Genomic DNA, 55,996 nt, shown 5'->3' on the forward strand with positions numbered 1-55,996 from the left:
CCCGATGACCGACCCTGCCGAGCCCGGGCTCAACACCGAGGCGCTGCAGACCGTCCAGCGACGCAACTGGACGTGGACCATCGTGGGCGTCGTCGCGGCGATGATCGTGCTCGTGGGACTGGGGTGGGCCGCCGGCACGATCGTGAACGGCTTCGCCCTCACCCCCGAGGAGAAGGCGCTCGAAGAGGTCCAGCAGGCCGGCGACGCGCTGACCGCGACCGCAGAGGGCGCCGAAGGCGCGGAAGCCACGCTCACCTGGTCGGTCGCGCAGGGGATCGCCGTGCTGGAAGCCGACGGGCTGCCGACCCCGGGCGACGACGAGGAGATCGCCGTCTGGTTCCGCGTGGGCGAATCGTACGAGCGCACCGCGAGCTTCCTGCCCGAGGACGGTGCGGCCATGACGGTGCTGACCGAGCTCTGGCCGGACGGCGCCGCCGTCGAGCTGTCGGTGGACCCCGTCGGTGGGTCGTCGTCGGGGGAGCCGGTGGCGGACCCGCTCCTGTCGATCCAGCCCTGACGGCCGGTGCCGGCGGGAGCCGCGGGTAGCCTGGAGTGATGAGCGACGCGTCCCGGGACTTCCACAAGCCCGTCCGACGCCCCGCCGAGCAGCTGGACCGTCTGTTCGCGGGGGAGGACCCCGCAGAAGTGTCGCGCGTCGCGCACAAGACCGCGGCGACCCTGCTCTCGCGCGTGCGCGATGAGCCGACCGACGCCGTGGTCGACCGCCTCGTGTCGTTCACCGACGAGCACGGCATCGACGCGATCGCCGAACTGTGGTCCCGCGCACCGGGCAGGTCGCTGCCGGGGGCGCTGTGGCGGCTCTACCTGGTGCAGCTGATGATCCACGACGACCCGCAGACCGTCGCGCTGCTGTTCGACCGTGGCCGCGCCGTGCTGCCGTCGGTGGACCCGGTCGTGGCCGGAGCGCCGATGCCGGCCGGCCCGGACGAGATGGTCGCACTGATCGCGGCCATCCTGCGCGGGGCGTTCCAGGGCGACTTCGCCATCGCGCTCGAGCGTGCCGCCGCGTTCTGCCGGGTGGTCGGCGCGGGGGCGACCGACCTGGCCGACGACTACGACGCGACCGAGCCCGAACGCGCCACGGCCTTCACGGCCCGCGCGCTGCGCCTGTCGACGTATGCGGGCGACCTCACCTCGTGCGCCGGGTTGTGGCGCCGCGACGCGCTGACCTGAGCCGCCGGATGCGGGCGTGCGCACCGGCGATCACACCGCGGGCGAAGAAAATGCCGGGCCGCAGAACGCCTCTCGGCGCGAGGCCGCTCGCAGCGGCAGAAGTTGGAGCCCGGGGTTACTGCGGCCCGGCCATACGAGTGTAACCGACCCCACCGCGTGTTCATTCCCGAGTTCCGGGTGATGACATCTGCGCCGGATGAGACGGCATCCTGCGCCGGATGAACCGCCCCCGCGCGGCGGCGCCGCGCCGCCGGCCGCGGCGCCCCGTAGGCTCGAGCCATGACACGGCGATTCGCCCTGATGATCGAGCCCGCGGCATCCACCGACCCCCGCACCACGTTCGACGACACGTTCACCGAAGTCGACCCGTCCGCCCCCGCGCTCACGGTGGGCGAGCTGAGCACGCAGCGCGGCGACGGCGTGTTCGAGTCGATCGGTGTGGTCGACGGCCACGCGCAGGAGGTGGGCGCCCACATCGAGCGCCTCGCACACTCCGCGCGGCTGTGCGATCTGCCCGAGCCGCACCCGGGCCAGTGGCGGCAGGCGGTCGCGCGCGCCGAGGCGGCCTGCGGGCCGGGGGAGGCCCTCATCAAGCTTGTGCTCAGCCGCGGCGTCGAGCACGGCCCGACGCCCACCGCATGGGTCACCGCGGCCCCCGTGGCCGATTTCTCGGCCGTCCGCACCCGCGGCGTGCGGGTGGTGACCCTCGATCGCGGCTACGCCCTGGACACCCCCGCGCGTGCACCGTGGCTGCTGCTGGGGGCCAAGACGCTCTCCTACGCCGTCAACATGGCCGCGCTGCGCGAAGCGCACCGGCGCGGCGCCGACGACGCCATCTTCGTTTCCACCGACGGCTATGTGCTCGAAGCGCCCACCGCTTCGGTGATCCTGCGGCGCGGCGACACGTTCGTCACCCCGGCCGCGCAGGGCGCGATCCTGCCCGGCACGACGCAGCAGAGCCTGTTCGCCCATCTCGAGGCGCAGGGCTACACCACCACCGAAGAGACCATTCCGGCCTCCGCGCTGCCCGCCGTCGACGGCGCCTGGCTGGTGTCGAGCCTGCGGCTGGCGGCCCCGGTGATCGAGATCGACGGCGTGCCGGTTCCCCACGATGCGGCGCTCACCACCGCGATCAACGCCTACCTGCTCAGCCCCCGCGACTGACCCGCATCCGCCACGGTCGAAGAGGATGCCGCATCCCGGCGAAACGGACAGGATGCCGCACCCTGTGCAACGGAGAGGGATGCCGCGACGACCAGCATCGCCGCGGCATCCCGGGTGTGCGCCGCCAAGCCCCGGCGACGCACCCGACCGTCACCCGAAACGGCCGGAGACGTAGTCCTCGGTGGCCTGCACCGACGGCGTCGTGAAGATCGTGCCGGTGTCGTCGTACTCGATGAGCTTTCCGGGCTTGCCGGTGCCGGCGATGTTGAAGAACGCCGTCTTGTCGCTCACCCGCGACGCCTGCTGCATGTTGTGGGTCACGATGACGATCGTGTACTCCTGCTTGAGGTCCTGGATCAGTTCCTCGATCGCGAAGGTCGAGATGGGGTCCAGGGCCGAGCAGGGCTCGTCCATCAGGAGCACGTCCGGCTCCACGGCGATCGCGCGGGCGATGCACAGACGCTGCTGCTGACCTCCCGACAGGCCCGAACCGGGCTTGTCGAGCCGGTCCTTGACCTCGTTCCACAGGTTCGCGCCGCGCAGCGACTTCTCGACGAGGTCGTCGGCGTCCGACCGCGAGATGCGCTGATTGTTGAGCTTGACGCCCGCCAGCACGTTCTCACGGATCGACATCGTGGGGAAGGGGTTGGGGCGCTGGAAGACCATGCCGATCTGGCGGCGCACCAGCACGGGGTCGACGGCCGCGCCGTAGAGGTCTTCGCCGTCGAGCAGCACCTGACCCTCGACGCGCGCGCCGGGGATCACCTCGTGCATGCGGTTGAGGGTGCGCAGGAAGGTGGACTTGCCGCAGCCGGACGGACCGATGAAGGCGGTCACACTGCGCGGCTCGATCTCGAGGGACACGCCCTCCACGGCGAGGAAATCGCTGTAGTAGACGTTGAGGTCGTTGACTTCGATGCTCTTGGACACGGGGCTTCTCTTTCGGGTGTCGGGTGGCGCTGCGGGGTCAGCGGCCGAACTTGGGGGCGAACCGCTTGGCGATGACGCGCGCGATCAGGTTCAGCGCCATGACGATCAGGATCAGGGTGAGGGCGCCGGCCCAGGCGCGCTCGAGGGCGGCGTCGATGTTGGTGCCGGGGTTCTGGAACTGGTCGTACACGAACACCGGCAGCGTCATCATCGGCTGGTCGAACAGGTTCATGTTCAGCGAATTGGTGAACCCGGCCGTCAGCAGCAGCGGCGCGGTCTCACCGATGACGCGGGCGACGGCCAGCATGATGCCGGTGGTGATGCCGGCGATCGCGGTGGGCAGCACGACCTTCCAGATCGTGAGCCACTTCGGGACGCCCAGCGCGTAGCTGGCCTCGCGCAGCTCGTTGGGCACGAGCCGCAGCATCTCCTCGCTCGAGCGCACCACGACCGGGATCATGAGCACCGACAGCGCCAGCGCGCCCATCATGCCGGTGTTCATGCCGGGGCCGACCACCAGCGCGAACAGCGCGACGATGAACAGGCCCGCCACGATCGAGGGGATACCGGTCATGACGTCGACGAAGAAGGTGATGGCCTTCGCCAGCCGGCCACGGCCGTACTCGACGAGGTAGATCGAGGTCATCAGGCCGATCGGCACCGAGATCAGGGCGGCCATGCCGGTCACCAGCAGGGTGCCCCAGATGGCGTGCACCGCGCCGCCGCCCTCGCCGACGACGCTGCGCATCGACCAGCTGAAGAACGTGGGGTCGAACCGGGTGATCCCGTCGACGACCACGGTGTACAGCAGGGAGATCAGCGGCAGCAGCGCGAGGGTGAAGGCGATGCTGACGAGGATCGTCGCCAGCCGGTCGGTCGCGCGGCGGCGGTTCTCGACGATGGCCGAGACGGTCACCAGGGCGATCCCGAACCCGATGAGGCCGAAGAACACGGCGCCGGCGATGTTGAAGTCGCGCAGCTTGCCGTCGAGGTTGAAGATCGCGAACACGACCGACGAGACCACGAGGCTGAGCACCAGCAGGGTCCACGGCATCCAGCGCGGCAGCTGGCCGGCCGTCAGCGAGGTGGGGGATGCCGGGGGTGCGGCGGGGGCGGTGGGGGTGAGCGTCGGTGTGGCCATCAGTTGGCTCCAGAGAACTCGGCGCGGCGGTTGACGATCCAGCGGGCCACGGCGTTGACGGCGAAGGTGACGACGAACAGGATCAGACCGGTCGCGATCAGCACGTTGACGCCGGTGCCGTAGGCCTCACCGAAGTTCAGGGCGATGTTGGCGGGGATCGGCGTGGGGTTGCTCGAGGTGAGCAGGCGGAAGGTCACCGCGCCGGTGGCCGAGAGCACCATGGTCACGGCCATCGTCTCGCCCAGCGCCCGGCCGAGGGCCAGCATCGCGGCCGAGATCATGCCGCCCCGGGCGAACGGGAACACCGCCATGCGGATCATCTCCCAGCGGGTCGCGCCCAGCGCGAGGGCCGCCTCTTCGTGCAGCTTGGGCGTCTGCAGGAACACCTCGCGGCAGATCGCCGTCATGATCGGCAGCACCATGACCGCCAGCACGAGCGAGGCGGTGAGGATCGTGCGCCCGGTGGGCGAGGGCTGGCCGGCGAACAGCGGGATCCAGCCGAGGTTGTCATTCAGCCACACGTAGAACGGCTGCAGCATCTGCGAGAACACCAGTGCGCCCCACAGGCCGTAGACGACCGAGGGGACCGCGGCGAGCAGGTCGATGATGTAGCCCAGCAGCGAGGCGATGCGGCGCGGCGCGTAGTGCGAGATGAACAGCGCGATGCCGATCGACAGCGGGGCGGCGATGACCAAGGCGATGATCGAGGCCCAGACGGTGCCGAACACGAGCGGCCACACGTACTCGAGGAACGGCGTCCCGTCGAGGAACTGCGTCTCGTCCGGGTCGCCGGTGAAGGCCGGGATGGACTCGACGATCAGGAAGAAGGTGACCGCGGCCAGGACGGCGAGGATGATGATGCCGGCGCCCAGGGCGGTGCCGGAGAAGATGAGGTCGCCGGGCCGCTTCTTGGTGCGGGGCCGCGCCGGCGGGGCGACGGTGGCCGGGGGAGCAGTGCTGGTCATCGCTTCCTTGGGGGTTCGGGTGGGGGAGGAGAACGGCCGGCGCTCCGGGGCGGGAGCGCCGGCCGTCGGGTCAGGCTGCGGCGCCGATGAGGGCGATCGCCGCCTCGACCTGCGTGCGGATGTCGTCCGAGATGGGGGCGGAACCGGCGGCCTCGGCCGCGGCTTCCTGGCCCTCGGAGCTGGCGATGTACGAGAAGTACTCGCGCACGATGTCGGCGGTGCCCGCGTCCTCGTACTGCTCGCACGCGATGAGGTAGCTCACCAGCGCGATGGGGTACGAGCCGGCGGGAGCGGCGGCGGGGTCGACCTCGAACACGAGGTCGCCGGCGCCCCGGCCCTCGGCCAGCGGGGACGCCGACACGAGCAGCGCGGCGGCCTCGGCCGAGAACGGCACGAACTCGTCACCGACCTTGACGGCCACCGAGCCCAGGTCACCGGCACGCGAGGCGTCCATGTAGCCGATCGTGCCGTTGCCGTTCTTCACGGTGGTCTCCACGCCCGAGGTCTGCTGGGCCGACTCGGAGCGGGTGGTGTCCACGGGCCACACGTCGTCGTCCTCGTACGGCCAGGCGTCGCCCGCGACGGCCGCGAGGTAGGCGGTGAAGGTGCCGGTGGTGCCCGAGCTGTCGCCGCGGAAGACCGGGGTGATGGCCAGGTCGGGCAGCTCGACGTCGGGGTTGTCGGCGGCGATGGCCGGGTCGTTCCACTTCTCGATCTTCTCGTCGAAGATGGCCGCGACCGTCTCCGGCGTGAGGTTCAGCGAGTCGATGCCCTCGAGGTTGAACACGATGGCGACCGGCGAGATGTACACCGGGACCTCGACGATGTCGTCGGTCGCGCAGGTGCCGAAGCCGCCGGCGGCGATTTCCTCGTCGTTGAACGCGCGGTCCGAGCCGATGAAGTCGCTCGAGCCGGCGATGAAGTTGTCACGCCCGGTGCCCGATCCCGTCGGCTGGTAGTTGATGGTCACGCCGCCGTGGGCGTTCTGGAACGCCGCGGACCACGCCTGCTGGGCGGCGCCCTGCGACGAGGCGCCGGTCGCGTTGACCGTGCCGGACAGGGCGACGGTGGCGGAGCCTTCGCCACCGGGCTGTGCGCCGGGGGCGGGCTCGTTGGCGGCGCAGCCGGTGAGGGCCAGAGCGGTCACGGCGGCGACAGCGCCCAGCTGGGCGATGCGGTTGAGCTTCACGTGTCGTTTCCTTCGGTGTCGGGGACAGCCCTGGTGCAGGGCTCGCCCTGACGCTAGACATCGACTCTTACGAGAGTGCGCTGTCCGGGTGAACGACAGGTGAACGAGGTGGGACGTGCGGGTGCCCCGGCTACGGCTTGGGCTCGTGCGTCTCGATCGAGACGATGCCGGACCCGGGGTTGGATGCCGACAGGTGCACGACCGAGAACTCGGCCGGGTCGAGGGTCGAGGCGCTGGACAGGTAGGAGCCGCGCATCGTGCCGGTCGCGAGGGCCAGCTCGGTGAGGATGTCGGGCAGCAACGGGCGGTGTGAGCAGAGCACGGCGGGCTTTCCCGAGCGGATGCGCTTGCCGACCACCGCGCGCACATCGGCCTCACCGGCATCCCACGCGTCCTGGCTGAGCAGCGGGGTGCGCGTGACGGTGCGACCCAGTGCCGCCGCCAGCGGTGCCACCGTCGTCACGCAGCGCACGGCGTCGCTGGAGACGATGCGGCGCACGCCGAACGCCGAGAGCGGGCCGACCAGCGCGGCCGCCTGCGCCGTGCCGCGGCCGGTGAGCGGGCGGGCGGCGTCGGGGCCGTCCCAGTCCTCGCGCGACTTCGCCTTCGCGTGCCGCAGCACGATGATGGGGAAGGTCGACAGCACGCCGTCGTCGACGAAAGCGAGGAACTGCTCGAGGATCTCGACGTCCACCGGGTAGCTGAGCTGCTTGAGCGCCTTCTTGGGCGTCATCCACTCCAAGGCGGCGATCTCCTTGTTGGGCACGAACGCCGACGCGCGGATGGCGCCATCGGTCGCCTCCGCCGCCCAGTAGTGGACGATCTTCTCCCGCTTGCTCGGCAGGCGATAGCGCGAGACGCCCACGGGGATGCCGAGGGCGACGCGGATGCCGGTCTCCTCGAAGATCTCGCGGGCCGCCGTCTGGGCCAGCGTCTCACCCGGGTCGACCTTGCCCTTGGGCAGGGTCACGTCGGCGTAGGCGGTGCGGTGGATGACCAGCACCAACAGCTTCCCCTCCACGCGGCGCCAGACGACGCCCCCGGCGGCGTATACGGCCGTCGAGGTCATCGCACCGCACGCGAGCGCCGGCGGCGCTGGATCCGGGACATGAGCTTCTCCTGCAGGTCGACCAGCGGCTTCCCGTCGGCGTCGCGGCTGTGCCGGGTCCATTCGCCGTCGGCGCCCAGGTTCCACGAACTGGTCGTGTCAGCCATCGCCAGGTCGAACAGCGCGTCCAGCTCGGCGATGTGGGCGGGGTCGACCACGCGCACCAGCGCCTCGACCCGCCGGTCCAGGTTGCGGTGCATCATGTCGGCGCTGCCGATGTAGACCTGCGGGTCGCCGTCGCCGCCGAACGCGAAGATGCGCGAGTGCTCGAGGTAGCGGCCGAGGATCGACCGCACGGTGATGTTCTCGCTCACGCCTTCGAGATCGGTGCGCAGGGAGCAGATGCCGCGCACCCACACGTCGACGCGCACGCCCGCCTGGCTGGCGCGGTACAGCGCGTCGATGATCTGCTCGTCGACCATCGAGTTGACCTTGATGCGGATGGATGCCGGTTTGCCGGCCAGCGCGTTCCGGCGCTCGCGGTCGATGAGGCGCAGCAGGCCCTTGCGCAGGTGCAGCGGCGCCACGAGCAGGCGCTTGAACTTCTTCTCGATCGCGTAGCCGCTCAGCTCGTTGAACAGGCGGGTCAGGTCGCGCCCCACCTGCTCGTCGCACGTGAACAGGCCGAAGTCCTCGTAGGTGCGGCTCGTCTTCGGGTTGTAGTTGCCGGTGCCGATGTGGCTGTAGCTGCGCAGCAGCCCGTCCTCCTCGCGGATGACGTGCAGCAGCTTGCAGTGGGTCTTCAACCCGACCAGGCCGTACACGACGTGCACGCCGGCCTTCTCGAGCTTGCGCGCCCACACGATGTTGGCGGCCTCGTCGAACCGGGCCTTGACCTCCACCAGCGCCAGCACCTGCTTGCCGTTCTCGGCCGCGTCGATGAGCGCTTCGACGATGGGGCTGTCACCCGAGGTGCGATACAGCGTCTGCTTGATGGCCAGCACGTGCGGGTCGCGGGCGGCCTGCTCGAGGAAGGCGACCACGCTCGTGGTGAACGACTCGTACGGGTGGTGCACGAGCACGTCGCCCTTGCGGATCGCGGCGAACAGGTCGGTGCCGGAGCTCTGGTCGGGCGGCTGGAAGGCCGCGGCCGTGCGGGGCACGTGCGCCGGGTAACGCAGCTCGGGCCGGTCGATGCGGGCCAGGTCGAACAGGCCCCGCAGATCGAGCGGGCCCGGCAGCCGGTACACCTCCTGCTCGGTGATGTCGAGCTCGTTCAGCAGCAGGTCGAGGGTGACCTCGTCCATGTCTTCGGTGATCTCGAGGCGGATGGGCGGCCCGAACCGGCGCCTGAGCAGCTCGGCCTCCAGCGCCTGGATGAGGTTCTCGGTCTCGTCCTCTTCGATGACCATGTCCTCGTTGCGGGTGAGCCGGAACGTGTGATGCTCCAGGATCTCCATGCCCGGGAACAGGTCGGCGAGGTTCTCGGAGATGAGGTACTCCAGCGGCAGGTAGCGCACCGTGCCGGCGCCGGCCCCGGGCACCGGGACGAACCGCGGCAGCATCGTCGGCACCTTCAGCCGGGCGAACTCCTGCCGCCCGGTGCGCGCGTTGCGGATGCGGATGGCGAGGTTGAGCGACAGCCCGGAGATGTACGGGAACGGGTGGGCCGGGTCGACCGCCAGCGGCATGAGGACGGGGAAGACCTGGTTCTGGAAGTAGTCGTACAGCTGGGCGCGTTCGTCGTCGGTCAGGTCCTCCCACCGCACGACTTCGATCCCGGCATCCACCAGCGCGGGCTTGACCAGGTCGGCCCACGCCGCGGCGTGCCGCAGCTGCAGGGCGTGCGCGGCGCCGGAGATGTCGGCGAGCACCTCCTGCGGCGGGCGGCCCACGTTGGTCGGCACGGCCAGGCCGGTCACGATGCGGCGTTTGAGGCCGGCCACGCGCACCATGAAGAACTCGTCGAGGTTGCTGGCGAAGATCGCGAGGAAGTTCGCGCGCTCCAGCACCGGGACGCTCGGGTCCTCGGCCAGCTCGAGCACCCGCTGGTTGAACGCGAGCCAGCTCAGTTCGCGGTCGAGATACCGGTTGTCGGGCAGCTGCGAGTCGTAGACCTCGACGACGCTGTCGAAGTCGTCGTCGTCCGCGTCGCCCAGGCCGGAGTCGAGTACCTCGGTGTCGATCATCCCCTCATCATTGCAGGACGAGGTGGCCGGTGCGCGCCCTCAGGACGTCGGTGCCGGCTCGCTTTCGGCGGGCAGCTCGTCGTCTTCGTACACATTGAACCGGTAGCCGACGTTGCGCACGGTGCCGATGAGCTGCTCGAGGTCGCCGAGCTTGGCCCGCAGCCGGCGCACATGCACATCGACCGTGCGCGTGCCGCCGAAGTAGTCGTAGCCCCACACCTCGCTCAGCAGCTGCTCGCGCGTGAACACGCGCGAGGGGTGCGTGGCCAGGAAGTGCAGCAGCTGGAACTCCTTGTAGGTGAGGTCCAGCGGCTTGCCGCGCACCTTGGCCGAGTAGGCCGACTCGTCGATCGTGATGCCGGAGGTCTGCACGCGCGGCGGCACCTGGTCCTGCACGAGGCGGCCGATGGCCAGGCGCACCCGCGCGTCGACCTCGGCGGGACCGGCGGTGTGCAGCACGACGTCGTCGACGCCCCAGTCGGTGGACACTGCCGCCAGGCCCCCTTCGGTGATCACCAGCAGCAGCGGCGCGTGCAGCCCCGTCGCGGTGAGGATCTTGCACAGCGATTTGGCGGCGGCCAGGTCCGCGCGCGCGTCGACCAGGATGATGTCCGCGTCGGGTGCGTGCACCAGCTGGGCGGGCTCAGCGGGGATCTGACGCACGTCATGGCTGAGCAGGTCGAGGGCGGGCAGAACCGCGCCGCCGGTGTGGGCGGCGCTCAAGACGAGGAGTCGGGCCAAGCGGGGCGTCCCTCCGGTGCAGAAGACCGAACGGAGCCATCCTAGAACCAACCGGCCCGGCATCCGACGTCATGCGGCGTCGCCGTGCGTCACAATGGAGTCATGTCCGCCCCCGAACCCGCGCTGCGAAACGGTCACGGCGGGGTGCTCGCCGTGTGGATCACGGCGGGTGTGCTCGCCCTCGCGATCGGCGTCATCGCGCCGCCCGAGTGGCGTGCCGCGTGGATGGCGGTGGGCCTGGGCGCCACGGTCATCATCGCGTTCGCGGTGCATCTGGCTTCCGGGCACGCCATCGGGTTCATCCAGCGCATCGCCGCGAGCGTCCTGGGCGCGATGGTGGTCATGGCGCTGATCGGCGTCGGCTTCGGACTGTCGACGCTGTTCGCCGGGTAGAGTGAGGGTATGGACCTCGTCGCACTGGAACTGTTCTTCGTCGGGCTGCTGGGGCTCGCGTCGCTGGCGATCGCGTTCGTCTCGGTCGTGGTTCTGAAGAACCTGTACCGCGGCCAGCGCTGAGCGGCATGCTCGAACTGCCCACCGACCTGCCGGCGGACATCGTCCCGCTGTCGTGGTTGCTGGGCGTCTGGGAGGGCACCGGCGTCATCGACTACGAGGGCGACCGGCACTACACGGGCGAGTTCGCCCACCGCGTCAGCTTCAGCCATGACGGTGGCGACGTGGTCAACTATGCGGCCAGCGCCTGGCTGCTCGGTGCCGACGGCACCCGCACCCCGCTCGTGTCCGAGCTGGGCTACTGGCGGTTGGCGCGCCGGGCCACCGACGCCGACGCGGGCCCGGGGCTGCTGCCACCGGTCACGCCGCGCGCACGGCCGCGCACCGTCGACGACGTCGAGGCGCTGCGCAACGGCGAGGGCGGCTTCGACCTCGAGGTGTCGCTCGTCCACTCCGATGGCGTCAGCGAGCTGTACCTGGGCCAGGTGAAGGGCCCGCGCATCGACCTGTCCACGGATGCCGTGGTGCGCACCGCCGGGGCGAAGGACTACACGGCGGCCACGCGCATGTACGGCCTCGTCGACGGGCACCTGCTGTGGGCGTGGGACATCGCCGCCGTGGGTGGCCGGCTCGCCGCCCATGCCTCCGCGCGCCTCGCGCGGGCCGACTGAACCGGACGGGGAGGACCATGACCGACGACTTCTCGCGCGTGCCGGGCGCGGTGACCGACGACCTCGGGCTGCAGCACGTCGGCGCGCCGCTGCGTGAGCAGCGGGACCTCGCCGCAGGCACCGCCCTGGCCCCGCTGGGCGATCGCGCCGTGCTCAGCGTGACCGGGGAGGACCGTCTGTCGTGGCTGGACTCCATCACCTCGCAGGCGGTGGCGACGCTGCAGCCCGGCGAGGGCACCGAGACGCTCGTGCTCGACCCGCAGGGGCACGTCGAACATGCTGCCGCCGTGGTCGACGACGGTGAGACGACCTGGCTCATCGTCGACCGCGACGACGCCGAGCCGCTGCTGACCTGGCTCACGCGGATGCGCTTCCGCCTGCGGGTCGACCCGCAGGCCGCCCCCGAGCACCGCGTCGTCGGCGGGACCGCCGCAGCCGTCGCCGCGCTCGAGGCCGCCGCCGTGTGGCACGACCCGTGGCCGGGCGTCACGACCGGCGGCTGGGGCTACGCGGCCACCGACCCGCACCCCGGCGCCGAACGCGACTGGTCGGAGGCGATCGTGCCCGTCGGCGTGTTCGAACAACTGGTCGCCGACGCCGCTGGCGGCCGGGTGGCCCTGGCCGGGCGGCTGGCCGCCGACGCCCTGCGCATCGCCGCGTGGCGTCCGCGCGTGAGCGCCGAGGCCGACGGCCGTACCCTGCCGCACGAGGCCGACTGGCTGCGCACCGCGGTCCACCTCGAGAAGGGCTGCTACCGCGGCCAGGAGACCGTCGCCAAGGTGCACAACCTCGGGCATCCGCCGCGCCGGATCGTGGCCCTCCAGCTCGACGGCAGTGCCGAGTCGCTGCCCGACCCGGGCGCGGCCGTGCGCGTGGGCGACGATGCCGTGGGCGCCGTCACCTCGGTCGCGCAGCACCACGAGGAGGGGCCGATCGCCCTGGCGATCGTCAAGCGCACCACGCCGGTCGACGTCGACGTGACCGTCGACACCGCCGAGGGCCCGGTCGCCGCCGCCGTCGAACTGATCGTTCCGCCGGATGCGGGGCGCACGGCATCCATCCCGCGCCTGCCGCGGCTGTCCCGCCGCCGCTGACCCGGCCCGCCGCGGACCCCCGCGCGGTCACGTCGCCGGAGCCACCCGCTCCCAGGGCACGGTGACCTCGCCCAGACGCCAGCGCGCCCGGCCCTGCACCGGCCAGCCGTCGTCCGCCAAGGCGGTGAGGGCTGCCCGCCGCTGACCCGGCCCGCCGCTGACCACTGCGCGGTCACGTCGCCGGAGCCACCCGCTCCCAGGGCACGGTCACCTCGCCCAGGCGCCAGCGCGCCCGGCCCTGCAGCGGCCAGCCGTCGTCCGCGAGGGCGGCCAAGGCGGCCCGCCAGCGCTGCACCGGTCCGAACGTCGACGCCGGCGCCTGCCGGATCCACTGCGCCTCGAGCGCGGACAGGAACGCGTGCACGCCCTCACCGGCCACATTGCGGTGGATGAGCGCCTTGGGCAGCCGTTCGGCCGCGATCGCGGGGGAGGCCAGCTCGGCCAGGCGCAGCGACACCGTCAGGGTGCGCGGTGCGGCGTCCGCCCCGAGCTCCACCCACGTGCACACCCGGCCCAGTTCGTCGCACGTGCCCTCCACGAGCAGCCCGCCCGGGGCGAGCCGGGCGCACATGCGCTGCCACGCGTCGGCGACCTCGGACTCGTCGTACTGGCGCAGCACATTGAACGCGCGGATCACGGCGGGGCGGCGGTCGCCGGGCAGCGGCACTTCGAACCCGCCGCGGCCGAACCCGACGTGCGCGTCGGCGGCGAACGGCGTCCCGCCGGCCCGCACGGTCGCCAGCTGGGCCCGGGCGCGGGCGACGCGGTCGGGGTCGATCTCGAGCCCGACGACCTCGACGTCGGGGCGGGCCCGACGCAGGCGCGCCTCGAGCTCGAACGCCGTCACGCCGCTGGCGCCGTACCCCAGGTCGACCACGAGCGGGTCGGCCGCGCGGCGCAGGGCGGGGTGCCGCGCGATCCACCGGTCGACGCGGCGCAGCCGGTTGGTGCCGGTGGTCCCGCGGGTGATCTGCCCCACCGGTCCGCGCGCCATACGCCCATGATGCCAGCCTGTGGCGGCGAGGCCGGCTCGATAGACTGGGCGCCATGACCGCGCCCTACACGCTGATCCTCCTCCGCCACGGCCAGAGCCAGTGGAACAAGACCAACCAGTTCACCGGATGGGTGGACGTGCGCCTGACCGAGCAGGGGGAAGCCGAGGCCCGGCGCGGCGGCGAGCTGCTCAAGGAATCCGGCCTGCTGCCCGACGTCCTGCACACGTCGCTGCTGTCGCGCGCCATCCAGACCGCCGACATCGCGCTGGACGCCGCCGACCGGCTGTGGATCCCGGTGAAGCGCTCGTGGCGCCTCAACGAGCGCCACTATGGCGCGCTCCAGGGCAAGGACAAGGCCGCCACCCTTGAGGAGTTCGGCGAGGAGCAGTTCATGCTGTGGCGCCGCTCGTTCGACGTGCCGCCGCCGGAGCTGCCCGACGACGCCGAGTACAGCCAGGCGGGCGACCCGCGCTACGTCGGCATCGACGGCGAGGTGCCGCGCACCGAGTCGCTGAAGATCGTGATCGACCGGCTCATGCCGTACTGGGAGGACGAGATCGTCCCCGACCTGGCGGCCGGCAAGACGGTGCTCGTCGCCGCGCACGGCAACTCGCTGCGTGCCCTGGTCAAGCACCTCGACCGCATCAGCGACGAGGACATCGCCGAGCTGAACATCCCCACAGGCATCCCGCTGGTCTACAAGCTCGGTGAGAACTTCATGCCGCTGGGCCCGGGCGAGTACCTCGACCCGGAGGCCGCCGCCGCCGGTGCCGCCGCCGTCGCCGCGCAGGGCAAGAAGTAACAGACACGACGAACGGGGTGGATGCCGCAGGTTCCGGCATCCACCCCGTTTCGCGTGGGTGCGGGCGTCAGGCCTCGGGCGCGGTGCCCTCGGCGATGATCGCGATCGTCTCGGTGTCGGGCCGCCAGTCGCCGGTGGCGAGATAGGCGACCTTGCGCGCGACGGTCAGCGCGTGGTCGGCGAAGCGCTCGTGGTAGCGGCTGGCCAGGGTGGCGTCGACGGTGGCGGCGGCCTCACCCTGCCAGTTCTCGCTGAGCACCTTCTCGAACACCGACAGGTGCAGCTCGTCGAGCTTCTCCTCGCGCTGGCGCAGCGTCTCGACCAGCGTGAGATCCTCGGTGCGCAGCAGCTCGGTGAGCGTGCGCGCCACCTCGACGTCGAGTTCGCCCATCTTCACGAATGTGCTCTTCAGACCCTTGGGGATCGCCCGCTCGGGGAAGCGCATGCGGGTCATCTGCGCGATGTGCTCGGCGATGTCGCCCATGCGCTCGAGCGAGGTGCTCACCCGCAGCGCGGCCACGACGATGCGCAGGTCGCGGGCGACCGGCTGCTGACGGGCGAGGATCTCGATGGCCAGCTCGTCCAGGGCGATCGTCTTCTCGTCGATGATCTCGTCGGCCTCGATGACCTCTTCGGCAAGGCCCACATCGCTCTTGCCGAACGCGCGGGTGGCCTTGTCGATCGCGACGGTCACCAGCTCGGCGATCTCGACCAGACGGCTTTGCACGTCTTCGAGCGACTGGTGGAAAACTTCGCGCATGTGGGCTTCTCTCCTCTCGCGGGCACGACACGGCGTCGCACCGGCGGCACCGTCCATCGTCCCTGCCGAAGGTTAACGAATGGTGCCGTCCGCGTGAACACTCGGCCGCGAACCGGCTTCCGCACCTCCGGTGGCCGGAACGGGCGTTGCGCCCACTCTACGCTGGGGGCATGACCACGACTGCGGCCGCGCTCCTCGCTCTCGTCGTGGGCGTATGCGTGGGTGTCGCGGCCACCTGGATCGTGATCGAGGCCGTCCGGGCGCGCCGCGCCGCGCGCGTGAAGGCGTCGGCCGAGATCCCCGAGGGGGCGCGGGCCGTGCTGGAAGCGTTGGACGACGCCGCGGTGATCGTGGACGCGTCCATGTCGATCGTGGCCGCCTCCGCCGCGGCGGGCCTGTTCGGCCTGCGCGAGGGCGATCTGCTGCCCGATGAGCTGCGCACGCTCGCGCGTGCCGCCCGCGCGCACGAGCGGCATGAGACCGCGACCCTGGGCCTGCGCCGTGGCGTCGAGCCGCGGTCGGTCATCGCGCGGGCCGGTGTCGTCACCGCCCGGCTGACGCTGGTGATCGTCCGCGACATCACCGAGCGGGAACGGGTCGAGCAGATGCGGCGCGACTTCGTGGCCAACACGAGTCACGAGCTGAAGACGCCCGTGGGGGCGATCAGCCTGCTGTCCGAGGCGGTCGAGTCGGCCGCCGACGACCCGGAGCAGGTGCGGCACTTCGCCGGCCGCCTCACGGCCGAGACGGCGCGGCTGTCGCAGCTGGTGGCGCGGATCATGGACCTGTCCCGGCTGCAGGTCGACACGGACCTGACCGATGTGCGCGACGTGTCCATCGACGAGGTCGTGACCGGTGCCATCGAATCCCAGGCGATCGCCGCCGCCTCCGCCGGCATCGAGGTGGTGCGCGGCGGCGCCCGCGGCCTCTACGTGCGCGGCGACGGGAACATCCTCAGCGAGGCGATCAGCAACCTCGTGGCCAACGCCATCGCCTACTCGCCGGCCGGCGGACGGGTGGGCGTGGGCGTGAAGAACGGCGACGGCTTCGTCGAGATCGCGGTCACCGACCGCGGCATCGGCATCCCCGAGGCCGACCAGGAGCGCGTCTTCGAGCGCTTCTACCGTGCCGACCAGGCCCGATCGCGCCGCACCGGCGGCACCGGCCTGGGCCTGTCCATCGTCAAGCACGCCGTCCAGCGGCACGGCGGCGAGGTCGAACTGTGGTCGCGGCCCGGCCGCGGATCGACCTTCACCATCCGCCTGGCCACGGTGCCGGCCCCCGATCCCACCGCCGACAAGAAGAAGCGCAAGCGCAAGCCCGTCGCCCGGGCGAAAGGAGACCCGCGATGACCCGCGTTCTGATCGTCGAGGACGAGCCTGATCTCGCCGACCCGCTGGCGTACCTCCTGCGTCGGGAGGGCTTCGAGGTCGACATCGCCGAAGACGGCCCGACCGCGCTGGAGATGTTCGCCGCGCAGCACCCCGACATCGTCCTGCTCGACCTCATGCTGCCCGGGATGCCGGGCACCGAGGTGTGCCGGGTCATCCGCACCACGTCGCAGACGCCCATCATCATGCTGACCGCCAAGGACTCCGAGGTCGACATCGTCGTGGGGCTGGAGCTGGGGGCGGACGACTATGTCACCAAGCCGTACTCGTCACGCGAACTGCTCGCGCGCATGCGCGCCGTGCTGCGGCGCGTCGAGGCGATGGGGCTCGACGTCGAGGAGCAGGTGCTCACCGGCGGCCGGGTGACGATCGACATCGACCGGCACACCGTGTCCGTCGACGGCGAGGAGATCGCGATGCCGCTCAAGGAGTTCGAGCTTCTCGAGGTGCTCATGCGCAACGCCGGGCGCGTGCTCACCCGCGGCCAGCTGATCGACCGGGTGTGGGGCAGTGACTACTTCGGCGACACGAAGACGCTCGATGTGCACATCAAGCGCATCCGCTCGCGCATCGAGAAGGACCCGGGCCGGCCCGTCATGCTGCTGACGGTGCGCGGCCTCGGCTACCGGTTCGAGGGCTGACGCCCCGCCCGGCCGGGGCGTTCAGGACGCGGGGACGAACTCGGCCAGGTAGTCGAGCCGGCCGTCGAGAACCGGCACGGCCATCTCGACGCCTGTGCCGTCACCGGACTGGAACGTCATGTCGAGGTTGGCGCCCGGCTTGGTGTCGATGCCCTCCAGCAGCAGCGGCTCGACGCCGTCGTACCCGAAGCTCATGACGGTGTCGGCGGCCACGCGCACCGTGTGGGTGGTGCCGCCCACGCCGATGGTCAGCGTCTGCGTCTCGTCGGTGTCGTTGACCACGGCCGCCAGCAGGTTGCCGTTGGTGCCCTCGTCGTCGGCGACGACCAGCGCGTTGAGCACGTCGAGCGGACCCGACGGCGGGATGTTCACACCGTCGCCGGGCGAGTAGGGGATCGTCGTCGCCTGGGGAGCCATCATGCTGCAACCGGAGGCTCCCAACGCCAGCGCGGCGCCGAGGGCGACCGACGCCAAGACACGCGACTTCTTCACGATTCCTCCCGGGGATGACGACGATTGTCTGCACCCTCAGTCTACGCAGTCGCGAGCACCTCTCCGGACGTACGGAACCGCACTGTCGGGCACAAGTGGAGAACCTTAGCGTATGACGCCTGTGGTATCCTTTAGTTTGCCGAAAGGACATAACTGCATGCTTTTTGAGGTTGGCGAGACGGTCGTTTATCCGCACCACGGGGCCGCGACCATCATCGAGGTCAAAGACCGGATCATCAAGGGTGAGACGAAGAAGTATCTGAAGCTCAACGTCACCCAGGGCGACCTGATCATCGAGGTTCCGGCGGACAATGTCGACCTCGTGGGCGTTCGCGACGTGATCGGCAAGGACGGCCTCGAGAAGGTGTTCGATGTGCTGCGCGCCCCGTTCACCGAAGAGCCCACCAACTGGTCGCGCCGCTACAAGGCGAACCTCGAGAAGCTCGCCTCGGGTGATGTCATCAAGGTGAGCGAGGTCGTCCGCGACCTGTGGCGCCGTGACCAGGACCGCGGCCTGTCGGCGGGAGAGAAGCGCATGCTCGCCAAGGCGCGTCAGATCCTCGTGTCCGAGATCGCGCTGGCGCTCAAGGCGGACGAGGACCACGCTTCCGGCGTGCTCGACGAGGTTCTCGCCTCCTGACGCGCGAAATACCGGCATCCGTGCGCTGAACGCACGATGATGGTGCGGTGAGCACCGCCGCCCGGGTCGGCCCCGACCTGTCCCGTCGTGACCTGACGCTCGATCTGGCACGCGTGGTGTGCGTGCTGTTCGTCGTGGTCGTGCACATCGTCATGGTGGGCATCGGCCCCGGGCCCGACGGCGGCCTGATCGCGTCACGCCCCGCCGAGGCGGAGGCGTGGTTCGACGCTGCGACCTGGGTCGGTCAGGTCATGCCGCTGTTCTTCGTCGTGGGCGGCTTCGCCGTCGCGACCGGATGGCGCTCGTGGACCGAACGCGGCGGCGACGCCGTCGGGTTCATCCGCGTGCGCACCCTTCGGCTGGCCCAGCCGGCGCTACCGCTGTTCGTGCTGTTCGCGCTGGTGCTGGTGCCCGTCACGGCGCTGGGCATCGCCCCCGACATCGTCGAGGAGGCCGCCGTCGGCGCGGGCTCCCCGCTGTGGTTCCTCGCCGCGTACCTGATCTGCCAGGCCGCGGCGCCGTGGCTCCTCCGGTGGCATGGACGGTCGCCGCGCGCCGCCCTCGCGGTGTTGCTGGCCGGGGTCGTGATGGTGGATGCCGCACGGTTCGCCACCGGGATCACCGAGCTCGGGCTCGTGAACCTGCTGCTGGTGTGGCCGCTCGTGCAGCAGTTCGGGTTCTGGTACCGCGACGGATGGTTCGACCGTCGGCATCCGCTCACGCTGCTGACGATCGCCGCCGCCTGTTATCTGCTGCTGTGGCCGCTGACGGCGTGGGGGCCGTACTCGCCGAGCATGCTCGGCAATCTCAATCCGCCCACACTGCCGTTGGTCGTGCTGGGGCTCGCGCAGGCCTGCCTGCTGCGCCTGGCGCGGCCGGCGCTGACCCGGCTGATGAGTCTCCGGGCGATGCAGGGCTTCGTGTTCCTGCTCGGGTCTCGGCTGATGACCGTCTACCTGTGGCATCTGCCCGTGATCCTGGCGTTGAGCGGCCTGAGCCTGTTGATCCCCGGGGCGTCGCCGGTGCCCGGTTCGGGGCTGTGGTGGGCGACCCGGCCGATCATGTTCGTCGCCGTGCTGGCCGCCGTGCTCGCGCTGTCGCTCGCGATCGCCCGGTGGGAGGCGCTGGGCCGGCTCTCACCGACTCCGTCGGCCGGGTGGGTGGCCGTGGGATGGGTGTGCGCCTTCGTCCCGCCGTTCGCGGTCATGGAGTGGTTTCTCGACGTGTGGCTCGCCGTCGGGGGCGCGGTGCTGCTGGCCGTCGCCGTGTGGGCGCTGCGGCGGGGGCGGCCGGCGCGGTCAGTACCCTCGAAGGCATGAGCATCGTCCCCGTGCCGCATGTGGCCGTCATCGTCGTCGCCGCCGGGTCGGGGCAGCGCCTGGGCGCCGGCACGCCGAAGGCGTTCGTCGGCATCGACCGCCACTCGATGCTGCGCCACGCGCTGCGCGGCGTGTTCGCCGGACCGATCGCACAGGTCATCGTCGTCGCCCCCGCCGACCGCATCGGCGACGCGCAGACCGACGCGCTCGAGGCCGCCGGTGACCGCCGCGACCTGGTGACCGTCGTCGCCGGCGGCGCGACGCGGCAGGAGTCGGTGCGTGCGGGACTTGCGGCGGTGTGGCCCGACGTGCGCATCGTGCTCGTGCACGACGCGGCACGCGCGCTGACCCCCGCGGACGTGTTCGACCGGGTCATCGCGGCCGTCGAGGACGGGCGGGGCGCCGTGCTGCCGGTGCTGCCGGTGGTCGACACGATCAAGCGGGTCGACGCCGATGCGGTGACCGCCGCCGTCGACCGGTCCGACCTGGCCGCGGCGCAGACGCCGCAGGGGTTCCGGCGGGATGTGCTCGACGCGGCCTACGAGGTCGCCCGCGAAGACCACACCGACGATGCGGCCCTCGTGCAGGTGGCGGGCTTCCCCGTGTTCACGGTCGCCGGCGACGAGCGGTCGTTCAAGATCACGACGCCCGCCGATCTCGAGCGGGCACGGCTGCTGGCCACCCCGGTCACCCCGGCGGTGGCCTCCCTCGACCCGGCGCCGGCGGTACCGCGGGTCGGGATCGGCACCGACGTGCACGCGTTCGGCGGCGACGGCACGCTGTGGCTCGCCGGGCTGGAATGGCCGGGGGAGCAGGGCCTGCAGGGGCACTCCGACGGCGACGCGGTCGCCCACGCGATCGTCGACGCGCTGCTGGCCGCGGCGGGCCTCGGCGACATCGGCACGCATTTCGGCACGGCACAGCCCGAGTACGCCGGGGCACACGCCGAAGCGTTCCTCGTGCGCACGCGGGCGCTGCTGGCGGAAGCCGGCTACGTCGTGGGCAACGTGTCGGTGCAGGTGCAGACCACCCGCCCGCGTTTCGCCGCGCGGCGCGCGGAGGCCGAAGCGGTGCTGTCGGCGGCGCTCGGCGCCCCGGTGTCGGTGTCGGCGACCACGACCGACGGGCTCGGGTTCACCGGTGCGGGTGAGGGCGTGGCGGCGTTCGCCGTCGCGCTGGTCGTCGCGGTCTGACCGGTCCGGCTGTCACACCTCGGCGGTGCGGAGGTGCGCCACCCACGCGTCGAAGTGGGCTTCAAGCAACGCCGGCGTGAGGTCGGACCGTCCGATGCCGGCGTAGTTGCCGGCCCAAGAGCCGACGCGCCCCCACGCCCGCCAGGTGGCCTGCACGTCCCAGGCGTGCACACCGGCCGGATCGAACCCCGTCAGCCGGCAGTACTCGGCGGCCAGCAGCTCGGAGGCGGCCACCGACCCCAGCAGCGCGAGGTCCTGTCGGCCCCAGGCGAGGTCGGCGCCTCGCGGCGCCCGGTGGGCACCGCTCCAGTCGACCATGCCGGTCAGCTGCGGCTGGTCACCGGACGTCCACAGTGCGTTGCCGCACCAGAAATCCCCGTGCACCAGGACAGGCGGAGCGTTCAGCACGGCGGAGTCGGGGGCCCGCAGCCCCGACTCCCGCGACCCGCGCGCGTACGCCGCCCGCGCGTGCGGGCCGACGGGGTCGCGCACCGGCAGGGTGCCGGGGTCGTGCGCGTGGATGACGGCGAGCGCACGCGCCAGCGGCACGGCCAGCCGCCGCGGGTCGGCGTCGGGTGGCGGAGGTCCGCCCGGAACCCGGGTGGTGACCAGGAGCGACCCGGCGTGGGCCACCAGCTCCGGTACCGCCAGCGGGATCGGGTCGGGCGCGGCGAGCACGCGCAGCACCTCGAGTTCGCGGGCCAGGGCCGGGTCGCCGATCGGGAACCACCGGGCGACGAGTTCGGCCCCGTCCACCTCGACGAGGTACGTCGCGGCGTGCGCTCCGCCGGGCAGTCGGGGCCCGAGGCGTGCGCGGGCACCCAGCAGATCCCGCAGTTCGGTCGTGCGGGCCGCGGCATCCATCGTCAGGCCTCGACCGCGAAGGGAGCGGGGTCGCGACCGGCCCGGGCGCCGCGGGCCAGCAGGGCGAGCCCGGATGCCAGGACGACGATTCCGGCGATGGCGAGCGGCGTCAGCTGCTCACCCAGCACCGTCACACCCAGGACGGTCGCCGTCAGCGGCTCGGCGAGCGTCAGCGTGGCGGCCGTCGCCGCGGTGAGACGTTCCAGCCCCCACGTGAACAGCGTGTACGCGACCGCGACGGTCGCCACCCCCAGCCACAGCGTCATGACCATCCCCGACGACTCGGCCAGCCACCGCAGGTCCACCCAGGGCACGGCGAGCACACCGCATACGGCGGCTCCGGCACCCATCGCCCCGGCGACGGCGAACGGATCCCACCCGGACTGCAGGAGCCGGCGCTGCGCGTTGGCGAGCACCGCGAACGCCGCCCCCGCGCCGACCGATCCGGCCAGCCCGAGCGGATCGGCCGTGCCCACACCGAGTGCCGAACCGCCCACCCCCAGCAGCATGACTCCGAGCGCGGCCAGCGCGGTGGCCGTCCACCACACGCGGCCCGGGAGCCCGCGGGTGAGCGCCCACTCGATCAGGCCGGCCAGCACCGGCGCCGCACCGAGCGCGATGACGGTGCCCACCGCCACGCCGTTGCGTTCCGTGCCGAGGAAGAACAGGGGCTGGTAGAGCGCAAGACAGAGGCCGGTGACCGCCATGAGCAGCACCGGCTTGGCCGTCAGCACCGGGCGGGTGGCGACGCCGACCGGCGTGCGCCGCGCGCGGCGGCGCGCCACCGTGAAGCCGATCGCGGCCAGGAGCGTGCCGCCGGCCACGAGACGCATCACGCCGACCGCCAGCGGCGTGGTCCCCTCCGGGCCCAGCGCCTGCGAGGTGCCGGTGGTGCCGAACAGCACAGCGGCGGCGAGGACCGCGAAGACGTGACGCACCCTACAGTTCTACCGGGTGTCATCACTCTGGTCGCACAGGTGGCCGCCGGTACGATGGTGCGGTGACGGTTCAGCTCTATGACACCAAGGCGCAGGCGCTGCGCGACTTCGTGCCACTCGACCCGCAGAACGTCACGATCTACGTGTGCGGCCCGACCGTGCAGTCCGGCCCGCACATCGGGCACCTGCGCGGCGCGCTGAGCTTCGACCTCCTGCGCCGCTGGCTCGAGCACCGGCACGGCCGGGTGACCTTCGTGCGCAACGTCACCGACATCGACGACAAGGTCCTGCTCAACGCCGACGAGAACGAGCCGTGGTGGGCCCTGGCCTACCGCATGGAGCTCGAGTTCTCCCAGGCGTATGCCGCCATCGGCATCCGTCCGCCGACGTACGAGCCGCGGGCGACCGCATCGATCCCGCAGATGCAGCAGCTCATCACGCGGCTCATCGACGCCGGCCATGCCTATGCGGCGGCCGGGGACGTCTACTTCGACGTCCGCTCCTGGCCGGACTACGGCAGCCTCACCCATCAGAGCCTCGACGCGATGGAGCCGGCCGAGGACGCCGACCCGCGCGGCAAGCGCGACCCGCGTGACTTCGCGCTGTGGAAGGGCGCCAAGCCGGACGAACCGGCGTCCGCGCGGTGGGAGTCGCCCTGGGGCGTGGGGCGCCCCGGCTGGCACATCGAGTGCTCGGCCATGTCGGTGCGGTATCTCGGGCGCGAGTTCGACATCCACGGGGGCGGCCTCGACCTGCGCTTCCCGCACCACGAGAACGAGCTGGCCCAGTCGACCGCGGCCGGTGACGGCTACGCACGGTACTGGGTGCACAACGGCCTGGTCACCGTCGGCGACCAGAAGATGTCGAAGTCGCTGGGCAACTTCCTGCTCGCCGCCGACCTGCTCGCCGAACGCGACCCGCTGGTGGTGCGCTACGCGCTCGCCGCCGCCCACTACCGGTCCAACCTCGACATCACGGCGTCGTCGTTCGACGAGGCGGAGGCGGCACTCGACCGCATCCGCGGATTCCTCGAGCGGGCGGTGCGGTCGCTGCAGGACGCGGACGGCGACCTGCGCGTCAGCGGCGAGATCCCCGAACGGTTCGCCGCGGCGATGGACGACGACCTGGGCGTGCCGCAGGCGCTCGCCGTGGTGCACGAACGGGTGCGCGCGGGCAACACGGCGCTCGAGACGGGCGACCGCGACGCCGTGCTGCGCGCCTTCACCGATGTCGCGCTCATGACCGGCATCCTCGGGCTCGACCCCCTCGACCCGCGATGGCGCCCGGCCGGGGGTGCGGCCGCGTCCGCCCTCGACACCCTCATGCAGACGATGCTGACCCAGCGCGCGGACGCGCGCGCGAACAAGGACTGGGCGACCGCCGACCGCATCCGCGACGCGATCGCCGCGGCCGGCATCACCCTCGAAGACGGGCCGAACGGCACGCACTGGAGCCTCGCCGGCGCTGAGACCGGCGCGAAGGAGAACTGATGGCCAAGCCAGGACGCCCCGGCGCCGCCAAGCGCGGCAAGGGCCCCACGAAGGGGACCGGCGGCAAGAACAAGCGATCGCTCGAGGGGCGCGGACCCACCCCGAAGGCCGAGGACCGCGCCTGGCACCCGGCCGGCAAGCGCAAGGCCGCCGCCGAGCGCTACGCCGCCGCGGGGGGCAAGGGCAAGCCGGGCGGCGGGCAGGGCCCGGCGCGGCCGCGGGCCAAGAAGGACGACGACACCGAGACGGTCACCGGCCGCAACTCGGTGCTCGAGGCGCTGCGCGCCAAGATCCCGGCCACCGCGTTCTACATCGCCCAGCGCGTCGAGATGGACGACCGCGTCAAGGAGATGCTGTCGATCACGCGGCACCGCGAGATCCCGGTGCTCGAGGTCACCCGCCCCGAGCTGGACCGCATGGCCGGGTTCGACGGCGTGCACCAGGGTGTCGCGCTGAAGGTGCCGCCGTACGAGTACGCGCACCCGCAGGACCTGCTCGAAGACATCGTCGACGCCGGCAAGGTGCCGCTGCTGGTCGCGCTCGACGGCGTCACCGACCCCCGCAACCTCGGCGCGATCATCCGGTCGACCGCGGCGTTCGGCGGACAGGGCGTGATCCTGCCGCAGCGGCGCTCGGCGAGCGTGAACTCCGCCGCATGGAAGACCAGCGCCGGGGCGGCCGCCCGCATCCCCGTGGCCATCGCGCCGAACCTGACCACCACGCTCAAGGAGTTCAAGAAGCAGGGCGTGTTCGTGCTCGGCCTCGACGGCGGCGGCGACGTGTCGCTGCCGGCCCTCGAACTGGCCGACCGTCCCGTCGTGATCGTCGTCGGGTCGGAGGGCAAGGGCCTGTCGCGCCTGGTCACCGAGACATGCGATCAGATCGTTTCGATCCCGATCTCGGCGGCCACCGAGTCGCTGAACGCCGGCATCGCCGCCTCGGTCGCCCTCTACCAGGTGGCGACCCTCCGCGGCGCGGGGCAGTAGCGCAGGCCGCGCGCCGCTGCCCGCGTGGACGCGCACGAGGCGCCCACGCGGGACCGCGGCGCCGTCACACCGCCGCGACCGCGTCGATCTCGATCTCGGCGCCGCCCACCAGCGAGTACACGCCGATGAGCGTGCTCGCCGGCAGCTCGTCGGTGCCGACGATGCGGTCGCGGGCGGCCCGCCAGGCGTGCAGCTTCTCGTCATCGAGCCGGGTGATGTAGACGTTGACGCGGACGAGGTCGGCGAAGTCGGCGCCGCCGGCGTTCAGCGCCCGCAGCAGCTGACCGTACGCCAGCTCCACCGCGCGGGTGAACTCCGCCGGGGCCGCGCCGTCTTCGTCGAGGCCGACCGCCCCCGACACGAACAGCAGATCGCCCGCCGAGACCCGCACGCTGTCGGAGATGCCCGGATACACAGGCGCCGGGTGGCGGCGCAGCCGATCGGATCGCTTCGTCATTTCTTGTACTGGTACGGGTTGTAGAGCACTTCGACCTCGGGGATGTCGGGGTGCTGACCGGTGATCCAGTCGTCGCCGACCTCACGCTGCAGGTACTCGATCGTGTCGTCGAGCTTGGCCTTGACCCCGTCGAGGTCGCCGGCGACGAGCCGCCCCTCCCACTTCACGACATCGCCGCCGACCAGCACGGTGTGGACGTCGCCGCGCTGGGCCTGGTAGACGACCTGCCCCCACGGGTTGATCAGCGGAGCCCAGTGCGGCGAGTGCTCGTTCTTCAGCAGGACGACATCGCCGAGCTTGCCCTTCTCGAGCGACCCGATGAGGTGGTCCTTGCCGAGCGCCTTGGCGCCGCCGCGGGTGGCCATATCGACGGCATCCTCGGCGCGCAGCTTGATGTGGGTGACCGTCTCGGCGGGCTCGAGCTGGTGGGCGAGATAGTGCTCCAGCGCGCGGTCGGCGCCGACGGTCGCGCGCATCGCCGAGAACAGGTCGGCGCTGAACCACACGCTGGTGTCGACCGACAGCGACGCGGAGATGCCGTAGCGGCGCAGCTGGTGGATGGGCGGGTAGCCCTGGCCGCAGGTGTCCTCGGACTCGGTCGCCAGCGACACGTTGCCACCGGTCGCGGCGATCTTCTGGTACGAGTCGGCCGACAGCGACGCGGCGTGCACGTAGGTGTAGCCCTCCTTCATGACGCCCGCGTCGTACGCGTTCTTGATGCCCCAGTCGTTGGTGGCGCCCCACACGCCGGCGTGCGTGGTGACACGCAGGCCGAGCTCCTCGGCGACGCGGTAGGCGGCCAGTTCGGGGAACTCCTCATCCTGATTGGGCACGTCGAAGGCGATCTGCGTGCCGAACATGCGCGAGTCGTCGCGCGAGGCGATCAGCAGCTTCTGCACCGCCGGGTCGGCCGTCCACTCCCACGGCGACTGGTGGATGTTGCCGTAGGCGAACACGAAGCGGCCGGGGGAGGAGACGAGCGCGTCGACGGCCGCCTCGCCGTGCTCGACGGTGCGCAGCCCGTGCGACCAGTCCAGGCTCGTGGTGACGCCCGACTCGAGCGCGTCGAGCGCCGAGATCAGGTTGCCCGCGGCGTAGTCCTGCGGGCGGAACTTGGCACCGTGCTGCAGGTAGTACCAGACGAAGTACTGCGTCAGCGTCCAGTCGGAGCCGTACGCCCGCATCGCCGTCTGCCACATGTGGCGGTGGGTGTCGATCATGCCCGGCATGATGATGCCGCCGGACGCGTCGATGACGAACGCGTCGTCGGGCGCGGCGACGTCGACGCCCACCTCGGCGATCACCCCGTCCTTGACCAGCACGTCCCCGCGCGGCAGCACGGTGTGGGTGTCGTCCATCGTGAGCACGATTCCGCCGGTAAACAGCACCGGCTGCCCCTCGCGGGGTGCCGGCGCGCCGGCCGTCGCGGGTGATTCGGTCATCGCTCATCTCCTTCGATCAGCAGTGTCTACCTGATGTTCAGCGTTCTGTACAGTCGGGTCAAACGCTGCGACGGCTCCAGCATGGCCCAACTCGGCGCCGAGGGGAAGAGGTCATCCGTGCAGCGGGGGTTCGACAGAGGACCGCGCGGCCGCCGTGGCGGCTTGACAACCACGCGCCGTTGCGGTTTACATAGGGTTTAGTCACGCTGAACACTGGTCGGCGGCGACCGGGGTTCGCCCGCGACGCGATGAGGCGTCCGGGGATGCGAGCAGGGAGGCAGCACATGGCGAGGTTCGTCGTCCGACGCGCGGCTGACGCGCAGTACGCAGACCCGGGACCGCTCGCGCCGGGCGCCGAGGGCCTCACGCGCTGGCGCGGTGTCGGCGAGGCCGACGGCGCGGCCCACACCGACTTCGGCATCACGCGTCTGGCCGCCGGCGGGCGCACCGCGACGCACGTGCATTCGTTCGAGGAGAGCTTCCACATCCTCGAGGGCCAGGTCGTGCTCGTCACCCCCGAGGCCACCGTGCAACTGACCGCCGGCGACTACGGCGTCATTCCGATCGGGGTGCCGCATGCGTGGCGCGCCGACGGCGACGAGGGTGCGGCCTGGGCCGATCTGTTCACCCCGCCCGCCCGCGAGCGGTACGGCTCCGACACCTATCGGGTGCCCGAGCTGCCCGACCGCACGCCGATCACCGTCGACACGCGCGACCCGCGCACGCGCTCGTTCGGCAACATCACGACCGCCCACATGGATGCGTCCGGCCAGTCGCAGGAGCTGCTGGCCGTCTCGGCGAGCATGCGCACCGCCCTGCTGGTCTACAGCGGCATCACGCTCAAGATGATGGTCGACTCCGACCTCGGCGCGACCCTGGGCACCCTGTTCATGGTGCGCTATGCGCCCGACGGCAAGGCCGGGCCGCACGATCACCCCCTCGAGGAGGCCTACCTCATCACCGAGGGCGAGGTCCGCGCGACCTTCGACGAGCAGGAGTTCCTGCTGACCGCCGGCGACATCGCCTGGGCGGGAGTGGGCTGCGTGCACTCGTTCGAAGCGACCGGCGCCGAGGTGCAGTGGCTCGAGACGCAGTCGCCGCAGATGCCGCCCCGCCATGCCTACCGCTTCGTGCGGGACTGGAAATACCTGGAAGAGCGTCTCGAGGAGGAGCTGTGAGCGGACGTACCATTCTCATCGCCGGAGGGTCTTCCGGCATCGGGCTCGAGTTGGCCAAGGACCTCGTCGCCGGTGGCGACCGGGTCGTGCTGACCAGCCGCAGTGCCGAGAAGGCCGAGGAGGTGGCGGCCGGCATCGGCGACGGCGCGACCGGCATCGCCCTCGACGTGTCGGAGCCGGAGGGCATCGCCGCACAGCTGGCGGGGGTCGGCCGCCTCGACGGCGTCGTGATGGTCGCGATCGAGCGGGATGCGAACACGCTGCGCGACTACGACATCGCCGGCGCGCGCCGGCTCATCACGCTCAAGCTCATCGGCTACACCGAGACGATCCACACGCTGCTGGACCGTCTCGAGCCGTCGGTCGACACCGGCATCGTGCTGTTCGGCGGCCGAGCGAAGGACGCGCCCTACCCAGGGTCCACCACGGTGTCGACCATCAACGGCGGCGTCGACGGTCTCATGAACACCCTCGCGCTCGAGCTCGCCCCGATCCGCGTCAACTCGCTGCACCCCGGCATCATCGGCGACAGCCCGTTCTGGGCGGGCAAGCCGGAGGGCGTGCTGTCGGGCTATGAGAACCGCACGCCGGGCGGGGCCCTGGCCACCATGGTCGACGTCGTCGACGCCGCCAAGTTCCTGCTGTTCAACCGCGGGGTCTCGGCGCACAGCCTCAACGTCGACCGCGGCTGGCGCATCAGCTGACCCGCGCATCGTCGCAGAAACATCAGAGCAAGGAGTATGTCATGAGCATCGCCACACGCGGCACGATGGGCGTCGACTGGGAGGCACGCGTCGACTTCGAGCGCCTGAGGGATGAACGGCTGGCGCGGCTGCACGCACAGCTGGAGCGGTCGTCGATGGGCGCGGTGCTCGCGTTCGACTTCTCGAACATCCGGTATGCGTCGGCCACCCACATCGGCACCTGGGCGATGGACAAGCTCATCCGCTTCTGCCTGGTCACCCGCAAGACCGACCCGATCGTGTGGGATTTCGGCTCGGCGGCCAAGCACCACGCGCTGCTGAACCCGTGGCTGCACGAGACGCACATGGAGGCCGACGCCGACCCGCATGCGCCCCACCACGGCGCGACCCGCCCGCGGCAGGAGTCCGGCGCCCGCGCCGGCATCTCCACCCTGCGGGGCGCGTTCCCACCGGATGCGGGCATCGCCGAGGAGGTCGCCCGCAAGATCAAGCGCGAGCTCGAGCGCTTCGGCCTCGCGAACGAGCCGCTGGGGGTCGACGTCGTCGAACTGCCGATCCTGTTCGCGCTGCAGCGCGAGGGGATCGAGGTCGTCGACGGGCAGCAGGTGTTCATGGAGGCGCGCCGCATCAAGACCCCCGACGAGATCACGCTGCTCACGACAGCCGCCTCGATGGTGGATGCCGCGTACGACGAGCTGTATGAATTCCTCCGCCCCGGGGTGCGCGAGAACCAGTGCGTGGGCCTGGTGGCCAAGTCGCTGTACGACCAGGGCTCGGAGTACGTGGAGGGGGTCAATGCGATCTCGGGGGAGCGGTGCGCCCCGCACCCGCACGTCTACTCCGACCGCGCCGTCCGCCCCGGCGACCCCGCGTTCTTCGACATCCTGCACTCGTTCAACGGCTACCGCACCTGCTACTACCGCACCTTCGCGGTCGGTTCGGCCAGCCCCGCGCAGCGCGATGCGTACAAGCGGTGCCGCGAGTACATGGACCGTGCGATCGCGGCGGTCAAGCCCGGCGCCACCACCGCCGACATCGTCGAGCTGTGGCCCACGGCCGAGGAGTTCGGGTTCCCCGACGAAGAGGCCGCCTTCGCCCTGCAGTACGGGCACGGCGTCGGACTGTCGATCTGGGAGAAGCCGATCTTCTCGCGGCTCACCTCGCTCGATCACCCCGAGGTGCTCGAGGAGGGCATGGTCTTCGCGCTCGAGACGTACTGGCCCGCCGCCGACGGCTGGGGTGCCGCGCGCATCGAGGAAGAGGTCGTGGTCACCGCCGACGGCTGCGAGGTCATCACCAAGTTCCCGGCCGAAGAGCTCCTGGTCGCCGGCGGCGGCCGGTACTTCACCGTGAACGGGCCGCTGCCCGGCATCCGCGACTCGCAGTCGCACCTGAACACCCCCGAAGGGCGTGGCGAGCCGACCGGCTGAGCCGCGCCGCGTGCGCGGACGGCCCTCGGCGGGCATCGTCCTGCCCTTCGTGATCTTCTGGTCGACCCTCGATCGCTCCCTCATCCTGCCGCTGATCCCCGCGGTCGCCGGCGATCTCGAGGCGTCGGTGGCGCTGACGACGACGGCGATCACGACCCACGCGATCGCGTACGCGGCGCTGCAGCTGCTGTGGGGGCCGCTGTCGACGCGGTGGGGCCGGATCCGCGTGCTGTGGGTGTCGACCTCGATCGCGGCGCTGGCGTGCACAGCCGCCGCGCTCGCCCCCGACATCACGGTCTTCCTCATCGCGCGCACGCTGTCCGGCGGCGCGTTCGCGGCGACCTTCGCGGCCGTGCTGACCTACTTCGGCGACACGCTGCCGCTGGCCCGGCGTCCCGCGGCGATGTCGAACCTCGCCACGGCGACGGCGCTGGCGCTCGCCGCCGGCACCCTCGTGTCCGGAGCGGTGGTCGCGGTGATCGGCTGGCGCGCGGTGTTCGGCGGCTACGCGATCGTGACGGCGGCGCTCGTCCCGCTGCTGGCGAGTCTGCGTGAGGCTCCGGATGCCGGCGCACGGCCGCTGCGCGGGCAGCTGATCGCCCTCGCGCGGTCGCGATGGGCCCTCGTGGTGTGCGTGCTGGTCGCGGTGGAGGGCGTGCTGCTGATCGGCTTCTACAACCTGCTGCCGGTGGCGCTGCAGCAGACCGGAGCCGACGCGTTCACGGCGGGCGGGGTGACGGCGGCCTTCGGCGTGGCGGTGGTCGTGGTCAGCCAGGTGATGAAACTCGCCGTCGGCCGGATCTCGGCGGCGGTGTTCCTGGCCGCCGGCGGCGTGCTCACGACGGCGGCCATGGGGCTGCTGGCGGTCACGGTCTCGCCCGTGTCGGTGCTCGTGGCGGCGACCCTCATGGGCACGGGGTGGGCGCTGGCCCACACGACCCTGCAGACGTGGATGACGGATGCCGCGGTGGACAGCCGCGCGCTGGGCATGACCCTGTTCTCGATCTCGCTGATGATGGGCGGCGCGGTGGGGGCCGGGGTGGGCACCGCTCCCGTGGCCGGCGGCGCGTTCACCCCGCTGTTCGCCATGGCTGCCGTGCTGGCGGCGGTGTTCGGCGCCGCCGCTTTCGGAGTGCGGCGGCGCTATCGCGAACGCGAGGCGTGAACACGCCGAACGTGTGTGCACTGTTACTTGACCGTTGTACAGCCACACTTGACAGATTGTTCATCGGTTGGTTCACTGAGTCCCAACCCAGGCAACTCCCCGACGATGTGGAAGGTCTGACAGACCGGTGTTCGAACCCGTATTCCTCGCCCAGCAGGTCCTCAACGGACTGAGCTTCGGCGCCCTGCTGTTCCTGCTGGCCAGCGGCCTCACGCTCGTATTCGGGCTGATGCGCATCGTGAACATGGCGCACGGCGCGTTCTACATGCTCGGCGGCTACATCGGCGTCGTCATCGCCACCCTGACCGGCAACCTGCTGGTCGCCGTGGTCGCGGCCGTGGCCGCCGTAGGCATCACGGCGTTCGTCGTCGAAATGGGGCTGCTGCGGTTCGTCCGGGGGCAGGAGCTTCCCGAGGTGCTCCTCACCATCGGCGTCTCGTTCGTCATCGCCGATCTGTGTCTGGCCTTCTTCGGCGGCGATCCGCAGAACCTGCCCACCACCGTCCGCTTCACCGGCGCGCTCACCATCGGCGAGTTCGCCTACCCCTGGTACCGCATCTTCGTCATCGGCCTGGCCATCGTGATCGGCATCGCCCTCGCCCTCGTCCAGACCCGCACCCGCATCGGCGCCGTCGTGCGGGCCGGCGTCGACGACCGGGAGATCATCACGGCGATGGGGGTCAACATCCGCTGGGTGTTCACCGGCATGTTCGTCGTGGGCGCGGCGCTGGCCGCCATCGGCGGCACGATCGGCGCCGGCATGCAGAGCATCCTCCCCGGCGTGCAGAACGAGGTGCTCCTCTACGCCCTGGTGGTCATCATCATCGGCGGTCTCGGCAGCGTGCCCGGCGCCGCGGTGGGCAGCGTGTTCATCGGTCTGATCGACGCGTTCGCGAAAGCCTGGATCCCGGAGCTGGCCTACTTCACGATCTTCCTGCCGATGGCCCTCGTCCTCGTCTTCCGCCCGACGGGCCTGTTCGGAAAGGCTGCCTGATGAGCAACCGCATCGTCGAGACCCGCACCGTCCGCACGTTCGGCGCGCCGCGCCGCGACCGCGTGCTGATCATGAACCTCATCCTGCTGGGCGCGCTGCTGGTGCTGGCCATCGCCCTGCCCTACCTGGGCGCCTCCGGATTCATCGTCTCGCTGGTCTCGACCATCCTGATCGCCGCGACCCTGGCATCCAGCGTCAACTTCCTCGCCGGCAACGGCGGCATGGTCTCGCTCGGGCATGCCGGCATCGCCGCGGCGGCGGCCTACGGCGCCGGCTGGGCATCGCGGGAGGGGTTCGACCCCGGCATGCAGGTCGTGTTCGCGCTCGGGGCGACGCTGATCGCCTCGCTGATCTACGGACTGCTCTCGATGCGCACCAGCGGCATCTACTTCCTGATGGTGACCCTCGCCGTCGGCATGCTCATCTACGGCCTCGCGTTCCGGTTCTCCACGGTGACCGGCGGGGAGAACGGCATCTCGGGCATCGCCCGCCCCGAGTGGATGGGCTCGTACTGGATGTTCTACTACGTCGTGCTGGGCGGATTCGTGTTCGCCACCGCGGCGCTGTGGGTCGTCGGCAACTCGCCGTTCGGGGCCAGCCTGCGCGGCATCCGCGACAGCGAGAGCCGCATGCGCAGCCTCGGCTACAGCGTGCGCTCCTACAAGCTCGGCGCCATGATGATCTCCGGCACCGTGGCGGGCCTGGCCGGCCTGCTCGCGGTCTGGCACACCCATTTCGTGAGCCCGTCCACCGCCGGCGTCGACCGGTCGGTGCACCTGATCGTGATGGTCATCCTCGGCGGCATCGGCACACTGCTGGGCCCCCTCATCGGCGCCGCGATCGTCGTCCTCGTCGAGAACGTCCTCTCCAGTCACGTCGACCGGTGGCCCACCATCCTCGGGCTCATCTTCATCCTCGTCATCCTCTTCGCACGCGCCGGGATCGCCGGGAGCACCCGGAAGCTGTTCCGCAGGCTCCGCGCGCGTGCGTCGTCGGCCCTGCCGCCGGACCGGGAACCTCCCGGCACCGCCGTCCCCGACGGCGCTCCTCCCGAATCACCCACCGCACCACATGAAGGAAAGGACCTGCAATGACGTCAATGAAGACAACCGGTCGCCGATCGGCATTCGCCGTCGCGGGCATCGCGGCCGCAGCCCTCGCCCTGAGCGCGTGCGCCCCTCCGGGGGCGAGCGATCCTGACCCGACCACCGGATCCGACGGCGACGCGGGCAGCGTCAAGGTCGGCTACATCTCGCCGACCACGGGCAACTTCGCCGTGGCCGGCCAGGAGATGGTCGACGGCTGGAACCTGTACTGGGACATCAACGGCGCCGAAGTCGACGGCATCACCATCGAGACGATCGTCGAAGACGACGCCGGCAACCCGGAGACCTCGCTCACCAAGGCGCGCAAGCTGATCGAGCAGGACAAGGTCGACTTCATCGTCGGCCCGCTCATCGCCAACACCGCCCTCGCCGTCGCCGAGTACACCGCCGGTGTCGGCGTGCCCAACCTGCATCCCGTCGCCGCCAGCGACGACCTCACCCAGCGCAACGCCAACGACCTGACCGTGCGCACCGGATCGATGGGCGGCTCGCAGGCCAACTACCCGGGCGGCCAGTGGGCGGCCACGGACGGCGGCTACGACACCGCCGTCACGCTGTGCGCCGACTACGCGTTCGGCTGGGAGTCCTGCGCCGGCTTCGTCCAGGGCTTCGAGCAGAACGGCGGCGAGGTGCTGGAGCAGATCTGGTTCCCGAACTCGACGACGGACTTCTCGACCTACGTGTCGCAGATCCAGGCCGTCGGCGCCGACGTCGTGTACGTCGCGACCGCCGGTGGCGCGCCGGGGCCGAACTTCCTCACCGCCTACCAGGGCCTGGGCCTCGATCCCGACAAGCTGCTCCTGAACTGCTGCGCGCTGGACCAGGGCACGCTCCGCGCCATGGGCGACCAGGTCGTGGGCGTGAAGTCGGTCAGCTACTGGGCCGAGGGCCGCGAGAGCGGCGCCGTCGCCGAGTTCATCGAGGCGTACAAGGAGTTCGCCGACGGCAAGGTGCCCGGCGCCTACGTCGCCGGTGGCTACATGACCGCGTCGCTGGTCGCGTCCGTCTTCAAGGAGAAGGGCCTTGTGACCGGGGAGGACCTGGTCAGCGCCATCACCGAGTACACGTTCGAGGACAGCATCTTCGGCCGCGTGTCGTGGGACGACTACAACCAGATGGTCGGCCCGGTGTACGTGCGCGAGGTGACCGCCGGTGACGACGGCAACTTCTACAACACGCCGATCGCCACCTTCGAGGATGTCGACCAGTGGCTGGGCCGCACGCCCGAGGAGGCGATGGCCATGCCGACCTACTCGCAGACCTTCCAGGGGCTCGAGTGACGACATCGCACGCCACGGCGGCTCCGGGCCCGATCGGGTCCGGGGCCGCCGGTCCTGCCCTGACGGTCGCGGGGTTGGGCAAGCGCTTCGGCGGCGTCCAGGCCGTAGACGACATCTCGCTGCAGCTCGCCCCCGGCGAGCGGATGGGGGTCATCGGCCCCAACGGTGCCGGCAAGACGACGCTGTTCAAGATGATCGCCGGCGACGTGTCGCCCACGACCGGCGCGATCGAGCTGTTCGGACGCGACGTCACGCGGCTGGACACCGCCCGGCGCGCGCGTCTGGGGGTGGGGCGCACCTTCCAGGTGTCGAACCTGTTCCGCGACATGACCGTGCTCGACAACGTCCGCGTCGCCGCGCGCGGCGGCACCGCGCAGGCGCGGATCTTCTGGCGCACGCAGGGACAGAAGGACGACGTCACCGTCCGTGCGCTGGAGATGCTCGACGCCGTCGACCTCGTCGGGCGACGCGACGACACCGTCGCCGACCTGTCACACGGCGAGCAGCGCCAGCTCGAGATCGCGATGGCGCTGGTCACCGAACCGCGCATCCTGCTGCTGGACGAGCCCGCCGCCGGGCTGTCGGCCGTCGAGCGCACCACCCTGCGAGACCTCATCGAGCAGCTGCCGCGCACGCTGCCGATCCTCCTGATCGAGCACGACATGTCGCTGGCGCTGGGACTGACCGACCGTGTGATGTGCATGGAGAACGGCCACCACGTCGTGACCGGCACCCCCGACGAGGTGCGGGAGCATCCCACCGTGAAAGAGATCTATCTGGGAAGGCGGGACAGCAAGTGAGTCTGCAGGTGACCGACCTCCATGTCGGGTATCAGACCGCGCGGGTGCTGCACGGCGTCGACTTCGAGATCGGGGACGGCGAGAGCGTGGCCCTGCTCGGCCGCAACGGCATGGGCAAGTCGACGCTCGTCCGGGCCATCTGCGGACTGCGCCCGCCGACCATCAGCCGCGGCTCGGTCGTCTACGACGGCGTCGAGCTGACCAAGCTGCCCGTGCACCGCATCGCTCGGGCCGGCATCGCCCTCGTGCCGCAGGGCCGCCGCGTGTTCGGCTCGCTCACCACCCTCGAGAATCTCACCGTGGTGCCGCGCCGCCGCCGCGAGTCCAGCGACCCGTGGACCGTCGAGCGGGTCTTCGATTTCTTCCCCCGGCTGGCCGAGCGGGCCGGTTCGATGGCGCGGTCGCTGTCGGGCGGCGAGCAGCAGATGCTCGCGATCGGCCGCGCCCTCATGACCAACCCGTCGCTGCTGATCATGGACGAACCCAGCGAGGGGCTGGCCCCCAGCGTCCTCGATGTCATCCAGGACCGGCTCGAAGGGCTGCGCACCTCGGGGCTGTCGATCCTGATCGCCGAGCAGAACGTCGACCTCGCGCTCGACATCGCCGGGCGCGTCATCGTCATCGACGACTCGGGCACTATCGCCTGGTCGGGCACCCCGGCTGAGCTGCGCGATGACCACGTCCTCCTCGAACGCCACCTGAGCATCTGAGCGGAGCGCCATGACCGTCCCTGCCCACGCGCTGCCGCTGGTCGACCTCGTCCTGCGCGGCGGCCGCATCTCGACCTTCGCCGACGCCGACCAGGCGCCCGCCGAGGCCGAGGCGATCGCGATGGCCGGCGGTCGCATCGTCGCGGTGGGCACCGACGACGAGCTGGCCGCCTACGCCGAGGTCGCCGCACACGTCGTCGATCTGCAGGGTCGTCGCGTGATCCCGGGGCTCAACGACTCGCACATCCATGCGGTGCGCGGCGGCAACTCGTGGACCCGGTCACTGCACTGGGAGGACGTGCACTCGGTCGCCGACGCGCTGGACACGATCCGCGCCGCAGTGGCTGCGGCCGCACCCGGCGCGTGGATCTCCGTGGTCGGCGGCTGGCATCGCTCGCAGTTCGCCGAGCAGCGCCCGCCCGAGCGCGCCGAGCTCGACGCGGCCGCCCCCGACAACCCCGTCTACCTGCAGGAGCTGTACGACACCGGCATCCTCAACGCCGCAGGCCTGGCCGCCTGCGGCTACACCGACCAGAGCGCCGACCCGCCGCGGGGCACCCTCGAGCGTGACACGAGCGGACTGCTGACCGGCGTGCTGCACGGGGTCGGCGCGTTCGCCGCCCCGATCGCCCAAGCCCTCGCCGCCGACGCCGCCCAGGCGCAGGACGGCGTGCGCGCCATGGCCACCGAGTTCGCCCGGCACGGACTGACCGGCGTCGTCGACGGCGGCGGACTGCTGATGACCCCGCGCGACTACGACCCCGTGTACGCCGTCTGGCGGGCGGGCGACCTGGGACTGCGCGTGCGCCTGTTCATCTCGGCATGGACCCGCGGCGGCGAGGTCGCCGACATCGACGCGCTCACCGGCCTCGTCCAGCCCGACGCCGGCGACGGGATGCTGCGCATCAGCGGCGTCGGGGAGATCCCGCATCTGGGGTGTCACGACATGGAGGGGCTCGACCCGTTCGCCCTGCCCGACACCGCCTTCACCGAACTCGTCGACATCGTGCGGCTGTGCGCGCAGCGCGGCTGGCGCATGAGCGTCCACGCCGTCCTGGGCTCGACGCTGGGCCGCATCCTCGACGCGTGGGAGCAGGTCGAGCGCGAGACCGGGCTCGTGGCCGGACGCGGCTGGTCGATCGTGCACGCCGACGGCGCCGACCGCAGCCACCTCGAACGCATCGCGGCGCTGGGCGCCGGCATCCTCGTGCAGAACCGTCTGGTCCTCAAAGGCGGCGACTACGTCGACAGCTGGGGCGCCGACAGCACCGCCCAGGCTCCGCCGATCGGGCCCATGCAGGAGCTCGGCATCGTCATCGGCGGCGGCACCGACGCCACCCGCGCCAACTGGTACTCGCCGTGGGCGTCGATCTGGTGGCTCGTCACCGGCGGTACCCTCGACGGCCGCGGCCGCCGCGCGGCGGAGCACCTCCTCACCCGCGAGCGGGCCCTCGCCTCGTACACGCGGGATGCCGCGTGGTTCACCGGCGAGCAGTCGCAGCGTGGGCGACTCGCGCCCGGCTACGACGCCGATGTGTGCGTGCCGTCGGTCGACCCGTTCACGTGCGAGGAGGACCACCTCCGCGATATCCGCAGCGACCTCACCGTCGTGGGCGGCCGGATCACCCATCGATCGGAGACGATCGCGCTGCAGCCGGGCGGCATGAACAGGAGAAGGAAATGAGTCAGGTTCCCGCGCCTCGCCGTGTCGGCCAGGCTGACATCATCCACCACGAGGGCTTCGACCCGGGCATCGTCAGCCCGTTCGTGCCCGCCATCCGCACGGTCTCGCCCGCGCGGCTGGTGTTCATCAGCGGGGTCACCGGCGCGCCGGTGTACCACGACCACCCGCACGTACCCGAGGTGTTCGACGCCATGCCCACCGACGCCGCGGGGCAGGTGGCCAACGCCTTCGACCACCTCGACCTGGCGCTGGCCGCGGCCGGCTGCCGACGCTCGGACGTGGTCAACATGATCCGGTTCTTCACCGACGTCGACGCCGACCAGAACGTCGTCAACGCCCACCAGGCCGCATGGTTCGGCGGGCACATCCCCACCAGCACCACGGTGCAGGTCACGCGACTGGCCACCGACCCCCGGCTGCGGTTCGAGTTCCACGTCGTCGCCGCCGCCCCGGCGGAGGATGCCGAGTGAGCGGCCACCACAACCACGGCAGCAGCCGCCGGTTCGAGCGGCCCAGTGCGCGCCCGGCCGAAGTCCGTCCGCTGAACGCGCCCGGCATCATGGGGGTCGACTACGAGCACCGCGTCGACTTCGACCGGCTGCGCGCGCACCGTCTGGGCCGGGCTCAGGCGGCGCTGGCGGCGAGCGAGTGCGGCGCCTTCCTGCTGTTCGACTTCTACAACATCCGGTACACGACCCAGACGTGGATCGGCGGGGCGCTGGGCGACAAGATGATCCGCTACACGCTGCTCATGCGCGATCACGACCCCATCCTGTGGGATTTCGGGTCGGCCGTGCGGCACCACAAGCTGTACTCCGATTGGATGCCGGACGAGAACCACCGGGCCGGGTTCCTCGGGTTCCGCGGCGCCGTGGCCCCCGAGGGCGGTGCCGACCTCATGAAGTCCGCGATCGACGAGATCGAGTCGCTGCTCAAGGGCGCGGGTCTGGCCGACGCGCCGCTGGGGGTCGACATCATCGAGCCGCCGTTCCTGTTCGAGCTGCAGCGCCGCGGCATCCGCATCGCGGATGCGCAGCAGCACATGCTCGACGCGCGGGTCATCAAGAACCAGGACGAGATCATGCTGCTGAACCAGGCGGCGGCGATGGTCGACGGGGTCTACCAGGACATCGCCGAGGCCCTCAAACCCGGCGTGCGCGAGAACGAGATCGTGGCGCTGGCCAACGCGCGCCTGTACGAGTACGGCAGCGACCAGGTCGAGGCGATCAACGCCATCTCGGGGGAGCGGTGCAACCCGCACCCGCACAACTTCACCGACCGCATCATCCGGCCCGGGGATCAGGCGTTCTTCGACGTCATCCACTCCTACAACGGGTACCGCACGTGCTACTACCGCACCTTCGGAGTGGGGTGGGCCACGCCCAGCCAGCACGACGCGTACAAGCAGGCGCGGGAGTGGATGGATGCCGCGCTGGACGCGCTGCGCCCGGGCGTCGGCACCGACGAGGTGGCGGCGGTGCTGCCCAAGGCGCAGGACTTCGGCTTCGAGAACGAGCTGGCCGCCTTCGGCCTGCAGTTCGCCCACGGGCTGGGGCTGGGGCTCCACGAGCGGCCGATCATCTCGCGGCTGAACTCGATGGCCGACCCCGTCGAGCTGCGCGCCGGCATGGTGTTCGCGATGGAGACGTACTGCCCGGCTTCGGACGGCTCGTCGGCGGCGCGCATCGAGGAGGAGGTCGTCGTCACGGACTACGGCATCGAGGTGCTCACGCGCTTCCCCGCGCAGGAGCTGTTCGTGGCCAATCCGTATTGAGTGCCGCGACCGGTGACGCATACGGAGACTGTTCAGTGCCACAGCACAGGGCGCGATAGTGTCGATTGCGCGAAGGGAGACCCGTGACCGCAGAACTCGGCGACCGCATCCGGGCGGCGCGCACCGCGAAGGGCCTCAGCCTGCGCGCGACCGCCGCCGAGGCGGCCATCTCGCCGAGCCTCCTCTCGCAGGTGGAGACCGGCAAGGTGCAGCCCGCGGTGAGCACCCTGTATGCGATCGTGAGCTGCCTGGACCTCTCGCTCGATGAGGTGCTCGGGCACCGTCCGCCGGCGGCCGTCGCCCCCAAGCCGCGCGTGCCAGCCCACCCGGTCCAGCCGCTGAGCGAGGCGCCCGAGATCGTCATGCAGAACGGCGTGACCTGGCGTGCCCTCGCGGTCGGCGGCGACGAGGGCATGGACGCCGTGCTGGCCACGTACGAGCCGGGGGCGGCCAGCTCGCTGGACGAGACGCACATGCGGCACATCGGCATCGAGCACGGCTTCATCGTGCGCGGCGAGCTGACCCTCAAGCTCGACTTCGACACGTTCGTGCTCCGGCCTGGCGACTCGCTGTGCTTCGACGCGCAGCGCCCGCACTACTACTTCAACCACACCGACGAGGTCGCCGAGGGCGTCTGGTTCATCGTCGGGTCGACCCGCGCGACCTCCGACGCGCCCGCCGACATCCGCAACGCCGTCGATGTGCTCGACGCCATGGGCCGGCTGCACGCGCGCGGTGAGGGCGGAGGGATCGCGCGATGAACGCGATCGAGACGCCCTGGAACGCTGTCGGCGAGCGGGTGCGCGAGCTGCGCATGGCCGCCGGCCTGACGGTGCGCGAGCTCGCGCGCCGGGTCGGGGTGTCGGCCAGTCACGTGTCGCAGGTCGAACGCGGCATCGGATCGTTCAGCGTGCCCGCGCTGTACGCGGTCGCCGGGGAGCTCGGCGTGCAGATGCATGAGATCCTCGACCCGCAGGCTCCGCGCGCGGCGGCCGAGCCGGCCGTCGCCGACCAGGACGAGGGCGATCTCGTCGCGCGCGGCATTGTGCAGCGCGCCGACGCGCACCCCTCGATCAAGCTGAGCTCAGGCCCGCGGTGGAGCCGCCTGACGGCCATGGGCGAGGCCGACGCCGAGTTCCTCGAAGTGATCTACGCGCCCGGGACCACGGCACCCGCCGAGCACATCGTTCACCAGGGTCGCGAGTACGGCGTCATCATCGCCGGTCGGCTCAGCGTCGAGGTGCACGGCCAGGCGACCACGCTCCTGCCGGGCGACTCGATCGTGTTCGACTCCACGCTCCCGCACCGGTTCTGGAACGAGGGCGACGTCGAGGTGCGCGCGATCTGGTTCGTGCGCGACCGCAACGCGCACGATCCTGTGCCGCACGCCTGACCGGCGGGGGCCGATCCGAACCGGTCAGGCCTTCCAGACCGACTTCAGGTTGCAGAACTCACGGATGCCCTCGGCCGAGAGCTCACGCCCCACGCCCGAGTCCTTGACACCGCCGAACGGCAGCTCCGGGTACGAGATCGACATGCCGTTGACGAACACGGCGCCTGCGTCGAGCCCCGCCACCAGCAGCTCCTCCTCGGCCGCGTCCTGCGTCCACACCGCCGAGCTGAGACCGAACGTCGTGTCGTTCGCGATGCGCAGCGCGTCGGCGGCATCGCGGGCCCGGTAGACCGCGGCGACGGGACCGAAGGCCTCCTCGCGGTACAGCCGCATGTCGGGCTGGATGCCGGTGAGCACGGTCGGCGGATAGAACCAGCCCGCGCCGTCCGGCATCCGCCCGCCGGTCGTGGCCACCGCCCCGTTGTCGAGGGCGTCGGCGACGAGTTCGGCCAGATCGTCCCGACCGCCCGCGGTGGCGAGCGGTCCCACGTCGGTGCCGTCGGCGGTGGGGTCGCCCACCGTTAGCGCCGCCATGGCCGCCGTGAACTTCGCGACGAAGGCGTCGTAGACCTCGTCGTGCACGATGAAGCGCTTGGCGTTGATGCACGCCTGGCCGTTGTTCGAGGTGCGCGAGGTGACCGCCGTGGCCACGGCTGCGTCGAGATCGGCGCTGGGCATGATGAGGAACGGATCGGAGCCGCCGAGCTCGAGGACGACGTGCTTGACCTCCGAGCCGGCGATCGCGGCCACCGAGCGGCCGGCGGGCTCGGACCCGGTGAGGGTGACGGCGGTGATGCGCCGGTCGCGGATGACGGGTTCCACGGCGCCGGCCGGGATCAGCAGAGTGCCGAAGGAACCGGACGGGAACCCGCCGCGCTCGAACAGCGTGTCGAGATACAGCGCGGCCTGCGGCACGTTCGACGCGTGCTTGAGCAGGCCGGTGTTGCCGGCCATGAGGGCGGGGGCGGCGAAGCGCACGACCTGCCAGATGGGGTAGTTCCAGGGCATGACGGCCAGCACCACGCCCAGCGGCTGATAGGTCGTCCGCGCGGCCGAAGCACCCACGACGGCCGGGTCGTCGAGACGGTGGCCGCGCAGGAACTCTTCGGCGTGCGCGGCATAGAACCGCATGGCGTTCGCCGACTTGTGCGCCTCGGCGCGCGCCTGGGCCAGCGTCTTGCCCATCTCGAGGGTGATCATCGCCGCGACCTGCTCGCTCTCCGCCTCGAGCAGGTCGGCCGCGGCGCGCATCCAGCCGGCGCGCGTGGCGAAGTCGGTGCCGCGCAGCGCGGTGAAGGCGGCGTCGGCGGCGGCGATGCGCTGTTCGATCTCGGCGGGGGAGTGCGCGGTGAACTCCCGCACCAGCTCACCGGTGGCGGGGTTGACGGTGGCGATGGGCATGCGAGGCCTTTCGGGTCAGTGGTCGAAGACGTGGGGGTTGCGCGCGAGCTGCCGGCGCGTGCGGCGGATGTGGCCGGCGAGCACGCGCTCGGCCTCCTCGACGTCACCGTCCTTGAGCGCGGCCACCATGAGGTGATGCTCCTCGTGCGCGATGCGGCGCAGGTCCGGGTCCCACGACGCGACGTACGCGCGGCGATAGGGCGCCGTCGTGTTCCAGAGCTTGCGGATGAGCGGCTCGAGCTGCGAGGTCTGCGCGGCCGCGTAGCTGGCCAGGTGGAACTCCCGGTCCAGCTGCAGGAACGTCTCGGTGTCGTGGCCCAGTTCGCTGATGCGGCGGGCCAGGGTCGCGAGCTCGTCGAGCGCTTCGGGCTTCAGCCCCGGCGCAGAGTAGCGCAGCAGCAGCGGTTCGAGCCGCTCGCGCATCTGGTACACCTCTTCGCATTCGGCGAGTGTCAGATGTGAGACCCAGGCGCCGGAGTTGGCGACGACGGTGACCAGGCCCTCGTATTCGAGCTGACGGATCGCCTCGCGCACCGGCACACGGCTCGCGCCGAACTCGGCGGCCACGTCCTCCTGCCGGATACGGGTGCCCGGCGGATAGGCGCCGGTCACGATCTGGCGGCGCAGCCCTTCGGCGATGCGGGCGCCGGCATCCCCGTCGCGGGTGCGTGCCGTCTCGGCGGGAGAGGTGCTCTCGTCGGGGTGGAGGACGGTCATGCTCTCACTCTGCCGGATGTGCGGGATGCCACAGCAGCGTGGTCGCGCCCTGCTCGTACGCCTTGCCCTCGGGGAAGGACACGAGCTCGAACTGCATGCCCCAGGGGCTGCGGAAGTACAGCCAGCGCTGCCCGGCCGAGGCGCCGGCGCTGGTGACGGGCTCGCCCATCACCTCGACGTCGTGGGCGCGCAGGTACGCGGCGGCCGCGTCCATATCGTCGACGTACAGCGCCAGGTGGTGCCCGCCGATGTCGCTGTTGCGCGGCTGGGGCGCCTGCCCGTCGGCGCTGTCGTAGTGGAACACCTCGAGGTTGGTGCCGTTGCCGAGGCGGTAGAAGCGGATCTCGGTGACGGCCGAGCGCGGGTGCACCCCCAGCTGTACGGCCATGAAGTCGTCGTCGGCGCGTTTGGCGCCCAGGGTGTAGACGCGGACGGCGCCCAGCACATCGACGAGGAAGCGTTCGGCCTGGTCGAGATCGGGCACGGTGAACCCGATGTGGTCGGTGCCCTGCAGTCCGGGGATCGGCATCCTCAGCTCCTCTCGTCACGACAGCGTGATGCCTGAATTGTATCCAGATGACACGCGATCGCAAGAGCACGGCCTCGAATATCAGAAGCGAGGGTTGTTATTGGATGCAATCGAGGATACGGTGTGGGCATCGCATGACATCGATGGAGACGAAATGCCGCGACGACGCACGCTCGAGACCGGGGTGGAGTGGATTCAGCTCTCGTCCACCGCCGCAGACTGGAAATCCGCTGACCCGGCCCTGCTGACGACCATGCTCGGCGAGCTGCACCTGATCCGTGCGTTCGAGGAGAGCGTGCTCGAGCTGGCCGGCGCCGGCCTCGTGCACGGCCCCGCGCACTCGAGCATCGGCCAGGAGGGCGGCGCGGTCGGCTCGATCGTCACGCTGCGGTCGTCGGATGCCGTGAACGGCTCGCACCGCGGACATCATCAGTTCCTCGCGAAGGCGATCGGGCACGTCTCGGGGGGCCGGCTCGACCTCGGCGCGCTCGTCGACGCCCCGATGCAGGCGCTGCTGCAGCGCACGCTCGCCGAGATCCTGGGCCTGGCCCAGGGGTTCTCCGGCGGCCGCGGCGGCTCGATGCACCTGCAGTGGCTCGAGGCCGGGGCCCTGGGCACCAACGCCATCGTCGGCGGCGGGGCGCCGATCGCGACGGGCACCGCATGGGCGCAGAAGCACGCCGGCACCTCGGATGTGTCGATCAACTACTTCGGCGACGGGTCGAGTCAGATCGGCTCCGTGCTCGAGTCGATGAACCTCGCGGCGACCTGGCGGCTGCCGGTCATGTACTTCATCGAGAACAACCTCTACGCCGTGTCCACCCATGCCGACGAAGCCACCGCCGACCCCCGCTTCTCTGTGCGCGGACAGGGCTTCGGCATCCCGTCCTGGCGGGTCGACGGCATGGACCCCCTCGCCGTCCACCTTGCCACGCAGGAGGCACTGGCCCGCATGCGCGCCGGCGACGGCCCCGCGATCATCGAGGCGGAGGTCTACCGGTTCTTCCACCAGAACGGCCCCTACCCCGGCAGCGCTTTCGGGTACCGCACCAAGGCCGAGGAGAAGGCCTGGCGCGAGCGCGACCCGATCGCCCGGATGGAGCGTGAGCTCAACGGCCTCGGCGTGCTGAGCCCGAGCGAGGCGGCCGCTGTGCGCGACCAGGCGCAGCAGGCGATGACCGACGCCGTCGCCCAGCTCATCGAAGACGACCCGGACGACGCCGGCCGCCGGCGGATCCGCCCGGAGCTGTGGCCGGACCCGGCTGTGGTCGACACCGGCATCCGCGGCGACGCGACCGAGCTCGACGGCGCCTCGACCGCCGACCCGCTCGACCACACCGGGGCCTGGACCGAGGTCAAGTTCGTCGACGCGGTCGCCGCGGCCATGGAGCGGCGGATGGCGGCCGACGAGCGCATCATCGTCCTGGGGGAGGACGTGCACCGTCTGGCGGGCGGCACCAACGGCGCCACCAAGGGACTGCGCGCCGCCTTCGGCGAGGACCGTGTGATCGGCACGCCCATCAGCGAGAACGGCTTCTTCGGACTGGCCGGGGGCATCGCCCTCGACGGCCGCTTCCGTCCGGTGGTCGAGTTCATGTATCCCGACTTCATGTGGGTGGCCGCCGACCAGGTGTTCAACCAGGTCGGCAAGGCCCGGCACATGTTCGGCGACAACAACACCGTGCCGCTTGTGCTGCGCACCAAGGTCGCCATGGGCTCGGGCTACGGTTCGCAGCACCTCATGGATCCCGCCGGCATCTTCGCCACGTCGCCCGGGTGGCGCATCGTCGCCCCGTCGACGGCGGCCGACTACGTCGGGCTGCTCAACGCCGCGCTGGCGCTCGACGACCCGGTGCTGATCATCGAGCATGTCGATCTGTACGGCGCGGCCGACCGGGTTCCCGACGGCGACCTCGACTACGTGCTGCCCCCGGGCCGCGCGGCCGTGCGCCGCGAGGGGTCCGAGGTGACGGTGCTCACCTACCTGTCGATGGTCGGTCACACCCTCGAGGCCGTCGAGAGCACGGGGGTGGATGCCGAGGTCATCGACCTGCGCTGGCTCGACCGCGCCTCGCTCGACTGGGAGACGATCGAACGCAGCGTCAAGAAGACCGGTGCCGTGCTCATCGTCGAGCAGGGGGCGCGCGGCACGTCCTACGGCGCCTGGCTCGCCGACGAGCTGCAGCGCCGGCTGTTCGACTGGCTCGATCAGCCGATCGAGCGGGTCACCGGCGGCGAAGCGAGCCCCAGCATCTCGAAGGTGCTCGAGCGCGCCGCGATCGCCCGCACCGAAGAGGTCGCGGCGGGCCTGGAGCGCGCACGCACGAACGCCGGGGGCCGCTGATGGCCGCCGTCATCCGGATGCCGGCGCTCGCCGCCGGGGCCACCGACGCCGCGGTGCAGTCGTGGCTCGTCGCCGTGGGCGACCGCGTCGAGGTGGGCCAGGAGATCGTCGAGATCGAGACCGAGAAGGCCGTCGTCGAGTACGAGGCGGAATCGGCCGGGGTCGTGGCCGCGCTGCTGGTGGATGCCGGTGCCGCGGCCGCCGTCGGCGCGCCCATCGCCGTGCTCGCCACCGAGGGGGAGAGCGCCGAGCAGGCCCTCGCCGCCGCCGGCGCCGACGCGCAGCCGTCCGCACCCGCAGGGGAAGCTCCCGCGGCCGCGGAAAGCCCCGACCCCGCACCCGCCGCACCCCCCGCGCCCGCACCCGCGCAGCCCGCACCCGCCACGGCCGCGGCCGCACCCGCCGCCGACCGCGGCGCGACCAGACGCCTGTTCGCGAGTCCCCTCGTGCGCAAGCTCGCCCGCGAGCGCGGCATCGACCTGTCCACGGTGACCGGGTCGGGGCCCAGCGGACGCATCGTGCGCCGTGACCTGGACGCACTGCCGGCCGCCGCCCCCGCGGCACCGGCCCCGGGCGCTCAGCAGACCCCCGTCTCCGCGCCCCCGGCCGCCAGCTACACCGACGTCCCGCACACCGGCATGCGCCGCGCGATCGCCCGGCGCCTGACCGAGAGCACCACCACGGTGCCGCACTTCTTCCTCGAGGCCGACTGCAACGTCGACGAGCTGCTCGACCTGCGCGCCCGCATCAACGAGCGCGCCCAGGAGAAGATCTCGGTCAACGACTTCGTGCTCAAGGCCGTCGCCGCCGCGATGCTCGACGTGCCCGAGGCCAACGCGATCTGGACCGACGATGCGACGCGGCGGTTCACGTCGGTCGACATCGGCGTGGCCGTGTCGATCCCCGGGGGCCTGGTGACCCCCGTCGTGCGCGGCGTCGAGGCGCTGTCGCTGAGCGCGGTCACCCGCACCGTGCGCGACCTCGCCGAGCGCGCCCGCGCCGGCCGGCTCAAGCAGCACGAGATCGAGGGCGGCTCGTTCGCCGTCTCGAACCTCGGCATGTACGGCACCTCGCGGTTCTCGGCGATCATCAACCCGCCGCACTCCGGCATCCTCGCCGTGGGCGCCGCCGCGCGCCGTCCCGTGATCGATGCCGACGATCGCCTGGTCCCGGCATCCGTCATGAGTGTGACGCTGTCCGCCGACCACCGTGTGCTCGACGGCGCCCTCGCCGCCCAATGGCTCGATGCGTTCACCGAGCGCATCGAACACCCGCTGTCGCTGCTCGTGTAGCGCAGCCCCACCCGACGACGTCGAGAGAGAAGGAAGAACACATGACCGACAACCTGCCCACGATCGGCTGGATCGGAGCGGGCCGCATGGGCGCCCAGCTCGTGCAGCGCCTGCTGGGTGCCGGGTACGACGTTGCCGTCTACAATCGCACCGCGGCCAAGGTGCAGCCCCTGGTCGACGCCGGTGCGAGCCACGTCGAGCGCCCCGTCGACCTCGCCGGGCGCGACATCGTGTTCAGCATGGTGTCGGCCGACAAGGACCTCGAGGCGGTGCTGCTGGGCGAGAACGGTCTGCTCACCGGCGACGCCTCGCCGCGCATCGTGGCCGATGTGTCGACCGTGTCGGTCGCGACCAGTGAGAAGGTGCGTGCGGTCGCCGACCAGCGCGGCACGGCCTTCCTCGCCACGCCCGTCTCCGGCAACCCCTCCGTCATCGCCGCCGGCAAGCTGACCGTCGCCGTGTCGGGCCCGCGCGCGGTGTTCGACGAGGTGGAGCCGGTGCTGCAGGTCTTCGGCCGTGGCGTCACCTACGTCGGCGAGGGCGAGGTCGCCCGGCTCGTGAAGATCGCGCACAACGTGTTCCTGGGCGTGGTCACCCAGTCGATGGCCGAGATCACGGTCCTGGCCGAGAAGGGCGGGGTGTCGCGTGCCGCGTTCCTCTCCTTCCTCAACGACTCGGTCATGGGCTCGGTGTTCACCGGCTACAAGACCCCCGCGTTCGTCAACCTCGACTTCACGCCGACGTTCACGATGCCGCTGCTGCAGAAGGACTTCGATCTGGGCCTCGACGCCGCCTACCGGCTCGGCGCGCCCATGCCGATCGCCGCGGCGACCCGCCAGATCGTCGCCCAGGAGGTGGGCGAGGGCAACACCGAGCTCGACTTCGCGACCCTGCTGCGGCGGGTGGCGCGCGGGGCGGGCCTGGACCTCGTCTCGGAGGACGCCGACGTCACCGACGGTCTCACGGACTGAATGATGCCGACGCGCGAGCTCCCGGCGACCATGCACGCCGCCGTTCTGCACGGCCGCCGGGATCTCCGCATCGAGACCGTGCCCACGCCGGTCGCCGCGGACGGTGAGCTGCTGCTGGAAGTCACCGCCGTGGGGGTGTGCGGCACGGACGCCGCCGAATGGGCGCACGGGCCGCGGCTCATGCCCATCGAGGCCGAGCACCCCGTGACCGGCCACCGCGGTCCGCTCACGATCGGGCACGAGTTCGCCGGGCGCGTCGTCGCCGTCGGCGCCGAGGTCGACCCGGCCTGGCTGGGACGCCTCGTCGCCTCGTGCGGCGCGGCCCCCTGCGGACAGTGTGCGCTCTGCCTCGGCGGCCGGTCGAACGTGTGCCGGCGCTACGCCGCCGTGGGCCTGCACCGGGATGGCGCCCTCGCACGGTACGTCTCGACGCCCGTCGCCAGCTGTGTGGATGCCGGTGCCCGCGGCCTCAGCGCCCACGAGGCCGCGCTCGTGCAGCCCATGGCGATCGCCGTGCACGCCGCGCGGCGCTCCGGCATCCAGGCCGGGGACGTCGCGATCGTGCAGGGCGTCGGCGGCATCGGCGCCTTCCTCATCCACGTGCTCGCCGACCTCGGCGCGCACGTCGTCGCCGTCGACCTCGACCCCCAGCGGCTGGCGCTCGCGGCCGACCTCGGCGCCGACGCCACCATCCTGGCCGGCACCGCCTCATCCGCCGCGGAGATCACCGCCGCGTGGGGCGAGCAGCTGCCGGTGTTCTTCGAGGTCACCGGATCCGCACCCGGCCTCGATCTCGCGATCGAGATCGTGCCCATGGGATCGACCATCGTCACGGTCGGCATCGCGAAGGCCCCGGCCCCCGTCGACATGGCCCGCGTGACGGTGCGCGAACTGCTGCTGGTGGGCACCAACGCCATGGTCCGCGAGACCGACCTCGACGAGGCCGCCCGACTGGTCGCCGCCCGCGCCGGCCGGTGGGAGCCGGTCACCGGCGCACCGCTGCCGTTCGAGGCGCTGGTCGACGGCGCCCTGGCGCCGATCGCCGCGGGCCGGCCGCCGGCGGTGAAGACGCTCATCCTGCCGCCGGTATCGTGACTGTGGCACCGATTCCTCGACGAAAGGGACCCCTCATGGCACGCATCGCCGTCATCGGCGGAACCGGGTACACCGGCCGCCACATCGTCGCAGAAGCCGCCGCCCGCGGCCACACCGTCGTGTCGGTGTCGCGTAAGGCCTCCAGCGAGCGCGTGCCGGGCGTCACCTACCTCGAGGGCACGATCCTCGACACCACCTCGCTCGTGCGCGAGCTCGAGGGCGTCGACGTGATCGTGTCGACCGTCGCGCCCCGCGGGGACATGGCCGGGCAGGTGCGGCCCAGCATCGCCGCGCTCGTCGAGGAGCTGCCTCCGGGTGTGCGCGTCGGTGTGGTCGGTGGCGCCGGCGGCAGCCTCGTCGCCCCCGGCGGCCCGCGCCTGGTCGACACCGGGTTCCCCGAGGCGTTCAAGGCCGAAGCGCTCGAGATGATCGGCGTGCTCGAAGACCTGCAGGCCGATGCCACCGGCCGCGACTGGTTCTACATCCACCCCGCCGGCGGCTTCGGCAGCTTCAACCCGGGCGAGCGCACCGGTGCCTACCGCGACGGGGGAGACGTGCTGGTCACCGACGACGACGGCGAATCGTTCATCTCCGGTGCGGACTTCGCCATCGCCGTGGTCGACGAGATCGAGTCGCCCCGGCACGTGCGCGAGCGTTTCACCGTCGGCTACTGACGGCGGGTGGATGCCGCGGCTACACCAGGTCGCGCCAGTCGATCGTGCCGGTGTCGGTGGGCACCTCGTCGTCGGGGGTGTCCGGGTCGATGACCTGCAGCGACGTCGTCTCGGTGGGCGGCCCCATCACCGTCGCCTCGTCGCGGCGGTGCCGCAGCACGTTCTCCACGTAGGACGACAGCACCTCGGCCAGCGGCACCGAGCGGCCCTGCGCCTGCGACAGGAACCAGCGGTGGTCGAGCACCTGGTGGAACACCTCGGCCGGTTCCAGCTTGGCGCGCAGATCCCACGGGATCGCCTTGACCACCGGTTCGAACACGCGGGTCAGCCACTCGTGCGCGACCATCTCCTCGTCCGACCCGAGGCGTGAGACGCGCGCGGAGTACTCGTCCATGTCGTTGAGCAGACGGCGGGCCTGGTTCTCCTGCACGTCGAGCCCGGTCAGGCGCAGCAGACGACGCTGGTGGTGCCCGGCATCCACCACCTTCGGGTGGATCGACACGGTCGTGCCGTCCGGCGTGGTGTGGATCGACATCTCGCCGATGTCGAACCCCAGGTCGTTGAGGCGCCGCACGCGCTCGGTGATGCGCCAGGCCTCGTCGGACGAGAAGCTCTCCCAGTCGGTGAGCGTCGCCCACAGCGAGTGGTACGACGACAGGATGCCGTCGGCGATGGCGAGCGCGTCGACGCCGCCTTCCAGGCGGCCGCCGGCCTCGAGGTCCATGATCTCGCCGGCGATGTTGGTGTGCGCGATGTCGAGGTCGTGCGCGCGCTGCCCGTCGGTGAGGCCGCCCTCGTGCAGTTCGCCGGTCTCGGCGTCGACGAGGTACGCGGCGAAGGCCCCGGCATCCCGGCGGAAGAGGGTGTTCGACAGCGACACGTCGCCCCAGAAGAACCCGACCGTGTGCAGCCGCACGAGCAGCACCGCGAGCGCGTCGACCAGGCGGCTGGCGGTGTCGGGACGCAGCACCTGCGTGAACAGGGCGCGGTAGGGGAGCGAGAAGCGCAGATGCGGGGTGACCAGGGCCGCCGGCAGCGGCGCGCCCTTCGCGTCGCGCCGGCCGGTGATGGCGGCGACCCGGCCCACGCACGGCACGTCCAGCCGCGCGAGCGCGCCGAGCATGTCGTATTCGCGCTGGGCCATCTCGGCGGTGGTCTCCTTGACCGCCACCACCCGGCCGGACAGGTTCGCGAACCGCACCAGGTGCCGGGAGATGCCCTTGGGCAGCGACACGATCGTGTCACTGGGCCATTCGGCCAGTCCCGTCGACCAGGGCAGGGCCAGCAGGCCCGCATCGACGCTGCTGGCGGTGATGGTCAGCGAGTCGGTCATAGCCGTCGCGCCTTTCTGTCACCGGAATGCGGCGCGGCGCGGGAGGTCGAGTGACCTGCCCGCGCCGCGCTGCGTCCGTGAAGGGGATCAGGCAGAGGCGATCGCCTTGTCGGTCAGGCGCTCGCCCGACTCCAGGTCGAACACGTGCACGTGGTGGGGGACCGGGGCCAGGATGACGGTCTCACCCGCGTTGGGGTGGTTGCGGCCGTCGACGCGCGCGACGATGTCGGTGCGCTTGCCGCTGATGTCGGTGTGGCCGTACAGGTAGCCGTCCGCGCCGAGCTCCTCGACCAGGTCGACCTGGACCGACAGGCCCTTGCCGTCGGCGGGGTTGACGATGATGTCCTCGGGGCGCACACCGGCGGTGACCTGCGCGCCGCCGGCCTTGCCCAGCGCGTCGGCCTCGACGCCCACGACGGCGGTGCCGAACTGGATGCCGCCCTCGGCCTTGTCGACCGGGAACAGGTTCATGGCCGGCGACCCGATGAAGCCGGCGACGAACACGTTGTTCGGCTTCTCGTACAGGTCGCGCGGGGTGCCGACCTGCTGCAGGATGCCGTCCTTGAGCACCGCGATGCGGTCACCCATCGTCAGGGCCTCGGTCTGGTCGTGCGTGACGTAGACGGTGGTGACGCCCAGGCGGCGCTGCAGCGACGCGATCTGCGTACGGGTCTGGACGCGGAGCTTGGCGTCGAGGTTCGACAGCGGCTCGTCCATGAGGAACACCTGCGGCTGGCGGACGATCGCGCGGCCCATGGCGACACGCTGACGCTGACCACCCGAGAGCGCCTTCGGCTTGCGGGTCAGGTACTCCTCGAGGTCGAGGAGCTTGGCGGCCTCGAGCACGCGCTGGGCGCGCTCTTCCTTGCCGACGCCGGCGATCTTCAGGGCGAAGCCCATGTTCTCGGCGACCGTCATGTGCGGGTACAGCGCGTAGTTCTGGAACACCATCGCGATGTCGCGGTCCTTGGGCGGCACGTCGGTGACGTCGCGGTCACCGATGAGGATGCGGCCCGAGTTGACCTCTTCGAGGCCGGCGAGCATGCGCAGCGAGGTGGACTTACCGCAGCCGGAGGGGCCGACCAGAACCAGGAACTCGCCGTCGGCGACTTCGAGGTCGAGCTTGTCGACGGCGGGGCGGGTGCCTCCGGGGTACAGACGGGTTGCGCTGTCGAAGGTGACGGACGCCATTTTCTCTTCTCCTTCACCGGCAGGTACGTGCCGGACGATCCGTAGTGATGGAATGAGCGGAAGGGACGACCTCCCGCACGCCCTTCATCGGGCGCACCTCCCAGTATCACACGGATCTGAAGACGCCGTGGAACGGATGTGAAGGCGCCGTCGACGCGGCATCTGGGCATTTCCCAGCCAGTCTGGCTACCATCGAGAAGTCGCCACGCCCGGGCGATCTGCCCCTGTGGGGCTCCCCATTCCTGTTTGAGGTTCCATGTCCACCGACGATTCCACGAGCGCTCCGTCTCCGAGCGACCGCCGCGAAGCGGTGCGTGAGAAAGCCCAGCAGGTTCGTGCGCGTCAGGTGCGTGCCCGCTGGATCCGCCGCGGCGCGATCGGCGTGACGCTGGTGGCCGCCGTCGCGGCCGTGGCCGTCGTGGTCACCTGGACCGTCTCCTCCAGCGCCGGCCGTCCGCAGCTGACCCCCGCGAACCTGAACCACGAGGGCGGCTTCGCCGTGACCTCGGTCACCGGCACCGCTGAGGCGATGCTCACCGAGCTCGACGCCACGCCGACCCCGGCGGCCGAGACGCCCGCCGGCGAGCCGTCGCCCGAGCCCACCGAGCCCCCCGCCGTCGAGATCGACGTCTACGTCGACTATCTGTCGCCGGGCGCGCGGGACTGGCAGGTCGCCAACAGCGAACAGTTGGCCAGCTGGCTCGACCAGGGCGCCGCGACCCTGTCGTACCACCCGGTCTCGATGCTGACGGCGAAGTCCAACGGCACGAAGTACTCGCTGCGGGCGGCGGGCGCCGCCGCGTGCGTGGCGACCCATTCGCCGGAGAAGTTCTTCGCCTACAACCAAGAGCTGCTGATGCGTCAGCCCGCGGTCGACTCCGACGGCTTCTCCGACGAGGAGCTGGCCGACATCGCGCAGGCCGCCGGTGTGCTCGCCCCGAAGCTCGTGCGGGAGTGCATCGAAGACGGCGCCTACCTGTCGTGGGTCAAGCAGAGCACCGAAGACGCGGTCGCCGGCATCCCCGGCAGCGACGGGCTCGCCCTGACCGGGACCCCGATGATCGTCGTGAACGGTCAGCCCTATGTCGGCGACCTCACCGACCCGGCCGAGTTCTCGCAGTTCGTCCTCACCAGCGCGAGCGACGCGTTCTACCGCGCCAAGGCCAGCCCGACGCCGACCGCGACCCCTACCCCCACCGGTACGCCCGCTCCGTGACGGCGGCCGGTGCGCGCCCGATAGACTGGGCGCTCTGCCGGCTTGGCGCAATTGGTAGCGCACCTGTCTTGTAAACAGGGGGTTGCAGGTTCAAGTCCTGTAGCCGGCACCGTAAATACCTGGTAAAGACAGGTTTCGAGACCGATGGTTTCGCCCGGCATGCGGGTATCTACACGGTATTGGTGCGGAAAACGCGTTACCGGTTCGCCCGTTGCCGCACGTTGTTGGCAAGATCTTGATAGATGTTCGATGAAGGTGCCGCTGAAACGGTTGCGGTGAATTCACTTCTTTCGACCGAGGAGGTTCACATGCGCAGTGGGCCTAGCACGCGTGTCTCGGGCAACCGACTCATCTCGACCCGAACCGGTCGCACAGTCGGATTTGTTGAGGATCCACCGACCGCTGAGGAACTCGCTCGAACCAAGCGGCTTCGAGCCGAGGCTCTCGCGCGCGAAGAAGCCGAACGCGAGGAGCGTACGGCGAAGGCCGCCCTCGAAGCGAAGGCGCAGCGACGACAGGAATGGCGAGAACTCCGGGGTGGCGCGCTTGGTTGGGTGCTCGGCGGAGTTGTCGTGGCGGGGTTCTTCTACATGCTTTGGGTGTATCCAATCTATGGCTTTGATCCTTCGCCACTGTGGACTGAATAGCGCCTTGGATTGGCAAGCCTGACAACATCGGGTAGGGCGCAGTCGCGTGCGTGCCGTGTCGCAGGCTTGCGGCGTCGTACGCGCCATTACGCAGTGCCGCGCATAGGGAAACCATGAATCAGATCCCTACCGTTCCCAAATCCCTACTCAACGAGGGGACTGCTGCACGGATAGGTGACAGTTCCTAGTCACGCCGCCAGTGCGACGGTCGTGTTCATGATGGTCTCGAACTCGATGGGCGTCAAACGGCCCAGGCGGCGTTGCCGGCGTCGGCGGTGGTAGGTCCGCTCGATCCAGGTCACCATAGCGATCCGCAGCTGCTCACGTGTGGTCCAGGAGCGGCGGTTGAGGACGTTCTTCTGCAGCAGCGCGAACCAGCTCTCCATGGCCGCGTTGTCCCCGCTCGACCCCACTCTTCCCATGCTCCCGACCATGCGGTGACGGTTCAGAGCGCGCAGGAATTTCCTGCTTCGAAATTGAGATCCTCTGTCGCTGTGGACGATGCAGCCGGCGACGTCACCGCGCATGGCGACGGCGTTCTCGAGGGCCTGGACCGCCAGCCGCGCCTTCATCCGCGAGTCGATCGAGTAGCCCACGATCCGGCCGGAGAACGCGTCCTTGATCGCGCAGAGGTAGAGCTTGCCTTCCGCGGTCCGATGCTCGGTGATGTCCGTCAGCCAGAGTTCGTTCGGGCCGTCGGCGGCGAAAACGTGCCGCACCCGGCCGTGCTCGTCGACGATGGCGCAGAGGTCGTCGTGAACGGGCGGTCCGGGCTTACGGCCCTTGCCACGCTTGGGCTTGCCGAACGCGCTGAACCAGCCGTTCGATGATGCCATCCGCCACGCGGTCCGATCGGCCATCGGTTCGCCCTCGTCGCGGGCTTCGTCGGCGAGCAGCCGATGCCCGAACTCGGGGTCATCGCGGTGAGCATCGAACAGCGCGTTCGCGCGATACGCCTCCACCACCTCGCTATCGGTGATGGGATCAGCCAGCCACCGATAGTAGGGCTGACGGGAGAGCTTGAGAACCCGACACGTCACCGCCACAGGGATCCCTGCGGCGGCGAGCTCAGTCACGAGCGGGTACCACCTTTTCCCGGCAGGTTCGCCTGCGACAGATGCGCCGCCGCCCGCCGCAGCACCTCGTTCTCCTGCTCAAGGAGCCGGTTCCGCTTCTTCA

55 protein-coding genes and 1 tRNA gene (1 of these 56 running past the window's edge) are annotated in these 55,996 nt (G+C 71.0%); 36 read left to right on the forward strand and 20 right to left on the reverse strand.

The features are described from left to right. Positions 1–4: 4 nt before the first annotated feature. The 3 genes from ACQ143_RS09505 to ACQ143_RS09515 all read left to right on the forward strand — a co-directional run bounded on the left by ACQ143_RS09505 (position 5) and on the right by ACQ143_RS09515 (position 2,358). Positions 5–517 carry an anti-sigma factor domain-containing protein gene (locus ACQ143_RS09505; protein WP_449570441.1) on the forward strand — a complete coding sequence of 171 codons (513 nt, stop codon included), beginning with the start codon at positions 5–7 and terminating at the stop codon, positions 515–517. Between the two features lie 38 nt (positions 518–555). Next, the gene (locus ACQ143_RS09510) at positions 556–1,194 is read left to right on the forward strand and encodes a DNA-directed RNA polymerase subunit beta (protein ID WP_449570442.1); all 639 of its coding nucleotides are present in this window, start codon (positions 556–558) and stop codon (positions 1,192–1,194) included. Between the two features lie 279 nt (positions 1,195–1,473). Then, the gene (locus tag ACQ143_RS09515; protein ID WP_449570443.1) at positions 1,474–2,358 is read left to right on the forward strand and encodes an aminodeoxychorismate lyase; all 885 of its coding nucleotides are present in this window, start codon (positions 1,474–1,476) and stop codon (positions 2,356–2,358) included. A 150-nt stretch (positions 2,359–2,508) separates the two neighbouring features. Here ACQ143_RS09515 and pstB read toward each other — a convergent pair whose 3' ends face one another. The 7 genes from pstB to ACQ143_RS09550 form a co-directional block, all read right to left on the reverse strand. Continuing rightward, on the reverse strand, positions 2,509–3,288 hold the full coding sequence (gene pstB / locus ACQ143_RS09520) for a phosphate ABC transporter ATP-binding protein PstB (RefSeq protein WP_449570444.1): 780 nt from the start codon (positions 3,286–3,288) through the stop codon (positions 2,509–2,511). Positions 3,289–3,325: 37 nt separating this feature from the next. Next, the gene (pstA, locus tag ACQ143_RS09525) at positions 3,326–4,429 is read right to left on the reverse strand and encodes a phosphate ABC transporter permease PstA (protein WP_449570445.1); all 1,104 of its coding nucleotides are present in this window, start codon (positions 4,427–4,429) and stop codon (positions 3,326–3,328) included. Beyond that, complete coding sequence (gene pstC / locus ACQ143_RS09530) at positions 4,429–5,394, reverse strand: phosphate ABC transporter permease subunit PstC (protein ID WP_449570446.1); 966 nt, start codon at positions 5,392–5,394, stop codon at positions 4,429–4,431. The genes pstA and pstC overlap by 1 nt, the downstream gene beginning before the upstream one ends. A 70-nt stretch (positions 5,395–5,464) precedes the next feature. Then, positions 5,465–6,583, reverse strand: a complete 1,119-nt coding sequence (locus ACQ143_RS09535) for a phosphate ABC transporter substrate-binding protein PstS (RefSeq protein ID WP_449570447.1) — start codon at positions 6,581–6,583, stop codon at positions 5,465–5,467. A gap of 130 nt (positions 6,584–6,713) precedes the next feature. Next, entirely contained in the window at positions 6,714–7,652 is a 939-nt protein-coding gene (locus ACQ143_RS09540) for an NUDIX hydrolase (protein WP_449570448.1), read from the reverse strand. Continuing rightward, positions 7,649–9,820 (reverse strand): RNA degradosome polyphosphate kinase, encoded by a 2,172-nt coding sequence (locus ACQ143_RS09545; RefSeq protein WP_449570449.1) that lies wholly within the window; start codon positions 9,818–9,820, stop codon positions 7,649–7,651. The genes ACQ143_RS09540 and ACQ143_RS09545 overlap by 4 nt, the downstream gene beginning before the upstream one ends. Positions 9,821–9,859: 39 nt before the next feature. Further along, entirely contained in the window at positions 9,860–10,561 is a 702-nt protein-coding gene (locus ACQ143_RS09550; RefSeq protein WP_449570450.1) for a winged helix-turn-helix transcriptional regulator, read from the reverse strand. Positions 10,562–10,663: 102 nt separating this feature from the next. On the opposite strand from ACQ143_RS09550, the gene ACQ143_RS09555 reads away from it, so the two are divergent. From ACQ143_RS09555 to ygfZ, 3 genes are all read left to right on the forward strand, one after another. Beyond that, the gene (locus ACQ143_RS09555) at positions 10,664–10,954 is read left to right on the forward strand and encodes a hypothetical protein (protein WP_449570451.1); all 291 of its coding nucleotides are present in this window, start codon (positions 10,664–10,666) and stop codon (positions 10,952–10,954) included. Positions 10,955–11,082: 128 nt separating this feature from the next. Further along, the gene (locus ACQ143_RS09560) at positions 11,083–11,685 is read left to right on the forward strand and encodes an FABP family protein (protein ID WP_449570452.1); all 603 of its coding nucleotides are present in this window, start codon (positions 11,083–11,085) and stop codon (positions 11,683–11,685) included. Positions 11,686–11,702: 17 nt separating this feature from the next. Next, entirely contained in the window at positions 11,703–12,779 is a 1,077-nt protein-coding gene (ygfZ, locus tag ACQ143_RS09565) for a CAF17-like 4Fe-4S cluster assembly/insertion protein YgfZ (RefSeq protein ID WP_449570453.1), read from the forward strand. Positions 12,780–12,951: 172 nt separating this feature from the next. On the opposite strand, the gene ACQ143_RS09570 is transcribed toward ygfZ, so the two are convergent. Next, positions 12,952–13,773, reverse strand: a complete 822-nt coding sequence (locus ACQ143_RS09570) for a class I SAM-dependent methyltransferase (protein ID WP_449570454.1) — start codon at positions 13,771–13,773, stop codon at positions 12,952–12,954. A 53-nt stretch (positions 13,774–13,826) separates the two neighbouring features. Between ACQ143_RS09570 and ACQ143_RS09575 the strand changes: the two genes are divergently transcribed. After that, positions 13,827–14,576: a phosphoglyceromutase gene (locus ACQ143_RS09575; RefSeq protein WP_449570455.1), complete on the forward strand. Its 750-nt coding sequence runs from the start codon at positions 13,827–13,829 to the stop codon at positions 14,574–14,576. Positions 14,577–14,643: 67 nt separating this feature from the next. Here ACQ143_RS09575 and phoU read toward each other — a convergent pair whose 3' ends face one another. After that, the gene (gene phoU / locus ACQ143_RS09580; protein WP_449570456.1) at positions 14,644–15,336 is read right to left on the reverse strand and encodes a phosphate signaling complex protein PhoU; all 693 of its coding nucleotides are present in this window, start codon (positions 15,334–15,336) and stop codon (positions 14,644–14,646) included. A 170-nt stretch (positions 15,337–15,506) separates the two neighbouring features. Between phoU and ACQ143_RS09585 the strand changes: the two genes are divergently transcribed. After that, positions 15,507–16,688, forward strand: a complete 1,182-nt coding sequence (locus tag ACQ143_RS09585; RefSeq protein ID WP_449570457.1) for a sensor histidine kinase — start codon at positions 15,507–15,509, stop codon at positions 16,686–16,688. Then, positions 16,685–17,368, forward strand: a complete 684-nt coding sequence (locus ACQ143_RS09590) for a response regulator (protein ID WP_449570458.1) — start codon at positions 16,685–16,687, stop codon at positions 17,366–17,368. The genes ACQ143_RS09585 and ACQ143_RS09590 overlap by 4 nt, the downstream gene beginning before the upstream one ends. Positions 17,369–17,389: 21 nt before the next feature. Here ACQ143_RS09590 and ACQ143_RS09595 read toward each other — a convergent pair whose 3' ends face one another. Beyond that, entirely contained in the window at positions 17,390–17,860 is a 471-nt protein-coding gene (locus ACQ143_RS09595) for a DNA modification methylase (RefSeq protein ID WP_449570459.1), read from the reverse strand. A 157-nt stretch (positions 17,861–18,017) separates the two neighbouring features. Between ACQ143_RS09595 and ACQ143_RS09600 the strand changes: the two genes are divergently transcribed. Genes ACQ143_RS09600 through ispD form a run of 3 tightly spaced genes read left to right on the forward strand, consistent with a single transcriptional unit; the run spans position 18,018 to position 21,012 of the window. Continuing rightward, complete coding sequence (locus ACQ143_RS09600) at positions 18,018–18,500, forward strand: CarD family transcriptional regulator (RefSeq protein ID WP_005051117.1); 483 nt, start codon at positions 18,018–18,020, stop codon at positions 18,498–18,500. Positions 18,501–18,547: 47 nt separating this feature from the next. Continuing rightward, entirely contained in the window at positions 18,548–19,819 is a 1,272-nt protein-coding gene (locus tag ACQ143_RS09605) for an acyltransferase family protein (protein WP_449570460.1), read from the forward strand. Next, positions 19,816–21,012: a 2-C-methyl-D-erythritol 4-phosphate cytidylyltransferase gene (gene ispD / locus ACQ143_RS09610; RefSeq protein WP_449570461.1), complete on the forward strand. Its 1,197-nt coding sequence runs from the start codon at positions 19,816–19,818 to the stop codon at positions 21,010–21,012. Before ACQ143_RS09605 ends, ispD begins: the two co-directional genes overlap by 4 nt. Positions 21,013–21,024: 12 nt before the next feature. Here ispD and ACQ143_RS09615 read toward each other — a convergent pair whose 3' ends face one another. Then, complete coding sequence (locus ACQ143_RS09615) at positions 21,025–21,876, reverse strand: phosphotransferase family protein (RefSeq protein ID WP_449570462.1); 852 nt, start codon at positions 21,874–21,876, stop codon at positions 21,025–21,027. Positions 21,877–21,878: 2 nt separating this feature from the next. Next, positions 21,879–22,814 carry a DMT family transporter gene (locus tag ACQ143_RS09620; protein WP_449570463.1) on the reverse strand — a complete coding sequence of 312 codons (936 nt, stop codon included), beginning with the start codon at positions 22,812–22,814 and terminating at the stop codon, positions 21,879–21,881. A gap of 62 nt (positions 22,815–22,876) precedes the next feature. On the opposite strand from ACQ143_RS09620, the gene cysS reads away from it, so the two are divergent. Together cysS and rlmB are read left to right on the forward strand one after the other, a co-directional pair. After that, on the forward strand, positions 22,877–24,304 hold the full coding sequence (gene cysS / locus ACQ143_RS09625; protein WP_449570464.1) for a cysteine--tRNA ligase: 1,428 nt from the start codon (positions 22,877–22,879) through the stop codon (positions 24,302–24,304). Continuing rightward, positions 24,304–25,290 (forward strand): 23S rRNA (guanosine(2251)-2'-O)-methyltransferase RlmB, encoded by a 987-nt coding sequence (gene rlmB / locus ACQ143_RS09630; RefSeq protein WP_449570465.1) that lies wholly within the window; start codon positions 24,304–24,306, stop codon positions 25,288–25,290. The genes cysS and rlmB overlap by 1 nt, the downstream gene beginning before the upstream one ends. A gap of 64 nt (positions 25,291–25,354) precedes the next feature. Here the strand turns inward: rlmB and ACQ143_RS09635 are convergent, their stop codons facing one another. After that, positions 25,355–25,747 (reverse strand): RidA family protein, encoded by a 393-nt coding sequence (locus ACQ143_RS09635; RefSeq protein ID WP_449570466.1) that lies wholly within the window; start codon positions 25,745–25,747, stop codon positions 25,355–25,357. Continuing rightward, positions 25,744–27,189 carry an amidohydrolase family protein gene (locus ACQ143_RS09640; protein WP_449570467.1) on the reverse strand — a complete coding sequence of 482 codons (1,446 nt, stop codon included), beginning with the start codon at positions 27,187–27,189 and terminating at the stop codon, positions 25,744–25,746. The genes ACQ143_RS09635 and ACQ143_RS09640 overlap by 4 nt, the downstream gene beginning before the upstream one ends. A gap of 284 nt (positions 27,190–27,473) precedes the next feature. On the opposite strand from ACQ143_RS09640, the gene ACQ143_RS09645 reads away from it, so the two are divergent. From ACQ143_RS09645 to ACQ143_RS09710, 14 genes are all read left to right on the forward strand, one after another. Beyond that, a complete protein-coding gene (locus ACQ143_RS09645; RefSeq protein WP_449570468.1) occupies positions 27,474–28,367 on the forward strand; it encodes a cupin domain-containing protein in 894 nt (297 codons plus the stop codon). Continuing rightward, a complete protein-coding gene (locus ACQ143_RS09650) occupies positions 28,364–29,071 on the forward strand; it encodes an SDR family NAD(P)-dependent oxidoreductase (RefSeq protein ID WP_449570469.1) in 708 nt (235 codons plus the stop codon). Before ACQ143_RS09645 ends, ACQ143_RS09650 begins: the two co-directional genes overlap by 4 nt. Positions 29,072–29,112: 41 nt before the next feature. Continuing rightward, positions 29,113–30,501 carry a M24 family metallopeptidase gene (locus ACQ143_RS09655; RefSeq protein WP_449570470.1) on the forward strand — a complete coding sequence of 463 codons (1,389 nt, stop codon included), beginning with the start codon at positions 29,113–29,115 and terminating at the stop codon, positions 30,499–30,501. 10 nt (positions 30,502–30,511) lie between these two features. After that, positions 30,512–31,666 carry an MFS transporter gene (locus ACQ143_RS09660; RefSeq protein WP_449570471.1) on the forward strand — a complete coding sequence of 385 codons (1,155 nt, stop codon included), beginning with the start codon at positions 30,512–30,514 and terminating at the stop codon, positions 31,664–31,666. Positions 31,667–31,793: 127 nt separating this feature from the next. Beyond that, on the forward strand, positions 31,794–32,660 hold the full coding sequence (locus ACQ143_RS09665; protein ID WP_449570472.1) for a branched-chain amino acid ABC transporter permease: 867 nt from the start codon (positions 31,794–31,796) through the stop codon (positions 32,658–32,660). Beyond that, positions 32,660–33,754: a branched-chain amino acid ABC transporter permease gene (locus tag ACQ143_RS09670; protein WP_449570473.1), complete on the forward strand. Its 1,095-nt coding sequence runs from the start codon at positions 32,660–32,662 to the stop codon at positions 33,752–33,754. Before ACQ143_RS09665 ends, ACQ143_RS09670 begins: the two co-directional genes overlap by 1 nt. A 5-nt stretch (positions 33,755–33,759) precedes the next feature. Beyond that, complete coding sequence (locus ACQ143_RS09675) at positions 33,760–35,046, forward strand: ABC transporter substrate-binding protein (RefSeq protein ID WP_449570474.1); 1,287 nt, start codon at positions 33,760–33,762, stop codon at positions 35,044–35,046. Then, on the forward strand, positions 35,043–35,846 hold the full coding sequence (locus tag ACQ143_RS09680; protein ID WP_449570475.1) for an ABC transporter ATP-binding protein: 804 nt from the start codon (positions 35,043–35,045) through the stop codon (positions 35,844–35,846). The genes ACQ143_RS09675 and ACQ143_RS09680 overlap by 4 nt, the downstream gene beginning before the upstream one ends. An 8-nt stretch (positions 35,847–35,854) precedes the next feature. Beyond that, positions 35,855–36,556 carry an ABC transporter ATP-binding protein gene (locus tag ACQ143_RS09685; protein WP_449570476.1) on the forward strand — a complete coding sequence of 234 codons (702 nt, stop codon included), beginning with the start codon at positions 35,855–35,857 and terminating at the stop codon, positions 36,554–36,556. Positions 36,557–36,566: 10 nt separating this feature from the next. Further along, positions 36,567–38,240 carry an amidohydrolase gene (locus ACQ143_RS09690; protein WP_449570477.1) on the forward strand — a complete coding sequence of 558 codons (1,674 nt, stop codon included), beginning with the start codon at positions 36,567–36,569 and terminating at the stop codon, positions 38,238–38,240. Next, positions 38,237–38,710 carry a RidA family protein gene (locus ACQ143_RS09695; RefSeq protein ID WP_449570478.1) on the forward strand — a complete coding sequence of 158 codons (474 nt, stop codon included), beginning with the start codon at positions 38,237–38,239 and terminating at the stop codon, positions 38,708–38,710. The genes ACQ143_RS09690 and ACQ143_RS09695 overlap by 4 nt, the downstream gene beginning before the upstream one ends. Next, a complete protein-coding gene (locus tag ACQ143_RS09700) occupies positions 38,707–40,014 on the forward strand; it encodes a M24 family metallopeptidase (protein ID WP_449570479.1) in 1,308 nt (435 codons plus the stop codon). The genes ACQ143_RS09695 and ACQ143_RS09700 overlap by 4 nt, the downstream gene beginning before the upstream one ends. A gap of 83 nt (positions 40,015–40,097) precedes the next feature. Then, complete coding sequence (locus ACQ143_RS09705; RefSeq protein ID WP_449570480.1) at positions 40,098–40,775, forward strand: cupin domain-containing protein; 678 nt, start codon at positions 40,098–40,100, stop codon at positions 40,773–40,775. Next, a complete protein-coding gene (locus tag ACQ143_RS09710) occupies positions 40,772–41,407 on the forward strand; it encodes a cupin domain-containing protein (RefSeq protein WP_449570481.1) in 636 nt (211 codons plus the stop codon). Before ACQ143_RS09705 ends, ACQ143_RS09710 begins: the two co-directional genes overlap by 4 nt. A gap of 24 nt (positions 41,408–41,431) precedes the next feature. On the opposite strand, the gene ACQ143_RS09715 is transcribed toward ACQ143_RS09710, so the two are convergent. From ACQ143_RS09715 to ACQ143_RS09725, 3 genes are read right to left on the reverse strand one after another with little or no spacing between them, the layout of a single operon-like run. Next, positions 41,432–42,808 (reverse strand): NADP-dependent succinic semialdehyde dehydrogenase, encoded by a 1,377-nt coding sequence (locus ACQ143_RS09715; RefSeq protein WP_449570482.1) that lies wholly within the window; start codon positions 42,806–42,808, stop codon positions 41,432–41,434. Positions 42,809–42,823: 15 nt separating this feature from the next. After that, entirely contained in the window at positions 42,824–43,525 is a 702-nt protein-coding gene (locus tag ACQ143_RS09720; protein ID WP_449570483.1) for a GntR family transcriptional regulator, read from the reverse strand. A gap of 4 nt (positions 43,526–43,529) precedes the next feature. Continuing rightward, on the reverse strand, positions 43,530–44,054 hold the full coding sequence (locus ACQ143_RS09725) for a VOC family protein (protein ID WP_449570484.1): 525 nt from the start codon (positions 44,052–44,054) through the stop codon (positions 43,530–43,532). Positions 44,055–44,208: 154 nt separating this feature from the next. On the opposite strand from ACQ143_RS09725, the gene ACQ143_RS09730 reads away from it, so the two are divergent. Genes ACQ143_RS09730 through ACQ143_RS09750 form a run of 5 tightly spaced genes read left to right on the forward strand, consistent with a single transcriptional unit; the run spans position 44,209 to position 50,430 of the window. Then, entirely contained in the window at positions 44,209–46,398 is a 2,190-nt protein-coding gene (locus ACQ143_RS09730) for an alpha-ketoacid dehydrogenase subunit alpha/beta (protein ID WP_449570485.1), read from the forward strand. Then, complete coding sequence (locus tag ACQ143_RS09735; RefSeq protein ID WP_449570486.1) at positions 46,398–47,690, forward strand: pyruvate dehydrogenase complex dihydrolipoamide acetyltransferase; 1,293 nt, start codon at positions 46,398–46,400, stop codon at positions 47,688–47,690. Before ACQ143_RS09730 ends, ACQ143_RS09735 begins: the two co-directional genes overlap by 1 nt. 41 nt (positions 47,691–47,731) lie before the next feature. Next, positions 47,732–48,661 (forward strand): NAD(P)-dependent oxidoreductase, encoded by a 930-nt coding sequence (locus ACQ143_RS09740; RefSeq protein WP_449570487.1) that lies wholly within the window; start codon positions 47,732–47,734, stop codon positions 48,659–48,661. Positions 48,662–48,664: 3 nt separating this feature from the next. Beyond that, positions 48,665–49,756 (forward strand): zinc-dependent alcohol dehydrogenase, encoded by a 1,092-nt coding sequence (locus ACQ143_RS09745; protein WP_449570488.1) that lies wholly within the window; start codon positions 48,665–48,667, stop codon positions 49,754–49,756. A 35-nt stretch (positions 49,757–49,791) separates the two neighbouring features. After that, positions 49,792–50,430, forward strand: a complete 639-nt coding sequence (locus ACQ143_RS09750; protein ID WP_449570489.1) for an NAD(P)-dependent oxidoreductase — start codon at positions 49,792–49,794, stop codon at positions 50,428–50,430. 19 nt (positions 50,431–50,449) lie between these two features. On the opposite strand, the gene ACQ143_RS09755 is transcribed toward ACQ143_RS09750, so the two are convergent. Both ACQ143_RS09755 and ACQ143_RS09760 read right to left on the reverse strand, forming a co-directional pair. Then, on the reverse strand, positions 50,450–51,763 hold the full coding sequence (locus ACQ143_RS09755; RefSeq protein WP_449570490.1) for a DUF4032 domain-containing protein: 1,314 nt from the start codon (positions 51,761–51,763) through the stop codon (positions 50,450–50,452). 87 nt (positions 51,764–51,850) lie between these two features. Beyond that, positions 51,851–52,954: an ABC transporter ATP-binding protein gene (locus tag ACQ143_RS09760; RefSeq protein ID WP_449570491.1), complete on the reverse strand. Its 1,104-nt coding sequence runs from the start codon at positions 52,952–52,954 to the stop codon at positions 51,851–51,853. Positions 52,955–53,210: 256 nt separating this feature from the next. Between ACQ143_RS09760 and ACQ143_RS09765 the strand changes: the two genes are divergently transcribed. From ACQ143_RS09765 to ACQ143_RS09775, 3 genes are all read left to right on the forward strand, one after another. Continuing rightward, positions 53,211–54,170, forward strand: a complete 960-nt coding sequence (locus tag ACQ143_RS09765) for a DsbA family protein (protein WP_449570492.1) — start codon at positions 53,211–53,213, stop codon at positions 54,168–54,170. A gap of 36 nt (positions 54,171–54,206) precedes the next feature. Beyond that, positions 54,207–54,279 (forward strand) — tRNA-Thr (locus tag ACQ143_RS09770). A 133-nt stretch (positions 54,280–54,412) separates the two neighbouring features. Continuing rightward, positions 54,413–54,817, forward strand: a complete 405-nt coding sequence (locus ACQ143_RS09775; protein WP_449570493.1) for a hypothetical protein — start codon at positions 54,413–54,415, stop codon at positions 54,815–54,817. A 188-nt stretch (positions 54,818–55,005) separates the two neighbouring features. Here the strand turns inward: ACQ143_RS09775 and ACQ143_RS09780 are convergent. Further along, positions 55,006–55,996, reverse strand: a protein-coding gene (locus tag ACQ143_RS09780) for an IS3 family transposase (RefSeq protein ID WP_449570494.1) whose coding sequence is annotated in 2 segments (ribosomal slippage) — positions 55,006–55,911 and positions 55,914–55,996 — 1,191 coding nt in all; it runs 202 nt beyond the window's last position. Because the reading frame shifts where the segments join, the coding sequence is not laid out codon by codon here.

It is taken from the genome of Microbacterium pollutisoli (assembly GCF_053586795.1).

What these genes read in the sequence shown, in the direction of transcription:
- ACQ143_RS09505 (WP_449570441.1), top strand. Translation starts at nt 5, where the DNA reads ATGACCGACCCTGCCGAGCCCGGGCTCAACACCGAGGCGCTGCAGACC.
- ACQ143_RS09510 (WP_449570442.1), top strand. Translation starts at nt 556, where the DNA reads ATGAGCGACGCGTCCCGGGACTTCCACAAGCCCGTCCGACGCCCCGCC.
- ACQ143_RS09515 (WP_449570443.1), top strand. Translation starts at nt 1,474, where the DNA reads ATGACACGGCGATTCGCCCTGATGATCGAGCCCGCGGCATCCACCGAC.
- pstA (WP_449570445.1), bottom strand. Translation starts at nt 4,429, where the DNA reads ATGGCCACACCGACGCTCACCCCCACCGCCCCCGCCGCACCCCCGGCA.
- pstC (WP_449570446.1), bottom strand. Translation starts at nt 5,394, where the DNA reads ATGACCAGCACTGCTCCCCCGGCCACCGTCGCCCCGCCGGCGCGGCCC.
- ACQ143_RS09540 (WP_449570448.1), bottom strand. Translation starts at nt 7,652, where the DNA reads ATGACCTCGACGGCCGTATACGCCGCCGGGGGCGTCGTCTGGCGCCGC.
- ACQ143_RS09545 (WP_449570449.1), bottom strand. Translation starts at nt 9,820, where the DNA reads ATGATCGACACCGAGGTACTCGACTCCGGCCTGGGCGACGCGGACGAC.
- ACQ143_RS09555 (WP_449570451.1), top strand. Translation starts at nt 10,664, where the DNA reads ATGTCCGCCCCCGAACCCGCGCTGCGAAACGGTCACGGCGGGGTGCTC.
- ACQ143_RS09560 (WP_449570452.1), top strand. Translation starts at nt 11,083, where the DNA reads ATGCTCGAACTGCCCACCGACCTGCCGGCGGACATCGTCCCGCTGTCG.
- ygfZ (WP_449570453.1), top strand. Translation starts at nt 11,703, where the DNA reads ATGACCGACGACTTCTCGCGCGTGCCGGGCGCGGTGACCGACGACCTC.
- ACQ143_RS09570 (WP_449570454.1), bottom strand. Translation starts at nt 13,773, where the DNA reads ATGGCGCGCGGACCGGTGGGGCAGATCACCCGCGGGACCACCGGCACC.
- ACQ143_RS09575 (WP_449570455.1), top strand. Translation starts at nt 13,827, where the DNA reads ATGACCGCGCCCTACACGCTGATCCTCCTCCGCCACGGCCAGAGCCAG.
- phoU (WP_449570456.1), bottom strand. Translation starts at nt 15,336, where the DNA reads ATGCGCGAAGTTTTCCACCAGTCGCTCGAAGACGTGCAAAGCCGTCTG.
- ACQ143_RS09585 (WP_449570457.1), top strand. Translation starts at nt 15,507, where the DNA reads ATGACCACGACTGCGGCCGCGCTCCTCGCTCTCGTCGTGGGCGTATGC.
- ACQ143_RS09590 (WP_449570458.1), top strand. Translation starts at nt 16,685, where the DNA reads ATGACCCGCGTTCTGATCGTCGAGGACGAGCCTGATCTCGCCGACCCG.
- ACQ143_RS09600 (WP_005051117.1), top strand. Translation starts at nt 18,018, where the DNA reads ATGCTTTTTGAGGTTGGCGAGACGGTCGTTTATCCGCACCACGGGGCC.
- ispD (WP_449570461.1), top strand. Translation starts at nt 19,816, where the DNA reads ATGAGCATCGTCCCCGTGCCGCATGTGGCCGTCATCGTCGTCGCCGCC.
- ACQ143_RS09615 (WP_449570462.1), bottom strand. Translation starts at nt 21,876, where the DNA reads ATGGATGCCGCGGCCCGCACGACCGAACTGCGGGATCTGCTGGGTGCC.
- rlmB (WP_449570465.1), top strand. Translation starts at nt 24,304, where the DNA reads ATGGCCAAGCCAGGACGCCCCGGCGCCGCCAAGCGCGGCAAGGGCCCC.
- ACQ143_RS09635 (WP_449570466.1), bottom strand. Translation starts at nt 25,747, where the DNA reads ATGACGAAGCGATCCGATCGGCTGCGCCGCCACCCGGCGCCTGTGTAT.
- ACQ143_RS09640 (WP_449570467.1), bottom strand. Translation starts at nt 27,189, where the DNA reads ATGACCGAATCACCCGCGACGGCCGGCGCGCCGGCACCCCGCGAGGGG.
- ACQ143_RS09645 (WP_449570468.1), top strand. Translation starts at nt 27,474, where the DNA reads ATGGCGAGGTTCGTCGTCCGACGCGCGGCTGACGCGCAGTACGCAGAC.
- ACQ143_RS09655 (WP_449570470.1), top strand. Translation starts at nt 29,113, where the DNA reads ATGAGCATCGCCACACGCGGCACGATGGGCGTCGACTGGGAGGCACGC.
- ACQ143_RS09670 (WP_449570473.1), top strand. Translation starts at nt 32,660, where the DNA reads ATGAGCAACCGCATCGTCGAGACCCGCACCGTCCGCACGTTCGGCGCG.
- ACQ143_RS09675 (WP_449570474.1), top strand. Translation starts at nt 33,760, where the DNA reads ATGAAGACAACCGGTCGCCGATCGGCATTCGCCGTCGCGGGCATCGCG.
- ACQ143_RS09690 (WP_449570477.1), top strand. Translation starts at nt 36,567, where the DNA reads ATGACCGTCCCTGCCCACGCGCTGCCGCTGGTCGACCTCGTCCTGCGC.
- ACQ143_RS09695 (WP_449570478.1), top strand. Translation starts at nt 38,237, where the DNA reads ATGAGTCAGGTTCCCGCGCCTCGCCGTGTCGGCCAGGCTGACATCATC.
- ACQ143_RS09710 (WP_449570481.1), top strand. Translation starts at nt 40,772, where the DNA reads ATGAACGCGATCGAGACGCCCTGGAACGCTGTCGGCGAGCGGGTGCGC.
- ACQ143_RS09715 (WP_449570482.1), bottom strand. Translation starts at nt 42,808, where the DNA reads ATGCCCATCGCCACCGTCAACCCCGCCACCGGTGAGCTGGTGCGGGAG.
- ACQ143_RS09720 (WP_449570483.1), bottom strand. Translation starts at nt 43,525, where the DNA reads ATGACCGTCCTCCACCCCGACGAGAGCACCTCTCCCGCCGAGACGGCA.
- ACQ143_RS09725 (WP_449570484.1), bottom strand. Translation starts at nt 44,054, where the DNA reads ATGCCGATCCCCGGACTGCAGGGCACCGACCACATCGGGTTCACCGTG.
- ACQ143_RS09730 (WP_449570485.1), top strand. Translation starts at nt 44,209, where the DNA reads ATGCCGCGACGACGCACGCTCGAGACCGGGGTGGAGTGGATTCAGCTC.
- ACQ143_RS09735 (WP_449570486.1), top strand. Translation starts at nt 46,398, where the DNA reads ATGGCCGCCGTCATCCGGATGCCGGCGCTCGCCGCCGGGGCCACCGAC.
- ACQ143_RS09740 (WP_449570487.1), top strand. Translation starts at nt 47,732, where the DNA reads ATGACCGACAACCTGCCCACGATCGGCTGGATCGGAGCGGGCCGCATG.
- ACQ143_RS09745 (WP_449570488.1), top strand. Translation starts at nt 48,665, where the DNA reads ATGCCGACGCGCGAGCTCCCGGCGACCATGCACGCCGCCGTTCTGCAC.
- ACQ143_RS09750 (WP_449570489.1), top strand. Translation starts at nt 49,792, where the DNA reads ATGGCACGCATCGCCGTCATCGGCGGAACCGGGTACACCGGCCGCCAC.
- ACQ143_RS09755 (WP_449570490.1), bottom strand. Translation starts at nt 51,763, where the DNA reads ATGACCGACTCGCTGACCATCACCGCCAGCAGCGTCGATGCGGGCCTG.
- ACQ143_RS09760 (WP_449570491.1), bottom strand. Translation starts at nt 52,954, where the DNA reads ATGGCGTCCGTCACCTTCGACAGCGCAACCCGTCTGTACCCCGGAGGC.
- ACQ143_RS09765 (WP_449570492.1), top strand. Translation starts at nt 53,211, where the DNA reads ATGTCCACCGACGATTCCACGAGCGCTCCGTCTCCGAGCGACCGCCGC.
- ACQ143_RS09775 (WP_449570493.1), top strand. Translation starts at nt 54,413, where the DNA reads ATGTTCGATGAAGGTGCCGCTGAAACGGTTGCGGTGAATTCACTTCTT.